The sequence below is a fragment of the Neglectibacter sp. X4 genome, from assembly GCF_009917365.1.
Taxonomy (GTDB): Bacteria; Bacillota; Clostridia; order Oscillospirales; family Acutalibacteraceae; genus Acutalibacter.
In genome coordinates this window covers 1-57671 of the sequence record NZ_QWLE01000007.1, presented here as the reverse complement: position 1 = coordinate 57671, position 57671 = coordinate 1, and the positions used below count along the sequence as shown (strand labels likewise).

At 58.0% G+C, this 57671-nt stretch carries 54 protein-coding genes; 14 read left to right on the top strand and 40 right to left on the bottom strand.

Features of this window, described 5'->3' with window-relative positions; all coding sequences use genetic code 11:
- Positions 1-685: 685 nt before the first annotated feature.
- The 5 genes from ftsZ to D1841_RS05435 all read left to right on the top strand — a co-directional run bounded on the left by ftsZ (position 686) and on the right by D1841_RS05435 (position 4908).
- The gene (gene ftsZ / locus D1841_RS05455; RefSeq protein ID WP_160642336.1) at positions 686-1858 is read left to right on the top strand and encodes a cell division protein FtsZ; all 1173 of its coding nucleotides are present in this window, start codon (positions 686-688) and stop codon (positions 1856-1858) included.
- Between the two features lie 91 nt (positions 1859-1949).
- Complete coding sequence (locus D1841_RS05450; protein WP_160642337.1) at positions 1950-2336, top strand: VOC family protein; 387 nt, start codon at positions 1950-1952, stop codon at positions 2334-2336.
- Positions 2337-2412: 76 nt separating this feature from the next.
- Complete coding sequence (locus D1841_RS05445) at positions 2413-3042, top strand: RpiB/LacA/LacB family sugar-phosphate isomerase (protein WP_160642338.1); 630 nt, start codon at positions 2413-2415, stop codon at positions 3040-3042.
- Between the two features lie 95 nt (positions 3043-3137).
- Positions 3138-3698: a FumA C-terminus/TtdB family hydratase beta subunit gene (locus D1841_RS05440; RefSeq protein WP_256376657.1), complete on the top strand. Its 561-nt coding sequence runs from the start codon at positions 3138-3140 to the stop codon at positions 3696-3698.
- Between the two features lie 46 nt (positions 3699-3744).
- Positions 3745-4908: a cation diffusion facilitator family transporter gene (locus D1841_RS05435; protein ID WP_160642340.1), complete on the top strand. Its 1164-nt coding sequence runs from the start codon at positions 3745-3747 to the stop codon at positions 4906-4908.
- A gap of 67 nt (positions 4909-4975) precedes the next feature.
- On the opposite strand, the gene D1841_RS05430 is transcribed toward D1841_RS05435, so the two are convergent.
- From D1841_RS05430 to D1841_RS05390, 9 genes are all read right to left on the bottom strand, one after another.
- The gene (locus tag D1841_RS05430) at positions 4976-7330 is read right to left on the bottom strand and encodes an endonuclease MutS2 (RefSeq protein WP_160642341.1); all 2355 of its coding nucleotides are present in this window, start codon (positions 7328-7330) and stop codon (positions 4976-4978) included.
- A gap of 8 nt (positions 7331-7338) precedes the next feature.
- Positions 7339-8016 carry an SGNH/GDSL hydrolase family protein gene (locus D1841_RS05425; RefSeq protein ID WP_160642342.1) on the bottom strand — a complete coding sequence of 226 codons (678 nt, stop codon included), beginning with the start codon at positions 8014-8016 and terminating at the stop codon, positions 7339-7341.
- Positions 8017-8035: 19 nt separating this feature from the next.
- Positions 8036-8824, bottom strand: a complete 789-nt coding sequence (recO, locus tag D1841_RS05420) for a DNA repair protein RecO (protein WP_201751230.1) — start codon at positions 8822-8824, stop codon at positions 8036-8038.
- Positions 8825-9079: 255 nt separating this feature from the next.
- Positions 9080-10009 carry a GTPase Era gene (gene era / locus D1841_RS05415; RefSeq protein WP_160642343.1) on the bottom strand — a complete coding sequence of 310 codons (930 nt, stop codon included), beginning with the start codon at positions 10007-10009 and terminating at the stop codon, positions 9080-9082.
- 20 nt (positions 10010-10029) lie between these two features.
- A complete protein-coding gene (locus D1841_RS05410) occupies positions 10030-10416 on the bottom strand; it encodes a diacylglycerol kinase family protein (protein ID WP_160642344.1) in 387 nt (128 codons plus the stop codon).
- Entirely contained in the window at positions 10409-10906 is a 498-nt protein-coding gene (gene ybeY, locus D1841_RS05405) for an rRNA maturation RNase YbeY (RefSeq protein WP_160642345.1), read from the bottom strand. The genes D1841_RS05410 and ybeY overlap by 8 nt, the downstream gene beginning before the upstream one ends.
- 18 nt (positions 10907-10924) lie before the next feature.
- The gene (locus D1841_RS05400; protein ID WP_237076210.1) at positions 10925-11884 is read right to left on the bottom strand and encodes a PhoH family protein; all 960 of its coding nucleotides are present in this window, start codon (positions 11882-11884) and stop codon (positions 10925-10927) included.
- Between the two features lie 173 nt (positions 11885-12057).
- Entirely contained in the window at positions 12058-13257 is a 1200-nt protein-coding gene (locus D1841_RS05395; RefSeq protein ID WP_160642346.1) for a sporulation protein YqfD, read from the bottom strand.
- A 17-nt stretch (positions 13258-13274) separates the two neighbouring features.
- Positions 13275-13496 carry a YabP/YqfC family sporulation protein gene (locus tag D1841_RS05390; protein WP_160642347.1) on the bottom strand — a complete coding sequence of 74 codons (222 nt, stop codon included), beginning with the start codon at positions 13494-13496 and terminating at the stop codon, positions 13275-13277.
- A 109-nt stretch (positions 13497-13605) separates the two neighbouring features.
- On the opposite strand from D1841_RS05390, the gene D1841_RS05385 reads away from it, so the two are divergent.
- The gene (locus D1841_RS05385) at positions 13606-14724 is read left to right on the top strand and encodes a hypothetical protein (protein WP_160642348.1); all 1119 of its coding nucleotides are present in this window, start codon (positions 13606-13608) and stop codon (positions 14722-14724) included.
- A gap of 205 nt (positions 14725-14929) precedes the next feature.
- Here D1841_RS05385 and D1841_RS05380 read toward each other — a convergent pair whose 3' ends face one another.
- The 17 genes from D1841_RS05380 to rbr all read right to left on the bottom strand — a co-directional run bounded on the left by D1841_RS05380 (position 14930) and on the right by rbr (position 35435).
- Entirely contained in the window at positions 14930-16582 is a 1653-nt protein-coding gene (locus D1841_RS05380) for a PASTA domain-containing protein (protein ID WP_160642351.1), read from the bottom strand.
- 181 nt (positions 16583-16763) lie between these two features.
- Positions 16764-17489 (bottom strand): 3-oxoacyl-ACP reductase FabG, encoded by a 726-nt coding sequence (fabG, locus tag D1841_RS05375; RefSeq protein ID WP_160642352.1) that lies wholly within the window; start codon positions 17487-17489, stop codon positions 16764-16766.
- Positions 17490-17498: 9 nt separating this feature from the next.
- Positions 17499-18227, bottom strand: coding sequence for a 16S rRNA (uracil(1498)-N(3))-methyltransferase (locus D1841_RS05370; protein WP_237076212.1), 729 nt, complete (start codon positions 18225-18227; stop codon positions 17499-17501).
- 25 nt (positions 18228-18252) lie between these two features.
- The gene (locus D1841_RS05365) at positions 18253-19278 is read right to left on the bottom strand and encodes an FAD:protein FMN transferase (protein ID WP_160642353.1); all 1026 of its coding nucleotides are present in this window, start codon (positions 19276-19278) and stop codon (positions 18253-18255) included.
- A 150-nt stretch (positions 19279-19428) separates the two neighbouring features.
- Positions 19429-20388: a glycosyltransferase family 2 protein gene (locus D1841_RS05360; protein ID WP_160642354.1), complete on the bottom strand. Its 960-nt coding sequence runs from the start codon at positions 20386-20388 to the stop codon at positions 19429-19431.
- On the bottom strand, positions 20385-23069 hold the full coding sequence (locus tag D1841_RS05355) for a YfhO family protein (RefSeq protein ID WP_237076213.1): 2685 nt from the start codon (positions 23067-23069) through the stop codon (positions 20385-20387). Before D1841_RS05355 ends, D1841_RS05360 begins: the two co-directional genes overlap by 4 nt.
- A gap of 216 nt (positions 23070-23285) precedes the next feature.
- Positions 23286-24314 carry a zinc-binding dehydrogenase gene (locus D1841_RS05350; protein ID WP_160642355.1) on the bottom strand — a complete coding sequence of 343 codons (1029 nt, stop codon included), beginning with the start codon at positions 24312-24314 and terminating at the stop codon, positions 23286-23288.
- Between the two features lie 290 nt (positions 24315-24604).
- Positions 24605-25255: an HAD hydrolase-like protein gene (locus D1841_RS05345; RefSeq protein ID WP_160642356.1), complete on the bottom strand. Its 651-nt coding sequence runs from the start codon at positions 25253-25255 to the stop codon at positions 24605-24607.
- An 81-nt stretch (positions 25256-25336) separates the two neighbouring features.
- Positions 25337-26335 (bottom strand): YgcG family protein, encoded by a 999-nt coding sequence (locus D1841_RS05340; protein WP_160642357.1) that lies wholly within the window; start codon positions 26333-26335, stop codon positions 25337-25339.
- A gap of 35 nt (positions 26336-26370) precedes the next feature.
- Positions 26371-27132: a LemA family protein gene (locus tag D1841_RS05335; protein WP_160642358.1), complete on the bottom strand. Its 762-nt coding sequence runs from the start codon at positions 27130-27132 to the stop codon at positions 26371-26373.
- A gap of 84 nt (positions 27133-27216) precedes the next feature.
- The gene (gene thiI, locus D1841_RS05330; protein WP_160642359.1) at positions 27217-28404 is read right to left on the bottom strand and encodes a tRNA uracil 4-sulfurtransferase ThiI; all 1188 of its coding nucleotides are present in this window, start codon (positions 28402-28404) and stop codon (positions 27217-27219) included.
- A 24-nt stretch (positions 28405-28428) separates the two neighbouring features.
- Positions 28429-28905: a GNAT family N-acetyltransferase gene (locus D1841_RS05325; RefSeq protein WP_160642360.1), complete on the bottom strand. Its 477-nt coding sequence runs from the start codon at positions 28903-28905 to the stop codon at positions 28429-28431.
- A 4-nt stretch (positions 28906-28909) separates the two neighbouring features.
- Positions 28910-30043, bottom strand: coding sequence for a cysteine desulfurase family protein (locus tag D1841_RS05320; protein WP_160642361.1), 1134 nt, complete (start codon positions 30041-30043; stop codon positions 28910-28912).
- Between the two features lie 126 nt (positions 30044-30169).
- Complete coding sequence (locus D1841_RS05315; RefSeq protein WP_160642362.1) at positions 30170-31195, bottom strand: D-2-hydroxyacid dehydrogenase; 1026 nt, start codon at positions 31193-31195, stop codon at positions 30170-30172.
- Positions 31196-31233: 38 nt separating this feature from the next.
- Positions 31234-32361 (bottom strand): hypothetical protein, encoded by a 1128-nt coding sequence (locus D1841_RS05310; RefSeq protein WP_166554233.1) that lies wholly within the window; start codon positions 32359-32361, stop codon positions 31234-31236.
- A 363-nt stretch (positions 32362-32724) separates the two neighbouring features.
- Positions 32725-34323, bottom strand: coding sequence for an ABC transporter substrate-binding protein (locus D1841_RS05305; protein WP_160642364.1), 1599 nt, complete (start codon positions 34321-34323; stop codon positions 32725-32727).
- 572 nt (positions 34324-34895) lie between these two features.
- Positions 34896-35435: a rubrerythrin gene (gene rbr, locus D1841_RS05300; RefSeq protein WP_160642365.1), complete on the bottom strand. Its 540-nt coding sequence runs from the start codon at positions 35433-35435 to the stop codon at positions 34896-34898.
- Between the two features lie 201 nt (positions 35436-35636).
- Between rbr and D1841_RS05295 the strand changes: the two genes are divergently transcribed.
- The 4 genes from D1841_RS05295 to D1841_RS05280 all read left to right on the top strand — a co-directional run bounded on the left by D1841_RS05295 (position 35637) and on the right by D1841_RS05280 (position 40023).
- On the top strand, positions 35637-36032 hold the full coding sequence (locus D1841_RS05295; protein ID WP_237076214.1) for a hypothetical protein: 396 nt from the start codon (positions 35637-35639) through the stop codon (positions 36030-36032).
- A 32-nt stretch (positions 36033-36064) separates the two neighbouring features.
- Positions 36065-37246, top strand: coding sequence for a sn-glycerol-1-phosphate dehydrogenase (locus tag D1841_RS05290; RefSeq protein WP_160642366.1), 1182 nt, complete (start codon positions 36065-36067; stop codon positions 37244-37246).
- A 5-nt stretch (positions 37247-37251) separates the two neighbouring features.
- A complete protein-coding gene (locus tag D1841_RS05285) occupies positions 37252-38514 on the top strand; it encodes an AI-2E family transporter (RefSeq protein ID WP_160642367.1) in 1263 nt (420 codons plus the stop codon).
- Positions 38515-38739: 225 nt separating this feature from the next.
- Positions 38740-40023, top strand: a complete 1284-nt coding sequence (locus D1841_RS05280; protein WP_160642370.1) for a carboxylesterase/lipase family protein — start codon at positions 38740-38742, stop codon at positions 40021-40023.
- A gap of 208 nt (positions 40024-40231) precedes the next feature.
- On the opposite strand, the gene D1841_RS05275 is transcribed toward D1841_RS05280, so the two are convergent.
- The 6 genes from D1841_RS05275 to D1841_RS05250 form a co-directional block, all read right to left on the bottom strand.
- A complete protein-coding gene (locus tag D1841_RS05275) occupies positions 40232-40903 on the bottom strand; it encodes a sigma-70 family RNA polymerase sigma factor (RefSeq protein WP_237076216.1) in 672 nt (223 codons plus the stop codon).
- Positions 40887-41318, bottom strand: coding sequence for an anti-sigma F factor (spoIIAB, locus tag D1841_RS05270; protein ID WP_160642371.1), 432 nt, complete (start codon positions 41316-41318; stop codon positions 40887-40889). The genes D1841_RS05275 and spoIIAB overlap by 17 nt, the downstream gene beginning before the upstream one ends.
- Entirely contained in the window at positions 41318-41644 is a 327-nt protein-coding gene (locus D1841_RS05265; RefSeq protein ID WP_237076217.1) for an anti-sigma factor antagonist, read from the bottom strand. The genes spoIIAB and D1841_RS05265 overlap by 1 nt, the downstream gene beginning before the upstream one ends.
- Before the next feature lie 214 nt (positions 41645-41858).
- Positions 41859-43163, bottom strand: coding sequence for a folylpolyglutamate synthase/dihydrofolate synthase family protein (locus tag D1841_RS05260; RefSeq protein ID WP_160642373.1), 1305 nt, complete (start codon positions 43161-43163; stop codon positions 41859-41861).
- Positions 43164-43474: 311 nt separating this feature from the next.
- Positions 43475-46105: a valine--tRNA ligase gene (locus D1841_RS05255; RefSeq protein WP_160642374.1), complete on the bottom strand. Its 2631-nt coding sequence runs from the start codon at positions 46103-46105 to the stop codon at positions 43475-43477.
- The gene (locus D1841_RS05250) at positions 46095-46433 is read right to left on the bottom strand and encodes a hypothetical protein (protein ID WP_160642375.1); all 339 of its coding nucleotides are present in this window, start codon (positions 46431-46433) and stop codon (positions 46095-46097) included. Before D1841_RS05250 ends, D1841_RS05255 begins: the two co-directional genes overlap by 11 nt.
- An 80-nt stretch (positions 46434-46513) precedes the next feature.
- Between D1841_RS05250 and glyA the strand changes: the two genes are divergently transcribed.
- A complete protein-coding gene (gene glyA / locus D1841_RS05245; RefSeq protein WP_160642376.1) occupies positions 46514-47770 on the top strand; it encodes a serine hydroxymethyltransferase in 1257 nt (418 codons plus the stop codon).
- Between the two features lie 148 nt (positions 47771-47918).
- Complete coding sequence (locus tag D1841_RS05240) at positions 47919-48245, top strand: DUF1540 domain-containing protein (RefSeq protein ID WP_160642377.1); 327 nt, start codon at positions 47919-47921, stop codon at positions 48243-48245.
- Between the two features lie 59 nt (positions 48246-48304).
- Here D1841_RS05240 and D1841_RS05235 read toward each other — a convergent pair whose 3' ends face one another.
- Both D1841_RS05235 and D1841_RS05230 read right to left on the bottom strand, forming a co-directional pair.
- On the bottom strand, positions 48305-48883 hold the full coding sequence (locus D1841_RS05235) for a hypothetical protein (protein ID WP_161879911.1): 579 nt from the start codon (positions 48881-48883) through the stop codon (positions 48305-48307).
- 168 nt (positions 48884-49051) lie between these two features.
- Positions 49052-49699 (bottom strand): TraX family protein, encoded by a 648-nt coding sequence (locus tag D1841_RS05230; RefSeq protein ID WP_160642379.1) that lies wholly within the window; start codon positions 49697-49699, stop codon positions 49052-49054.
- A gap of 207 nt (positions 49700-49906) precedes the next feature.
- On the opposite strand from D1841_RS05230, the gene nth reads away from it, so the two are divergent.
- Positions 49907-50542: an endonuclease III gene (nth, locus tag D1841_RS05225; RefSeq protein ID WP_160642380.1), complete on the top strand. Its 636-nt coding sequence runs from the start codon at positions 49907-49909 to the stop codon at positions 50540-50542.
- Positions 50543-50662: 120 nt separating this feature from the next.
- Positions 50663-51829 (top strand): MalY/PatB family protein, encoded by a 1167-nt coding sequence (locus D1841_RS05220; RefSeq protein ID WP_160642381.1) that lies wholly within the window; start codon positions 50663-50665, stop codon positions 51827-51829.
- 124 nt (positions 51830-51953) lie between these two features.
- Here the strand turns inward: D1841_RS05220 and D1841_RS05215 are convergent, their stop codons facing one another.
- From D1841_RS05215 to D1841_RS05190, 6 genes are all read right to left on the bottom strand, one after another.
- Positions 51954-53018 carry an SIS domain-containing protein gene (locus D1841_RS05215; protein ID WP_201751232.1) on the bottom strand — a complete coding sequence of 355 codons (1065 nt, stop codon included), beginning with the start codon at positions 53016-53018 and terminating at the stop codon, positions 51954-51956.
- Positions 53019-53047: 29 nt separating this feature from the next.
- Entirely contained in the window at positions 53048-53842 is a 795-nt protein-coding gene (gene frlD / locus D1841_RS05210) for a fructoselysine 6-kinase (RefSeq protein ID WP_160642382.1), read from the bottom strand.
- Entirely contained in the window at positions 53839-54753 is a 915-nt protein-coding gene (locus D1841_RS05205; protein ID WP_160642383.1) for a PfkB family carbohydrate kinase, read from the bottom strand. Before D1841_RS05205 ends, frlD begins: the two co-directional genes overlap by 4 nt.
- Before the next feature lie 15 nt (positions 54754-54768).
- Entirely contained in the window at positions 54769-55407 is a 639-nt protein-coding gene (locus D1841_RS05200; RefSeq protein ID WP_160642384.1) for an HAD family phosphatase, read from the bottom strand.
- Position 55408: 1 nt separating this feature from the next.
- Positions 55409-56392, bottom strand: a complete 984-nt coding sequence (locus D1841_RS05195; protein WP_160642385.1) for an SIS domain-containing protein — start codon at positions 56390-56392, stop codon at positions 55409-55411.
- A gap of 177 nt (positions 56393-56569) precedes the next feature.
- A complete protein-coding gene (locus D1841_RS05190) occupies positions 56570-57295 on the bottom strand; it encodes a GntR family transcriptional regulator (protein ID WP_237076218.1) in 726 nt (241 codons plus the stop codon).
- Positions 57296-57671 lie beyond the last annotated feature (376 nt).

Genomic DNA, 57671 nt, shown 5'->3' with positions numbered 1-57671 from the left:
AAATCATCCCCCATTTTCTCCGGCACCGAACAGCACCGGCTTTCAAACAGGAAAAGTGTATCATTTGCAGGAGGCTCTGTCAAGGGGATCCGGCAGAGGGAGTGCCCGGACGCCGGGAAAGGGCCAGGGGGCAAAAGGAAATCCTGAAACTTTTTGGCAAAATGGCCTTCGTCCCTTGCAGGACGGGGAGATTCATGGTATAATGTGTTCTGACGAACACTTGGGAGTATCCCTCTCGCGCACAGCGTTCGCCCCCTGCTTCGCAGGGGTATCGGGAACTCCGGATAAGGTTATGGTATAATAGCCACAGGCTATTATACTTGATTGAAATTGCCCCGCCCAGTTCTTCCCTCCAGTCAGACGGGCGATGGGCAAATACCAACGCGCTTTGCGCTTATGGTATAATAGCTCCAAGCTATTATATTTGATTGAAAACTGCCCCTGCGGCGCTTTTTTCCTTGTTGTGAAAAATAATACGCCACTACATATTGTGCTGATTTTGAATTTTCCTAAAGGGCCGGGGGCTTTTTTGCAGAATTTCCTTGAAATTTCGCCATGAAAGTGATAGATTATATCAAGAGAACTGGGTAAATGGCTTTTGTGTTAAGGCGAACAGCCTGCTTTTAGTATAACGCACCCGGGTGCGAATGGTATGTTTTTGAGAAAAAGCCGAGGAGGAAATGAAATGCCTTTTGAAGTTGACAACCTGTTAGACGAAACCCCTCAGACCATAAAAGTTGTAGGTGTGGGCGGCGGCGGCGGCAATGCCGTCAACCGCATTGCAAGCGCCGGGGTGCGCAGCGTGGAACTGGTGTGCATGAATACGGACAAGCAGGCCCTGCAGCGCTCCCAGGCCTCTGTGAAGGTGCAGCTTGGCGAGAAGCTTACAAGCGGCAGGGGCGCAGGCTCCAAGCCGGAAATTGGCGAGAAGGCTGCCGAGGAGAGCCGGGAACTGATTACAAACGTTTTAAAAGACGCGGATATGGTGTTCATCACGGCAGGCATGGGCGGCGGCACCGGCACAGGCGCGGCTCCCATTGTGGCCCGCATTGCCCGGGAGCTGGGGGCGCTGACGGTAGGCATTGTCACAAAGCCCTTTGCCTTTGAGGGCCGCAGGCGCATGGAGCAGGCCGAGCAGGGCATTGCCGCTTTGCGGGAGCATGTAGACTCCCTGGTGGTTATCCCCAACGAGCGCCTGAAGCTTGTAAGCGAGGAGCGCATTACCCTGGCAAACGCCTTTATTATTGCCGATGATGTGCTGCGCCAGGGCGTGCAGAGCATTTCCGATCTGATACAGCTTCCCGGCATTGTAAACCTGGACTTCGAGGACGTGAAGTCTGTTATGCAGAACGCAGGCTATGCCCACATGGGCACAGGCCATGCCGGCGGCAAGGACAAGGCCGCCCAGGCTGCCATGGCCGCCATCTCCAGCCCCCTGCTGGAAACAAAGATTTCCGGGGCCAAGGGTGTTATCATCAACATCACCTCCTCCCCCGACATTGCTTTGGACGAAATCGACACCGCTTCCCAGATTGTCACCGAGCGCGCCCACGAAAGCGCCAATATTATCTGGGGCGCTACCTTTGACGAGAGCATGGACGACGAGATGAACGTCACTGTTATTGCCACAGGCTTTGACGGCATGAACGGCGAACGTCCCAAGCCCGCTTTGGACTTGGATTTGGACGAGGATTTCCTGGGGGGCAACCCCGCGGCGGCTCCTGCCCCGGCCCCTGTCTCCTCTTCCCCCACCCGCACAGTGCCCATGCGCTCCGCAGCAGAGCCTCGGGTGGATCCGGCCGTGATTGACGATGACGATACCTTTACGGACATTATGTCCATTTTCAACCGGAAATAAGCCCTATGTAAAAACCTGATAGGAAGGGATCGCCGCGTGCGATCCCTTTGTTATAACAAGTTTCACGATTCTGTTTTGGGAGGAATTTTTCATGAGCATGTTAAACGGCGTACACCACATCGCGGTGAAACCTACAGAGGAGCAGTATCAGAAAACTGTGGAGCTGTACACTGGCCTGCTGGGCATGGAAGTCAAAATGAAATGGGGCGACGAAGCCCGGCCCTGCCTGATGGTTTCCTGCGGGGACAATACCTGCATGGAGATTTTAAGCGGCGAAAGGGAAACCCCTGCCGGAGGGCCTTTGGCCCACATCGCCTTTGCCACCGACAAAGTGGACGAGATTATTGCAAAGGTGCGGGAACAGGGCTATAAAGTCACCAAGGAGCCGGCGGATCTGGAGTTGGGCGGCAAGCCCATCCGCATTGCTTTCTTTATGGGTCCTGTGAATGAGGAAATCGAACTGTTCTGGGAAAAGTAAACGGCAGAAACACAGTATACATAGGCGGCCCCGCAGCCGAACAGGCGGGGCCGCCGCTTTTTCCGGAGGCAAGCATATGAAAGTTGGCGTGATACAGGCAAGCTCTCAAAAGGAGAAAAACAGGCTTCTTGAAGCCTGCACCCGGCAGGCGGCAGAAAAGCGGGGCCATGAGGCGGTAAACTTTGGGATATTCCCAGAGGAGGACGAGACATATTCCTATGTGGAAACAGGGGTGCTGATAAGCTTGCTTCTGTGCTCTGGGGCAGTGGACTTTGTGGTGACTGGGTGCTCCTCCGGCCAGGGAATGATGCTCTGTTGCAACAGCCTGCCCGGTGTGCTGTGCGGTTACGTGCCCACACCCCAGGACGCGTTCCTTTTCGGGCGGATTAACGGAGGGAATGCCGCCTCCCTGCCCCTGGGGCTGGGCTTTGGCTGGCTGGGGGAATTGAACCTGGAACTTACCCTGGAGAAGCTGTTTGACGGGGCCTTTGGCTGCGGGTATCCGCCGGAGGATGCACAGCGGAAGCAGAGGGACACAGTCCTGCTGCAAAAACTTAATGCCATTACGAAGCGGGGGCCGGATTGCTTTGCCGAATATCCTGCCGGGCTGATGGAAAAGGCCAGAAAGAGGAAAAACGTCATAGAGTTTATCTTACAGCATGGCTGCGGGAACTTTCTGCAGGGGCTATATAGTAAACACACTTGAAAATCGGAATATCCCGATTTTCAAACTGGGCAGCTACGCCACTCAATTCAAAAGAGATGTAGTACCTCTTTTGAAATGTGTTAACTATAAAACAGTTGGATAAAGAAAACAACAGAGGGAGAGAACCTATGGAAGATATCAGGCTTGACACAAAAGATCTGCCGGAAAAGGCCCGCACCCTGCGGGCAGGGCAGCGGGTGCTGCTCTCCGGGGTGGCTTACACCAGCCGGGACGCGGCCCACAAACGCATCTGCGAAATGCTGGACAGGGGGGAAGAGCCGCCCTATCCCATAAAGGGCGCGTCCATCTACTATGCGGGGCCGACCCCCGCCCCGGAGGGGCTTCCCATCGGATCCTGCGGGCCAACCACCAGCAGCCGGATGGATCCCTACACCCCCCGGCTGCTGGATTTGGGCCTTGCCTGCATGATTGGCAAGGGCAAGCGCAGCGAAGAGGTCTGCCGGGCTATAGAGCGAAACGGCGCGGTATACCTGTGCGCTATTGGCGGGGCCGGAGCCTTGGCGGCCCGGTGCATTGAAAGCGCGGAAGTGATTGCCTTTGAAGACTTGGGCTGTGAGTCTGTAAAACGGCTGGTGTTAAAGGATTTCCCCCTGCTGGTGGCTATCGACTGCGCTGGAGGGAATATTTTGGTATAAAGCGCATAGGATGTCAGCAGGCGCTTTTTGGAAAAGGAGACAGGGTATGGACAGCTTTATGGGATTTTTGGTGAGAGGCTATGGGCAGTTTGACAACCCCCAGGTGCGGCAGGACGCAGGAAAGGCAGCCGGGGCTGTGGGGGTTGCCACCAACCTGCTTTTATTCGCGGTGAAGCTGCTGGCTGGGCTTTTGTCCCATAGCGTAGGCGTGCTGGCGGACGCTGTGAACAACCTGACCGACTCCGGCTCCTCCATCATCATGCTGGTGGGCTTCCGGCTGGCGGGAAAGCCTGCGGATGAAAAGCATCCCTTTGGCCATGCCCGGATGGAATACCTCTGCGGGGTAACCGTGTCCTTTATCGTGTTGTTTTTAGGCCTGCAGCTTGGGTTCACCTCCATCGGCAAAATCCGGGAACCAGAGGGCACCACGTTTACGCCCCTCACCCTGGGCATCCTGGTTTTCTCCGTCCTCTTGAAATTGTGGCAGTGCCTTTTCTACAAAACTGTGGGGAAAAAGCTCCGCAGCGAGGCCCTGTGCGCCACAGGAGACGACAGCCGCAACGATGTGATTTCCACCCTGGCAGTGCTGCTGGGGGCGGTTATCACCCAGGTGAGCGGCTATAACCTGGACGGCTTTTTGGGGCTGCTGGTGGCGGTGTTCATTACAGTTTCCGGCGTGCGGCTAATTCTGGAAACCGGGAACCCCCTGCTGGGCATGGCCCCGGATCCGGAACTAGTGAAGTCTATTTACACCCGTATCCTGTCCTATGAAGGGGTTATCGGGCTGCATGATTTGACCGTACACAACTATGGGGCAGGCCAATGCTTCGCTTCTGTCCACTGCGAGGTGCCGGCGGAAACAGACATCCTTATCAGCCACGACATTATCGACAACATCGAGCGGGATTTTCTGAAGCAGGAGGGAATCCACCTGGTTATCCATCTGGATCCTGTGGTGACAGGGGATCCCCGCACCAACGGCTTAAAGGAGCAGGTGCGGGAGGTGGTGGCCTTGGCCTGCCCGGAAGCTTCCATCCACGACTTCCGGGTGGTGTGGGGCGTCACCCACTCCAACATTGTCTTTGACGCGGCAGTGCCCTTTTCCCTGGAAAAGCCGGACGGAGAAATCAGGAAAGCCATCTGCGGGGCTGTGGAAGGCCTTGACCCCTCCTACCGGGTGGTGGTGAACATGGACAGGGAGAGCCGGTAACGGTTTTCCCGCAGCAAAAAAGCACGCCTTATGAAAAGGCGTGCTTTTTGTATGGGATAGCGGCTGCTTATTTCATTTCCACCACGGTTACGCCGCTTTCGCCCTCGCCAAAGGCGCCCAGCCGGAAGCTTTTCACCTGGGAGCAGCGGCGCAAATGCTGCTGCACAGCGGCCCGGAGCACTCCGGTGCCCTTGCCGTGTATGATGGTCACCTGGGGCACATGGGAGCGGGCCGCCCTGTCCAGGAAGGCGTCCACCTCCATCAGGCCCTCCTCCACGTTCATGCCCCGCAAATCCAGGCTGGTGGCAATTTCCGGCGCGGAGACATTTTTTGTAACAGAGCGCCCCGGCTTTGCCTTGGCCTTCTGGCCCTCCCCGGAAAGCCGCAGGTTTTCCACCTGCACCCGGGTTTTGATAATGCCCGCCTGCACCAGCACCTGCCCGTCCTTGGGGGCCTCCAGCACAGTGGCGGCCTTGTCGATATCGAAAATCACCACGCTGTCCCCAGGCCGCAGTTCCCTGGGAAGCTGGTAGTCATCCCTGCGCCGCTTGCGCACTGGATCCGCAGAGGATTCCAGCTCCCGCAGGCCAGAGCGCAGCCTTGCCTTCTGCTCTGCGGAAAGGGCCTTGTTCTGCTGGCGGCGCAGCTCGTCCAGCTCGTTTAGGAGGGCGTCGGCCTGCTGGCGCGTTTTTTGCACAATCCGGGAAGCCTCTTCCCGGGCCTGGTCGATTTCCCGCTTGGCCCGCTGGCCTGCCTCCGCCTGCCGGGCCTCGCTTTGGCGCATGGTTTCCCGGGCCTGCCGGGCCGCCTTCCGGGCGGCCTCCAGTTCGTTTTCCATTTCCCGGCGGCGCTCCTCCAGCCGCTCTATCACCTGCTCGAAGGAGCTGTTTTCCTCGTTCACCAGCTCTCCGGCCCGGTCTACAATGCGCCCCTCCAGCCCCAGGCGGCGGGAGATGGCAAAGGCGTTGGATTTCCCCGGCACGCCGATAAGCAGCCTGTAGGTGGGCCGCAGGCTTTCCACGTCAAATTCGCAGCAGGCATTTTCCACGCCGTCCGTCTGCAGGGCATAGCTTTTCAGCTCTGCGTAATGGGTGGTGCAGGCCAGGCGCACGCCTTTGCGCCGCAGTTCCTCAATGATGGCGGTAGCCAGGGCCGCCCCCTCCACCGGATCCGTACCCGCCCCCAGCTCGTCCAAAAGCACCAGGCTTTCCCCGTCTGCCACGTCCAGAATGCGGATGATATTCACCATGTGGGCGGAAAAGGTGGAAAGGCTCTGCTCAATGCTCTGCTCGTCTCCGATATCCGCCAGGATGTGCCTGTACACAGGCAGGCGGCTGCCCTCCCCGGCGGGGATCATCAGCCCGCACATAGCCATCAGGGTTAAAAGCCCCAGAGTTTTCAGGGCCACGGTTTTGCCGCCTGTGTTGGGGCCTGTGATAATCAGGGCGTCGAAATCCTGCCCCAGGGCGATGTCTGTGGGCACCACCTTCTCCTTAGCTATCAAGGGATGGCGGGCGCTGTGCAGGTCTGTCCGGCCCTTTTCGTCAATTTCCGGCACCACAGCCTTCATGCGGTAAGCAAGCTGTGCCTTGGCGAAAATCACGTTTAACTGCACAGCAAACTGGTAGCTTTCAATGAGGGAGTCGGCAAAGTCCCCGGCCTCCCCAGAAAGCTCCAGCAGGATGCGGCTGATTTCCTCCTGCTCGTCAGACCGCAGCACCCGGATTTCATTGTTCAGCTCCACCACGCTCATAGGCTCCACAAACACAGTCTGCCCGCTGGCAGAGGTGTCGTGGACAAGGCCCGGCACCTCCCCTCTGAACTCCGCCTTTACAGGCACCACGTACCGCCCGCTCCGCTGGGTGACAATGGCCTCCTGCAGGTGCTTCTGGTGGGTTTGGGAGTGGATAAGCTTGTCAAGCTGCTCCCGCACCCGCACAGCCGCACCCCGGATCTTCCGGCGGATGGCGGCAAGGGCCGGGGAAGCGGCATCCGCCACCTCTTCCTCGCTTTGGATGCAGGTAAAAATCTTTTCCTCCAGGCGCTTGTTGGGCGCTAAAATGTCAAACCGGGGAGAAAGCACTGTGTGCATTCCGGCGTTTTTGCTGTGCCACTGCTGCAAAGAGCGGATGGCCCGCAAGGTGCCGCCAATGTCCAGCAGCTCCCGCAGCCCCAGGCCGCCCCCTGCCTGTGCCCGGCGCAGGGCGTTTGTCACGTTCTTCATGCCGGTAAAGGAGGGCGCGCCAAACTTTGCCATGAGCACAAAGGCCGCGTCCGTCTCCTCCAAAAGCCTGCGCACCTCCCCCGGGGTGTACGCGGGCTTTATGGAGCGTGCCAAGGCCTCGCCGTCCTCACAGGTGGTTTCCTTAGCCACCATCTCTAAAATTTTATCAAGCTCTAAGGCCCAGTAATTTTTGTCCATATTTTCTCCTAAATTCCCAGCGTCTTCACAACGCTTTCAAACATCAGCTTTTGCAAAAAGTCTCCGGGATGCAGGCCGTCGTTTTTACAGCCCTCCCCGAAAATAATATCGTCTATAATAAGCCCATTGGCCTGTAAGTACGCTTGTGTGTCCCCGTACAGATCTACCAGGGGCACGTGGGCCTTCCCCGCCGCTTCCCGCAGGATTTCCACCACCTGGGGCGTATGGTGCAGGCGGTTGGGCAGATATTCGTTTTCCGCCGTGGAGGGAGTAGGGGTCAGCAACACCGCGTATTTGCCCTGGGCCGCCAGCTTTTCCAGCACAGCCGGGGCGTTGCGGGCAAGCTCCTCCATGCCCTCTGGGCGCTTGCGGTCATTCACCCCGAAAAGCAGGAGCACCACCTGATCCTCCGGAGAAACCAGCCGGGGAAGCTGTTCTGCAATCTGGCAGGAAAAGGCCCCGCCGCAGCCCCGGTTTTCCACCCTGCTTTTGGGATACCGCTCCTGCAGGTATTTTTGCAGCAGGCCCCACCAGCTTCTGGGGGCCTCCCGGCGGTAATAAGCGCCTATGGCGTCGGCAAAAATCAGTTCCCCGGTCTGCACCATGCCGGAACTGCCCGAACCCGCGGCAAGGCTGTCCCCAATCACCTTGATCGTACAGCCCTCCTGCAAATATTTTTTCAGCATATGTCTGCCTCCTTAAAGCCTACCGCAAGCTGTTATAAAAATCCAAGGTCTGGGGCCTTTTTTGCAGCACCTGCACGGTATAGGCCTCCACAGTCTCCCCAAGCTCCTTTGCCGCCCCCTCTGAGAGGCTGAAGGAAAAAAGCTTTTCAAAATCCGTGTAGATGATGTGCCGCATGGCGGTCAGCGCCGCCGGGGAGAGCAGGTACCCTTCCCCCCCGCAGGCCTTGCAGCAAATATTCCCCTCCTGCACCTGGAAGGCCATAGGGTCGGCCTCATAGGCCCCGCAGCGGGAGCATCCCACCAGATCCGGCATAAACCCCGCCACAGAGAGCATCCGCAGCTCCACAATGGGCTTTAAAAGAACCTGGGGCTTTGTGCCCTCGCACAAAAAATGCAGGGCGTTGAGCACCAGCCGCAGATAGGCTTCGCTCTCCACCCCTTCGGGCACCAGTTCCGCCGCCAGGGAGCAGAAATACTGCCCCAGGGCCAGGGCGGTGATGTCCTTCCGCAGGCCGAAAAACACCTCGATGGGGAAGGCGTCGTTGATTATGTATTTTTCCCGCCCCTTATACAGGTTCAGGCGGGAATAGCACAAAAGGCCTGTAGCGGCATTTTTGCTGTCTTTCAGGCTTTTGGCCCGCCGGGCAAAGGCCCGCACCACGCCTTCGTCCTTTGTAAGCACGGTAACCAGCCGGTCACTCTCCCCTACCGGCTGTTCCCGGATGATAAGCCCCTGGGTTTTTACCTGCACGCTGTCCCTCCTGTGCCATGCACTGTCCTTCTCCTGCCCGGTTCTTAAGCTGTGCATACCGGATGTAATCCTCTATCTTCCCCGAATGGGCAAAGCATACCCATGCCTGTTTCTCGTCCACAAAGGCTTCCTCCTTCCGGCGCAGGTTTCTGCGCAGGATGTGTTCCTATAAGTTGGGCTTTATAGGAACACATCCAAATTGCTTTGCACAAAAAGTATTTGCAGCTTTGCGCCTGCTATGAAAGGAAAAAATATCTTTGTTCGACAGGCTCCGGCAGAATCCGCGCCCGGTTTGTGCTTAGGACTCCATTCTTAAAGTTCCAGGTTCTGCTGGGAGAAGCCCAGGCTTTGGAGGGTTTGGGGCCTCTGCCGCCAGTCCTCCTTCACCTTCACCCAAAGCTGCAAATTCACCTTGCAGCCGAAAAATTTTTCCAAGTCTCCCCGGGCCATGGTACCGATTTTCTTCAGCATCTGCCCGCCCTTGCCAATAAGCATTCCCTTATGGCTCTGCTTCTCGCAAAAAATCGTCACGTGGAGGGTGAGCAAGTCCCCTTCCTCCTCCATGTGCTCCGTAACGGCAGCCACCCCATGGGGCACCTCCTGCTCAAAAAGCCGCAGCACTTTTTCCCGCACCAGCTCTGCCGCAATCACCTGCTCCGGCTGGTCGGTGAGGGTGTCCTCAGAGAAAAGCCAGCCCCCAGGGGCTGTAAGGCCCCGCAGCTCGGAAAGCAGGGCCTCCATGCCGCTGCCGTCCCGGGCGGAGACAGGCACTACGGCCCGGAAATTATAAAGCTGGCTGTAGCCGGCAATCTGGGCCATCAGCCGGGTCTTGTCCTCCAAAAGGTCGATTTTGTTGATTGCCAGCACAGCGGGCACCCCGGCTGCGCGAAAGCGCTTTATCAGCTCCTCGTCCGCCTTGGACACAGGTGCCCCTGCCTCTGTCACCAGCAGGCAGGCATCCACCCCATCCACTGTGCTGGTGACAGATTTCACCATAAAATCCCCCAGGGAGTTCCGGGGCTTTAAGAGGCCCGGGGTGTCCATAAACACCAGTTGATCCCCCTCCACTGTCAGCACGCCCATAATGCGGGTGCGGGTGGTTTGGGGCTTTGGGGAGACAATGGCGATTTTCTCCCCGATAAGCCGGTTGAGAAGGGAGGACTTGCCCACATTGGGCCGCCCTACAATGGCGATAAGGGCAGAGCTGCCCTCTGCCCCCCTTGAATCGAATTCATATTCCATTTTTAAACCATCCTTATACATTATATATACCGCTGCAGCATCTCAATGCAGCCCAAAAGCCGCGGCAGGAAAACCACTGCGCCCACTGCCGCCGCGAAAACCGCCGCCAGCAGCACAGCCCCTGCCGCTATATCCTTGATTTTTCCAATCTGGGCGTTATGCCCTTCCTCTATAAAGTCGCACAGCCCCTCTATAGCTGTGTTCACAGCTTCGGCTGCCGTCACCATGCCCATGGCAAGCAGCAGGCAGGCCCATTCCTCCCGGCCCACGCCCAGCCACGCCGCCAGAAGCACCACCAGCACACAGGCCCCCAGGTGTACCCGCATGTTCCTCTCTGTCCGCAGGCAACTTCCTATCCCCCGCCCTGCGTCCCTAAAGCTGTGGAAAAACCGCCGCTGCTTACGCATCGGTGTAGCTGCTGCTGGCGGGCAGGCCTAACTGGCTCATCACCAGCTCTTCCTTTTCCCGCATCCGCACCCGGGCAAGGCCCCCGTCCTCGTGGTCATAGCCCAAAAGATGCAGCATGGAGTGGGCCGTAAGATACCCAATTTCCCGCTCTAAAGAGTGCCCGTAAAGATTGGCCTGCTCCATGGCCTTGGGCACAGAGAGCACAATGTCCCCCAAAATTTTTGCCCCGGTTTCATGGTTGACATCATAGTGCCCGTCCTCTCCCATGGGAAAGGACAGCACGTCGGTTACGGCATCCTTGCCCCGGTATTGGCTGTTCATCTCCCGGATCTGCTCGTTATCCACAAAGGAGACGCTGATTTCAGCGGAGTCTGGAAAGTGCTCCAGCAGCAGCACCGCATGGCAGCACCGGCGGATGAGCATCCGCACCCCGGTGGGGATCTTCACTTGCTTCTGGCGGTTGGAAATGATGACCTTTAGCTTCTCCATATGGGTTCTCCCTTTCACTTATTTATTGGCGCGCCCGGCCCGCTCGTAGGCCCGGATAATGTCCTGCACCAGCCTGTGGCGCACCACGTCTTTTTCCGTAAACTTGAAGATGGCAATATCCTCCACCCCCCGCAGCACCCGCACCGCCTCCTTCAGGCCGGAGCGCTTGCCGTCGGGCAGGTCTATCTGGGTCACGTCCCCTGTGATAACCATTTTTGAATTAAAGCCCAGCCGGGTGAGGAACATTTTCATCTGCTCCCCGGTGGTGTTCTGGGCCTCGTCCAGGATGATGAAGCTGTCGTCCAGGGTGCGGCCCCGCATATAGGCCAGGGGCGCCACCTCAATGTTCCCCCGCTCCACATAGCGCTGGTAGGTTTCCGCCCCCAGCATGTCGAAAAGGGCGTCATATAAAGGCCGCAGATAGGGATCCACCTTCTGCTGCAAATCCCCAGGCAAAAAGCCCAGCTTTTCCCCGGCCTCCACTGCCGGACGGGTGAGGATAATGCGGTTTACCTCCTGGGCCCGGAAGGCTGTGACAGCCATAGCTACCGCAAGGTAGGTTTTGCCTGTGCCGGCAGGGCCTACCCCGATGGTAATGGTGTTGTCCTTGATATTGTCGCAATAGGTGCGCTGGCCCACAGTTTTGGGCTTGATAGGCTTGCCCTTGCTGGTGATGCAGATGCAGTCCCCGGCAAGGCGCTGCACCTGCTGCTCACTGTCCTCTGCCACCATGCGGATGCAGTACCGCACGTTTTGCTCCGTAAGGGCTTCTCCGCTGCCAATAAGGGTGATAAGGCTTTGCAGGGTGCGGTATGCCCGGTCTACCTTTTCCGGGTCGTCCCCGCTGATTTTCAGCTCTGTATCCCTGAAAAGCACCTGCACGCCATATTCCTGTTCTATCAGACGCACATTGCTGTCAAAGCTGCCGAAAAGCTCGGCAGCCTGCTCCAGCCTGTCTACATTGATCCTCTGTTCCAAATACACTTCTCCTTGCTTTTTGCCTGCCCTCCGCCTGCGCGGCAGACAAAACCGGGCGGGGCAATTTAAAATCAAGCATAATAACTGTTGTACAGTTATTATACCACAAGGAAAAACAAGTGTTCAAGAGAAAATCCTATGAAATCTGTATAAAATTTATCCCCATCTTCCGTCTAATCCACCAAAACTTTTTGTAGCTCCCCAATTTCTTCCCGGCAAAGGCACTTGGCCTCTAAAATGCACATGCCTTCTGTGAAATGGAATTCCAGCTCTTCCTCCAGCACCCGGCCCCCAGGGGCAATCTCCCCTCGCTGGATTTCCCGCAGCTTTAAAAGGGCCTGGGCCTTCTGCTCCTCCTCTGTTAAAGCCCGCTCCTGCTGGGCGCATACAATCCGGGCTTCCCTCCGGAGGGAAACGGGCAGCTTTGTGCCCAGCGCCTTTAGCGGGTGCTCTTCCCGGTAGGCCCGGCCTTCTCCCGGGGCCAGGGGCAGGCTTAGGGGCAGGCGCAGGCCCAAAAGGTAGAGGGAATAGCTGCTTTCCGTCTCCCCTGTTTCCACCCACTCTTTTTTCATGCCGCTGACCTGCACGGTAAAGGTGCGCCATGTTTCCGCCGTTACACTGCCCCGGGCCGGGCCAGTCACCTGCAGAGGATTGGGGTTCGGCTCTGCCCAGGGATCCTGCTCCTCCTCATACAGCCCGGAAATTAAAAGCTGACCCCGTTCTACCGCTTCCCCCAGCTTTACCTCTGGCCTGCCGCTTTGGGCCTGTATCTCCACCACCTTCCCCTCCCGGGAGGCCACAATGTTTGACCACCCTGCCTCTTCCTCTGGCTGGGGCTTTGGCTCCCCTTCCTTTACGGCAATCTCCGCAAAGCAGCCGTCTGTGCTGATGCCAGCCCAGCTCAGCTCCGGCAGCTCCGATAAAATCCCCAGGGCCGCGCCCCGGGGATTCATCTCTCGCTGGGCACAGCCCTGGTAAAGCCCCTGGCGGGCAGCGGCCTCCAGCACCCTGGAAGGCGGCATAAGCTGTGTCCCTGTCACCGACACCCCCCACAGGAACCCGGAGAGGAACCAGTACAGCGCCCCGCCGCAAAGCGCCCCCAGCAGCAGCCCCTTCCGGGCCTCCAGCCTGTGGATCAAAAAGGGGGCGCCCCGCTTTTTCAGCAGGCGGGGCCTGGACCCGCTGCGCCTGTACACCCCCCGCAGCTTTTTATATTCCCGGGCCTTTATCCGGGCCACAGGCAGCCCCTCCCGGCGGCGGTAGCCCCAAAGCCCGATGCGGCTTTTGGCGGTTATGTTAAAAAATCGGGGGCCGTCCCCCTCCACCTGAAATTCCGCATACCCTGAAAGCAGATGAAACACCTTTTCCAGCAAAGCACCCAGCCCCTTCCCTATACCATATATTCCACCTGGGAAATAAATCCCTCTATCACAGCGGAGTTCTCTGTCAGCCTGCGCAAAGCCAGATCCCGGCCCCCAAAGCGCACAGTGAGCCTGCCCGCCCGCAGGAGGATTTTTTCCGCGTCATAGTCGATAATGCCGTCGCAGCCGTCCACCACAGCGGAGCGGTTGCCTGTAAGCGTAATCAGCGTGCCGCCTTTCCCCTGCTCCATGCCATCCCTCCCAAAAGTTTTTTTGCCGTCGGGTAATAATATGTGTGGCAGGCGGCATGTATCCCCGGTTTTTCCCATATCCTGTAGATGGACAAAGGAGGGGTTCTTAATGGAAATGGCGCGCAGGCTGTGCAGGCGGATACCGGGGGTGCTGGGGGCTTTGGGGGTGCTTCTCCTGGCCATGGCCCTGTTGTCCTTCCCGGAGGAGGTAAAGGACGGGGTGCGGGCAAGCGTGCTGTACTGCCTGACAGCACTCATCCCCTCCCTGTTCCCCTTTATGGTGCTTAGCTGCCTCATGGTGCAGTCCGGGGCCGGGGAGCTGCTGGGCAGGCCCCTGGCCCTCCCCACCCGGTGGGGGTTCCGGCTGCCAAAGTGCTGCGCCGCCCCTGTTATCATGAGCTTTTTAGGAGGATACCCTGCCGGGGCCCGCAGCGCGGCGCTGCTGTTGGAGCAGGGGAAAATCACCCGGGAGCAGGCCGGGCGCATGATGCTTTTCTGCGTGAATCCCGGCACAGCTTTTGTGGTCACCTATTTGGGGGGCGGCGTGCTGGGCAGCTACCAGGCCGGCTGGCTGCTGTTTTTCTCCGTCACCCTCTCCGGCCTTTTGCTGGGCCTGCTTTCCGGCCTGCGGGGAAAAATCCCCCCAAAAAAGCAGGAGGCCCGCCCCATAAAAACAGGCGGGGCGCTGGTGCGCTCTGTCTCCGGTGCGGCTCAGAGCATGCTTATCATGTGCGCCTGCATTGTAAGCTTCGGCGCCCTCTCCACCCTGCTTCACGCCACAGGGGCTTATCAGGCCCTAGTCCGGCTGTTGGACGCTCAAAGCTTCCTTACGCCCCTGGAAACAGCGGCGGCCCTCTCCTTCCTGCTGGAGGTTACCGGCGGCGTGGGGGATGCCGTCCGGTTCCACGCTGGCCTGCCCTTATACGCCTTTGGCCTGGCCTTTGGCGGGCTGTGCGTCCATTTGCAGGTGTTCGCCATGTTCCCCGGGGAGTTCCCTGTGAAAAAGTGGCTTTTCTTCCTGTTCCGGCTGATCCACGGGCTGCTTTCCGCAATCTGCTGCCAGCTTCTGTGCAGGCTGCTGCCCGGGGGAACCCTGGAAACTGCCGCGCCCATAGGGACTGTGCAGGCCTTTTCCGGCACAGCGGCAGGCGGGCTTTCCCTGCTTCTGCTCTGCGCCGCCTTTTTGGTGGCTGTGGGCAAGGAGGGAAATAAGAAGCTGCACCAATAGGCCCCTGCACAAACCTTTTCGGGAAATTTAGTGGGCTTCTGTGTTGGAAATCCTCGAAATACGAAAGTAATCCTTGCGGTTTCCGCCTTGAACCCCACAAAATTTCCTCGAAAATCTTCGCACCAATCCTATCGGTACAGCTTCTGAGAAATACTAAAAAGCCGGCTGGGAAACTCCAGCCGGCCCTTTTTCTTTATTTAGAACTTTATTCTCCGGGAGGCGGTTCGCCCCCTTCTCCCTGGCTGACAGGCTCTCCCCCCTCCGCCTCCGGCCCGGCGCTGACCACCACTGTCACTGTGGCCCCATAGTCCAGGGAATCCCCCGGCTCGTGATCCACATAGCGTATCACATAGCCCGGGCCAATGTCATCGCTGTGCTCCTCCTGGCGCATGGGCACAAAGCCGTTGCCGCTTAAAAGCTCCTGCAGTTCCGCAAAGCTTACGCCTTTTATCTCTGGCAAGGCCCGGGTGGCAGCGCCCTTGCTCACCGTCACCACAATGGTGTCCCCAGGCTTGGCCTCCTCCCCCGCAAAGGGGCTTTGGCTGATAATATTGCCCTCGTCAATGGTGCTGCTGAAAGACCGGGAGGAAATTTTTAGCTGCAGATCATACTCCCCGTCCTTGATTTTCTTCTCCCAGTCCTCATAGCTCTGGTTGAGCATGTTGGGCACCTCTATGGCGGATTGGGCGGCAACCGTACCGTCAAAAAGCTGGCCCAAGTCCCCAAAGGACATGCCCCTGTCCCCCAGCCAGGCTGAGGCTACAATCACCAGGGCCACCAATGTTACCACGCAGGATCCGATAAGCCACGCCACCGGAGGCAGCCCCCGGTTTTGGGGCAGGCTCATGTTGATAGGCGGCAGGCGGCGGATGGCGTCTGTCTGGTCAATTTCCTCCACCAGGGCCGGGGCAGCGGAAAGCTCGCTGCGGAAGCGCTCGAAACTGCCGGTGCGCTGGCCCTGCTTCACCTGCAGGGAGTTGGCAATAGCTGTCACCGCAAAGGGAGGCAGGGTTTTCATCACATCCTTGGCAATCAGCAGCCGGGGATCCTCCAGGCGCTTCGGCGCTTCCTTGGGGGGACGGCCTGTGAGGGCATAGAGCATACAGGCCCCCAAGGCATACACGTCGCTGCCCTCGCTGCACAGGGCCTTGGAGCTGTACTGCTCAATGGCGGCGCAGCCCGGATCCAAATCCGCCGGGATAGGGGATCCGGCCCGCCGGACGGCCTTAATGCAAAAGCCTGTCAGCAGCAGATTGCGCTCCTTCGTCACCCGCAGGGTGTCCGGGGAAATGCCCAGGTGGGAAATGCCCAAGGAGTTGATAAGCCCCAGGGCTGTGAGCACCGGCATGAACATCCGGTTCACTTCGTTCCAGCCCAGCCTGCCGTTGTTTTCAATGTAACTGCGCAGGGACACAGTGGGCGTATAGCGGTAGACTGTATACACTGTGCCGTTTTCCTCGAAAATGTCCAGCACAGACTCTATCACCGTCAGCTCCCGCAGCCGGCTTACGCCCTTCCCCAATTCTAAAAACTCATCAGCATATTTGTCAAACACAGCCTGGTTCTCTTTTCCCGGGGCAACGGACTGATCCTGCCTACGGGAAGCCAGGGGCCGGGGATAAAACTCCCGGATGGTAACGGTTTTCTGGCTGGCACGATCCAGGGCCATGTAAGTGATGCCCTCGCTGTTCATGGAGCGCACCCGCCCGATAACGTACCGGGAGGCCAGCACCGTCTGGAACCGGAGGCCCTCTGTCACCTGGGGCTTGCTGTTGTCCCAGGAACATTCCGGGCAAAAGCTGCCGTCCACCTCCGGACGGTAGCCTGCAAAGCAGTTCATGCATAGTTTGCTTGCCATGTTTCCTCCCAGCCCCCTTTGCCTTCAAAGCCCCCTTGGGCTTATTTCCATAACACGCCGCCAAGCTGCGGCCAAAAAACAAGTATAACAGCTTGTGGCTATTATATCATATGCGCCGGGAAATTACAAGAAAACAGGCAGGGAACCCACAGCTTTTCTCTCTGCCCCTATTCCCCCGCCCTCATCGGAGCAGGAATCCCCCGTTTATGCCCAGGGCCTGCCCTGTGACAAACTCGTTTTCCGCCAGGAACAGGGCCGCGTGGGCCACCTCCTCCGGTGTTCCAGTGCGCCCCAAAGGGGTGTCCTGGGCCAGAACGGCTATGTCCGCCGGAGAAAGGATTCCGTTCATAGGGGTGTCGATTACCCCAGGGCAGATGCAGTTTACCCGGATGCCGGAAGGCCCTTCCTCCTGGGCCAGGGCCTGGGTGAGTCCAATCACCGCCGCCTTGGAAGCGGAATAGGCCGCCTCGCAGGAAGCCCCCTGCTGGCCCCACATGGAACTGACATTGATAATACAGCCGCGCTTCCGGCGAATCATGGGGGGCAGCGCCCGGCGGGTACACAAAAACACCCCTCGGGTGTTCACAGCGAAAACACGCTCCCACTCTGCCAGGGACATGTCTGTGAAAAGCCCCCGCCAGGAAATGCCGGCGCTGTTCACCAGCACGTCTATACACCCGAAAGCCTCCTCTGCCGCCGCGAAAAGGCGCTCTACTTCCTCTTCCCGGGAAACGTCGCAGGAAAACACAGCGGCCCCGGTCTTTTCCGCAAGATCCCTGGCCCGCTCTGGGTGGCTGTGGCACACCATAGCCACCCCGTAGCTCTTTTCCGCGAAAGCCGCCGCCATGGCCCTGCCAATTCCCCCGGAAGCCCCGGTGATCAACACGTTTTTCGCCCGTCCGCCCATATGGCTGCCCTACCCTTCCATTTCGCCCCGCTGGTACAAAATCGCCGCCAAAGCTGCCAGCGGGGCGGTTTCTGTGCGGAGAATCCGCCTGCCCAATGTCAAGGGCTTTGCGCCCATGCTTTCCGCCAGCGCCGCCTCCTCCGGGGTAAAGCCCCCCTCTGGCCCGATAAAGAGGAACAGCCTGTCCCCTGCCGTCTCCAGGGCCTCTTTGAGGCTGTGTTTGCCCTTTTCATAAAAAAAGAGCACGTCCCCCTTTTCTGCCGCCTCCCGGAGGGCCTGCCCAAAGGGTACCGGCTCCCGCACCCGGGGCACTATGCCCCTGCCGCTCTGCTTGGCGGCCTCCAGGGCAATGCGCCGAAGCCGGGCGGTCTTTTTTTCCGCCTGCTTCCTGTCCAGCCTGACCACGCACCGGGCGCTTTCCACCTGCCAAAGGCCACAGGCCCCCAGTTCCACTGCCTTTTGCACCACCGTGTCCAGCTTGTCCCCTTTGGGAAGGCACTGGCACACCGTTATCTGCACAGAAGGCTCTGCCCGGTTTGCCGCGCCTTCGCCCACCTGCAGCCACAGGCCGTCTTTTTCCACCCGCTCCACCACGCCGGGATAATCCGTCCCTGCCCCGTCGCACAGGGTAACTTCCTCCCCAGGCCGCAGGCGCAAAGCCTTCGCCCCGTGAAGGCCCTCCCCGCCGCCTAAAAAGTATGGGCTGGAAGGGGTATCTGTGATAAAAAACCTTGCCATGCCTGCCTCCTTTTCCCGCAAGCTTTCAGGGCTTGTCTGCCGCCAAATCCCCGGGGCTGTGGGGTGTAAAAGCTTCCTCCAGGCCAGGGGTACAGGCTATGCTGCCATCCTCATGGATGAAAAGGGCCTGGGCCGAAAAGCTTTCCAAAAGGGGCTGGCTCTTTTCTTCCCCCAAAACAAAGCAGGCGGTGGAAAGGCAGTCGCTTAAAGCACCGGAACCGCTGCACACAGTTACGGAAACCAGCCCGCTTTCCGCCGGATATCCGGTTTTGGGGTCTATCAGATGGTGGTAGGTGACGCCGTCCTGCTGGAAGGTTTTTTCATAGCTGCCCGAGGTGGACACGAAGCCCTCCTCCAGCTCCAGCACCCCTACCGAGCCGGCGCCCCAGGGATCCCGCACGCTCACCTGCCACAGGGAGCCGTCAGGCTTTTTCCCGTAAAGCCCCACGCTGCCTCCGGCGGCGGCCACGCCTCCTGCAAGCCCTGCCTCCCGGTACACAGCCAGGGCCTTGTCGCAGGCCGCGCCCTTTCCTGCCGCCCCCAGGTCAACCGCCATGCCCTCAGGGAGAGAGGCCCCCTGGGGGCTGAGGGAAAGCTGCCTGTAGTCCACCAATGCCCGGGCCGCTGCCAACTCCCCTGTTTCAGGCAGACGTGGATTTTCGTCAAAATCCCACAGGCGGCTTACCGGGGCGATGGTCACGTCAAAGGCGCCGCCGCTCTTTTCCCCCACCTCCAGGGCCATTTCCAAAAGGCTTTCTGTGGCGGGATCCAAGGGCACAGGGCCGCTTCCGGCGGAAGCGTTTAAGAGGGCGATGTCGCTGTGCTCCCTGCGCCAGGAGATGCGGTTTTCCAGCGCCCCAATCTCCTGGGCGGCCTGGGCGGCGGCTTCTTCTCCCCCTTTGCCGTATACGGTCTGTTGGATATAGGAACCCATGGCAAAGGTGGACAAGGTATAGGGCTTGTCCCTTTCCCCTTGCAGGTAGTAAAGCGCCCCAAAAAGCGCCAGACACACCAAGCCCCCAGCAATCAGGGCGTATTTCTTTTTTCCCATGCCGCTCCTTCCCTCTGACGATTTTCCCACAGAAAAAATGTGAACAGAGTGTGAATAATGATAAAAATCAGATAAAACTTGGGAAAAACCTGTTGTTTTGTAAACGATTTGTCATCTAGTTACAAAATTGTAATTTCCATAAAGGGAGGTTTATTCCTCCGGCGGCTGCTGTAAAAATTCCTCCACCCGGTAACGGGGCCGGGCTTTCACCTCGCTGTAGATTTTCCCCACATAGCCGCCCACTACCCCCAGGCACAGCATTTGCAGGCCCCCTAAAAGCCAGATGGAACAGACAATGGCAGTCCAGCCGGAAACGGCCCAGCCGGCAAAATAGGAGATGAGGGCATACAGCAGGCCGAACACGCTGAGGATGGACACAATGACGCCGAAGTTTGAGATAAGCTTTAAGGGCTTCACGCTGAAACTGGTGATGCCGTCCAAGGCCAGGGCTATCATCTTTTTCAGGGGGTATTTGGATTCCCCGGCAAAGCGCTCGTGGCGGTCGTAATACACATAGTCGCTCTTATAGCCGATAAGGGGCACCATGCCCCGCAGGAACAGGTTTACTTCCTTATACTCCGACAGGGCCTCCAAGGCCCGGCGGCTCATCAGGCGGTAATCCGCATGGTTAAACACCACGTCTACTCCCAGCAGGTGGAGAATCTTATAATACCCCTCGGCTGTGGTGCGCTTGAACCAGGTGTCTGTGTCCCGCTTGTTGCGCACCCCGTACACCACGTCGCAGCCCTCCAGGAATTTTTCCACAAACTTGTCCAGGGCGTCCACATCATCTTGCAAATCCGCGTCCAGGCTGATGGCGCAGTCGCACAGGGGCATGGCCGTCATCAGCCCGCAGAACAAGGCGTTCTGGTGGCCCCGGTTGTGGGCAAGCTTTACCCCCTCCACATAGCCGTTTTCCTCGTGGAGCCGGGTGATAATCTCCCAGGTTTTGTCCTTGCTGCCGTCGTTTACCAGCAGGATGCGGCTCTTGTCGCCTGCAAGGCCCCGCTCCCGCATAGAATCCATTTTGGCGGTCAGGCGCTTGACCGTTTCTTCCAGCACTTCCTGCTCGTTATAGCAGGGGATGACGAAATATACAGTTGGGTTCATAGCTTCGGTTCCTCCTGTTGTTCCGGGGCTTCCTCCCCGGAGGTTTCCACCCCTGGGACTTCCTCCCCGGGGATTTCCCCCTCAGGCGCTTCCTCCGGCGTGTCAAGGTCTACCCGCTCTGCATATTCCACAGGGGCGGGGTCTTTTTCCCCTGCGCCCGGAAGCTGGACTTCCTGCTGCGGATCCTCCGGGGGCAGGGCCGCCTGCCGGGGGAAATGGGGAATCATAGCTCCGGGCCGCAGGAAGGTGGCCCTGTGCCGCTTTTCATATTCGGAGAAAGGCTCCAGGCGCATAAAGCGGGGGGCCGGAGACTGGGGCTTCTCCTTCAGGCGGCGGGCCAAAACCAGGTAAGCTGCCAGAAGGCCCAGGGAAAGCAGGGATCCCAGTATGCCGGCTGTCAGGCCGGGGGTGCGGTAGGTAAACTCGATCTGCACCTGTTCCCCCACCGGCACCACCACTGCCATAAAGCCCACGTTCACCCTGGTGATTTTTGCCGGCTCGCCGTTTACCCGGGCAGACCATCCCGGTTCATAGGGCACGCTGAAAAACACCAGCTCCTCGGTGTCCGTATCCAGGGTGGCGGAAAAGCCTGTGCGGGTATACTGGAAGGACTGGCAGGCAGAGGCCGCCCTGTCCAGGCAGTCCTGGGGATAGAGGCTTTGGTTGAAGGCCCGGTTTTCCGGGGGCAGGTGGGTGAGAAGCCCCTCAAAGTCCTGCACGTCCTTGTCCTCCAGCACCACTGCCCGCAGCATGGCAAGCTCCCTGTCCCCTGCTGTGGAGTCTGTGCCCTTGCTGAGCTTTTCATACTCGCTGCGGGTGATATAGTAGTCATAGGAAAAGCCCATGGGGATGTAATACTGGTTTTCCCAGATATCGAAGCCGTTGGCGTTGCCATAATAGGCCCAGCCGGGCATAAGGGGTTCGGAGGAATCCTCCCCGGCAAAGTAGTCGCTGTCGTGGTCGTCGTCGAAAAGCCAGTGGACAGAGGTCAGCGCCCGCACCCCGTAGTGGCTGGTTTCCGGGCGGGAGGCCACATCCCGCTGCACCCCCACAGAGCTGTAAAACTCCATGACAGATCCGGGCACCACGCTGTGGAAAGCCTGGATGGTGGGGACTTTCCAGAACATGCCCGCGTTGTCCACAGACTCATAAAAGTCTGAGCGGCACTGCTGCAGATCCGGCAGGTCGATGGAGGCGCCGCCGTTTAAGGAATAAGGGATGAGGTGATCCCAGGTGTAGTCCGACTGGGTTTTGCCCAGGGCAATAAAGAAAATGGAATACAGCACCGAGACAATGGACGCGGCCCATATAGTCCCCCGCTGGAAGGATCGGCGGCTGTCCCGCCGGAAGGTGAACACATAGAACAGGGCGGCCAGGGAGATGAGGGAAATGGCGGCATAGCTCCAGAAGCGGGTGGGATACTGCATAAGCCCAAAGGAGACGCTCTGCTCCCCGTCCACAGTTTCGGAAACCGGCGTGAAGCCCACCACAGCCGTAATGCCCAGGGTGATGGAGAGGGTCCAGACAAGGGAACGCTTCCAGTCCACCCGCTCCTCCTCCAGGGACATGACAGTGGCAAGGGCCATCATCAAGGTGAGCATGTAGAACCACCGGGCATAGTAGGCGCTGTTCATCATCTGGAAGGCAGAATTCAGCCCTGGCACCAATGCCATGAAGAAAAGCGTCCATAAAAGCTTTTTCAGCCAGTGCTTCCGCCTTAGCTGGAGCCAGCCGATAACCCCCGACATGCTGAAGAGGGGCAGCCAGGCCCCCAGGGAGGCCCAGCGGGACTCGGACTCCGGGGTGAAGTTGGGCCGGGCGGGGAGATCCGGCGGGAAGAAGAAGCACTCCAGAATGTGGAGATACCGCTGGTTTTTGTTATAGAGCACCGCGTTCCAGCCGTTGATGATGTTTCCTGTGCGGCTGTTTTGCAGCACAGCCAGGATGGAGGGGACAAGCAAAGCGCAGGAAATGCCCACTCCCAGCACAGCTTCCAAAGCCAGGAAGAGGAAGTCCCGGAAGGAGAGCCGCCAGTCCCCCCACAGCATACGCAGGAAGAAATAAATGAGGGTGAAGGTGACCTGGCCCACAAAAAAGTAATAATTCACAAAGCAGCAGGCCGCAACCGCCAGGGCAAAAAGCCCCCGGCGGCGGGTTGCCATGTATTCGTCCAGGGCTGCCAGCAGCAGGGGGAAGAACACAATGGCCTCGTGGAAATGGTTAAAGAAAATATTATAGATGGAAAACCCGGAAAAGGCATAGAGGATGGAACCGATGAGGGCTGTGTCCGGGGTTTTGGTATAGCGGTGCAGGTAAATGTACCCGGTGAGGCTGGCGCAGGCAAACTTCAGGATGAGCAGCGGCCCCATCATGTACTGCATCCACTCCGAGGGGAAGGGGATGGTAAGCCAGAAGAAGGGGCTGCCTAAAAGGTAGAAGGAATAGGATCCGATGAAGTTTGCGCCCAGGTCTGTGTGCTGGCTCCAGCCAAGCTGCCCGGATCGGATGGCGTCGTGGGCCAGACGGTAAAAAGGCACCTGCTGTACGTTGAAGTCCCCGTAAAACAGGAAGCGCCCGCCGTCTATGGCCATGAAGGGGATGAACACCAGAAACGACAGTCCCAGCCCCAGCACAAACGCCCGTATATAGTAGTTTTTCTCTCCCTGCCGCCGCTTTAACAAAACACTACCTCCTAAGGTCAAGGCCGTAGGGCTTCGCCCCACACCCCACAAACCTTTTTGCAAAGAAGGGCAAACATTCCCTTTGGGAATGTTATGACCCAAAAACCAATTTACACCATCGGGAGTACCCCGGACACGCGATGGCTCACGTAAGCGCGGAATATCATTCCGCAGCGGAAAGTTCCCACTCACGTTTCTCGCGTCTTAGATGCAACGTTACGTTGCCTGGACGTTGATAATGACTTTCATGGTAGATTCCCGGTTCTCGTCGATGAACTTATAGGCCTCCAGGTAATCCTTGAAGGCAAAATGCTTGGAGATTAAGGGCGCAAGGGACACCTTGCCCTGGTTTACCAGCTCAATGGCCGCGGCGTAATCCTCTGTGCGGTACATCATGGAGGTGTTTAAATCCAGCTCGTGATCGTTGAGCACTGCCAAGTCCACAGAGGCCTGCCCTGCAAACACCGCCACCAGGATGATGGTGCTGCCCTTGCGGGCGTGGGCAATGGCCTGTCCCATAGTGATGTTGTTGCCGGCACAGTCGTAAATCACGTCGGCCTTGTCCGGGCCAAAGCACTCTGTAAGGGCTTCCCCGAAATCCTTCTCCTTTGTGTTGATGCAGAAGTCGGCCCCGCACTCTTTGGCCTTATCAAGGCGCAGGCTGCTTACATCTGTTACCATCACCCGCCTAGCGCCCATGCCCTTGGCGGCCTGGGCCACCAGGATGCCGATAGGCCCGGCGCCCAGCACGCAGATGTCCTGCCCGGTTACGTCCCCGGCCCGGCGCACCGCGTGGACTGCCACAGCCAAAGGCTCTATCATGGCGCCCTCGTCCAGGCTCATGTCCTCCGGCAGGGGGGTGACCTTTTTCGCGTCTACAGCGAAATATTCAGAGGCCACGCCTGTGGTCTGGAAGCCCATTACCTTCAGGCTTTCGCAGAGGTTATATTTCCCATGGCGGCAGGGATAGCATTCCCCGCACACCACCTGGGGCTGGATGGTGACCTTCTGGCCTACGGTGAGGGTTGTCACCCCCTCCCCCAGCTTTTCCACCAGGCCGGAAACCTCGTGGCCCTGGGTGACGGGATAGCTTGTGAAGGGGTGCTCCCCGTGGTATACGTGGATGTCGGAGCCGCACACGCCGATTTTCATGATTTTTATGAGGGCCTCCCCGGGCTGGGGTTCTGGCGTGGGGATTTCGCGGAACTCGATTTTTCCGGGGGCGGTCATAACCTGCTGCAGCATAACAGTCTCTCCTTGTCTGTTAGTATAGGGGCATCCGCCCCGCACCGATATATCCTTATTATACCTTGGAAATCCTGTCCAGGCAAGTGCTTTTGTACAAAAAGGGCGCCTGGAGAAACTTTCTGCTCTAAGAAGCTGTACCGATAGGATTGGTGCGAAGATTTTCGAGGAAATTTTGTGGGGTTTAAGGCGGAAACCGCAAGAAGACCTGTCGGTCTTCGAGGATTTCTAACACAGAAGCCCGCTAAATTTCCCGAAAAGATTTGTGCAGGAGCCTATTGGTACAGCTTCTAAAGCAGGGAGAAACACAAGGCTTCCAACTCCTCCACGCTGGAGACAAGGTGGGTGGCCCCGGCCTCCCACAGTTCTCCCGGATCGCTGTAGCCATAGAGCACGCCGACGCTCTCCACCCCCTGGGCCTTGGCTCCCAAAACGTCCTGCCGCCTGTCCCCCACCATCACCATCTGCTCCTTAGGCGGGTTTTCCAGCAGCTCCCTTGCATAGGCGATTACCTCCGCCTTGTCTGTGCGGGCGCCGTCCAGCTCTGCCCCGGAAAGGCAGGTGAAATATTGCTCCACCCCCCGCAGGGACAAGATCTGCCGGGCAAACACCAAAGGCTTGGAGGTGGCAAGGCACAGCACAGCGTTGCCGCGCAGGCGCTCTAAAAAGCCCGCCATGCCCGGATACAGGGGGCTTTCAAAAACACCCTTGTCCCGGTAGCGCTCCCGGTATTTTTCTACGGCCCGGGCGGCGTCCACAGGGCTTAGGCCATAAAAGGTTTCAAAAGAGCCTTGCAGGGGCGGGCCGACAAACCGCCGCAGTTGGGCCTCTGTCTGCTGGGGGAAGCCGAAGGCAGTGAGGGCATACTGGGCGGATTTCATAATGCCCTCCCCGGTGTCTGTTATGGTGCCGTCTAAATCGAACAGGAAATATTTTTTCATACATGTTCTCCCTCATAGAATGCACCCATGCCGGTTCCAGCATGGGTGCCATTGATTTTCAGGCAGCTTTGCCGCCGGTTCTTAGCGCCTGCCGGCCCCGCCGCCGCGGCTGGCTCCACCGCCGGAGAATCCGCCTCCGCCGCCAAAGCCTCCTCCAGAGCGGCCTGCGCCAAAACCTCCGGAACGCCCGCCGCCTGTAAAGCCGCCGAAGCCGCCGGGACGGTGCCCGGCTGGGCGGTGCCCCGGCCCTCCAAAGCCTCCCGGGGGCGGCGGGGGCGGGGGCGCGCCCCAGTGGGATCGGCGGTTCCGGCCCATCATGTTGCCCAGCATCATGCCGGTCCAGAAGTTGCCGCCACCTCCGCCTCCTCCATAGGGCGGGCCGCCCCGTCCCCCGCGGCCCCTGCCGCTGAAGATACGGACCACGATGATGACAACCACCATAATAATGACAATGCGGGCCACGTTGGAGACAACCCCCATGAAGCTTTTCCAGCGGCTGGGCCGCACGCTGCTGTAATAGGGTTCATCATAATCAGGGCTGTCGGGCTGGGTGTATTCGTCCTCGTAGCGCTCGTAATAGTCCTCCACCTCGTCCAGCACTTCGTCGAAGAACGCTTCCACGCCCTCGTCATACCGGCCTGCCGCAAAGTCCTCCTCCAGGTAATCGTCAAAAAGCTCCTGGAACTTGGCCCCGTCAAAATAGTCCTCCAGGCCATAGCCCGTCGTGGCGTAATAATTTTCCTCGCCTATGGCCAATACCAGCAGAATGCCGTTATTGCGCTGGGAAGAGCCAATGCCCCAAGTGTTAAAGAGGTCGTTTGCATAGTCTTCTATATCCTTGCCGCCCAGGAAGTCCACCGCCACAATGACGATTTCCGCACCGCACTCTTCAAAAAGCTCTTCGTTTTCCTTGATAATCTCCCGCTCCGTCGCGCTGGAGAGCACCCCGGCCTCGTCCAGCACATATTTGTTTGCCGGACGCTGGGGCACTGCCGCCAGCGCGGGCATGGCAGTCCAGAAAACCAGGCAGATCATCCCCACTGCCCCCAGCACCCATTTGCCAAGCTTTTTCTTTACCACAGGGCTATTCCTCCCTTCCTATGCCTTCCCTGCTGTCAGGGGTCCAGCTTGTCTTCCACAATCTGCCCCACCCTGTCCTCTATCTTCTCCGCATAGCCTTCCGCCCAGGCTTCCACAGTGCTTTCCAAGGATTCCTCCTGCCGGGTGGACTGCTCCGCCGCGGCTTCTTCCCCGGCGTAGTCCCGCTCAGGCTCCTGCACCGCTGTGTCCTCCACGACAGCGCCATGCTCGTCAAAGGGGATAAGCTCCTTCACATCGGTAAAGTTCCGCAGAAGGTTTACCGGGAAGGAATGCAGCCGGGCGTTAAAGGCCCGGGCCTCGTCGTTATAGCTGCTGCGTTCGATTTTGTCCTGCTCCGAGCGCATCTGGGCTATCATCTGGGCCGGGTATTTTTTGTCCTTTTCCTCTAAAGGCAGCTTTTCCAGTTCCGCAGCCAGGGCTTGGGCCGCCGCGCCCATTTCCATATTGGTGGCTCCCGCCCAGTAAAAGGTGTCGTCATGGGCGCTCTCATTGGCCTGCACCTGGTATTCCAGCGCCTGTGTGTAAGAAATAATCTCCGGGTGGGCCTCTGTATACCGCTGGGCCACAGTCAGCAGGTTGTGGGCGGCTTCCCGGCGCTTTTCCAGGCCGTCATAGATGGCATAGCCTGTGCTGTCATAGTAATAAGCGCTTTCGGCATCGTCCCGCAAGTCCTCCATGGAATGGGCCACGCCCAGGGGCATGGCGGCAAAAATCAGCCCTGCCATAACGGCCGCGCCGATAATATTCCGCTTTCTCCGCTTTTTTCCATCCTTCATCCCACAAAACCTCCCTGTGTTTTCTATATTCTATGATAACAGCACCAGCCTGCGAAAAACCCGTCCCATTTCTTACAGTTTTCTTTAATTTTGCAATTCCGGAAGGATTTGCCGGGCTTCCGCCTGCTCCAGCGCTTCCCTGAGCAGGGCTTCCCCGTCGATGGCCTTTTCCCCGTCCTCCACAAAATGGAGGATGGGCTTTGTGCGGGGATGCTTGGGGGTGAAGATAGTGCAGCAGTCCTCATAAGGCTCAATGGAGATGTCATAGGTGCCGATTTTCACGGCGGTTTTCACAATCTCCGACTTGTCCGCGCCAATAAGGGGCCGGAACACCGGCATGCCCGCCACGGCGTCTGTGCAGGCAATGGCCTGCATGGTCTGGCTGGCAACCTGCCCCAGGCTTTCCCCGGTGATAAGCGCCCCGCAGCCCTCGTCCTCTGCCACCTGCCGGGCCGCCCGGAGCATGAAGCGCCGCAGGATGACGGTGTGCAGCTCCTCCGGGCATTTGTCCCGGATTCCCTCCTGGAGGCGGGTGAGGTTTACCGTCACCATTTTGATGCGCCCGGCATATTCCCCCACCTTTTGCAGCAGGCGCACCACCTTGTCGTGGGCCAGCTCGCTGGTGTAGGGCGGGCTTGCAAAGTGGACGGCGGTAAGCTCTACCCCCCGCTTTGCCATCATCCAGGCGGCAACAGGGCTGTCCAGCCCGCCGCTTATCAGCACTAGCCCTTTGCCCCCGGTGCCCACAGGGATGCCCCCGGCCCCGGGCCTGGGGTCGGCGTGGACATAGGCTTCCGCTTCCCGCACCTCCACCCGCACCGTGATGTCCGGGTTGTGTACGTCTACCCGCAAATGGGGAAAGGCTTCCAGGAGGTAGCCTCCCACCTCTGCGGAAATCTCCGGAGACTTGTAGGGAAACTTTTTGTCGCTGCGCTTGCACTCCACCTTAAAGGTGCGGGCATCCTCCAAAGGCTCCCGCAGGTATTCCGCCGCCTTTTCCCGGATTTTCAGAAGATCCTTTTCCGCCGCCCCGGCCCGGGTATAGGCCACCACGCCGAAAACCTTGCCGCAGCGCTCCTCAGCCAAGTCCATGTCCGCGTTTTCATCCTTTGGCTCCACGTATACGGTGGACTGCCGGCTGTATACGGAAAACTCCCCCGCGCTTTTCAGCCTGCGGCGGATATTTTTTATGAGCACGTCTTCAAAGGCCCGGCGGTTCAACCCCTTTAAGGCTATTTCCCCCAGCTTCAGCAAAATTATTTCCTTTTCCATAAGCGAGCACGCTCCCACTTTTGTTTATTCCAGGGCCTTGAGCATAATCAGGCAGGGGTTTTCCTCATCCCACATTTCCGTCAGGGTGACTAGGGGCGCAAAGCCCATCCCCCTGTAAAACCGCCGGGTGGCTTCATAGGGCGGGAAATCCGCTGTGTCACTGAGGGTTTTTACCATCACACAGGCGCAGCCCTGCTGCCGGAAATAGCTTTCCGCCGCCTCATACAGCCCCCGCCCTAGGCCCTTCCGGTGCAGGCCGGGCAGGACGCCCATCACTACAATGTCCCCTGTGCGGCTGTAATGGATTGTTACGGCGAGGATGCCCAAAGGCGCGCCACCCTCGTCCACCGCCGCCCACAGGGACAGGCCTTTCACTTTTTCGCAGTATTCCGAAAGGCCCTCCGGGTTTCCGAACCACTCCGGCAGGGCGCGGAGCACCTGGCGGGTATAAGCGGCCCGGCGCTCAGGTTCTTCCACTTTTTCTATTTTCCAGCCTTCCATAGGCTCACTCCTTTGCTAAGCGCGAAAGCCCCTCTTCCAGGGCCGCAAGCAGGGCCTTTACGTCCTCCATGCTGGAAAACCGGGAAAAGCTTACCCGCAAAGCAGAGCGCACATGCCCTGCCGGCAGGCCCATGGCCTCCAGCACATGGCTGGGCTTTGCCTTTCCGCAGGCCGACCCGGCGGAGACATATACCCCTTTTTCCGCCAGGAAGTGGAGCATAGTTTCCGCCCGCACCCGGCCTGCCGAAAAATTCACAATATAGGGCAGGCCGTCCTCCGGGGAATGGACGGTTACCTGCTCCAAAGCGGAAAGGCCCTCGATAAGGGCCTCTTTCAGGGCCTGCATTCTGGGCAGGGCTTCCTGGGGCCTTGGCAGGCGGGAGGCCGCTTCCCCAAAGGCCCCCAGAAGGGGCAGGCTTTCTGTGCCCGGGCGCAGGCCCCGCTCCTGCCCGCCGCCAAAGGCGCGGGGCAGGATGCGCGTGCCTTTTTTTACATACAAGGCCCCGGCGCCCTTTGGCCCATGGATTTTATGGGCGCTGACGGTACACAGATCAATCCCCCATTTTGCCGGGGAAAAGGGAAGCTTCCCAAAGGCCTGCACCCCGTCTGTATGCAGCAGGGCCGGGGCCTTTTTCCGCCTGATAACCCGGCTTAAACCCTGGACAGGCAGGATAGCCCCGGTTTCGTTGTTCACTGCCATCACGCTGACGAGAATGGTGCTTTCGTCGATTGCCGCTTCCAGGGCCTCCAGGGGCACCTGGCCTGTTTTGTCCGGCTTTACATACACAGCCCGAAAGCCCTGGCGCTCCAGCTCCCCCACAGCTTTCAGGACGGAATCGTGTTCTATGGCGGTGGTGACAATTTTATCCCCTAACCGCCCGCGGGCAGCGGCGGCCCCGAAAAGGGCCAGGTTGTTCCCCTCTGTGCCGCCGCTTGTAAACGTAAGCTCCCCTGGCTGCACCCCCAGCTTCCCGGCAACAGCGGCCCGGGCCTTTTCCAGCTCCTGCCGGGCTTTATAGCCCCGGGTGTGCAGGGAGGAAGGATTCCCGAACTCCTCCACCATCAGCGCCCGCGCCCGGTCTGCCGCTTCCGGCAGCACCTGGGTGGTGGCGGCGTTGTCTAAGTAATGCTCTGCCACATCCATGCCTCCTAAGGTCTTGGGACTTTTGTCTCGCCTGCCGGCTCGGTCGGTTGCTGGACATGCCCCACTGGGGCATAGCAACCCCTTTTAAAAAAAGGGGTTAATCCTAAAATTTATAGCGTTTTACAGCTTTCTGTAGCCGGTAGCGAAATCCACCTGGTTTTTTAGCGGCTCTCCCTTCAGGAAGCGGGTGAGGTTCTGGGCGAAAATATCCACAATGCGGGTGTGGGTTTCCTTCAGATGGTAAAACCCGGAGATGTGGGGGGTTACCACCGCTGTGGGGATTTTCCACAGCCTGTGGCCCTGGGGCAGCGGCTCCGGGTTGGTAACATCCAGCCCAGCCCCGGCTATGGACCCGCTTTCCAAAGCGTCGCACAGGGCCTCTGTGTCCACAATGGTGCCCCTGCCTACATTTAAAAGCACAGCCCCGGGCTTCATCAGCCCTAAGCGCCTTCTGTCCAGCATGTTCCGGGTGGCTTCTGTTCCCGGCAGCGTGACGGCGACAATATCCGCCTGGGGGAGAAGCGCGTCCAAATCCGCAATCAGCCGCACCTCGTCGGCATAATCGGGCTTTGCGGCATCTGTCCGGCGCACGCCGATAACCTTGGCCCCCAGGGCCTTGCAGCGCTTGCCGAACTCCCCGCCGATGTCCCCCATGCCCAGCACCAGCACGGTGCTGCCGTATATGGTTCGCACCGGCCCCAGGCTTTCCCAGGCTTCCCTCTGCTGGGCGTCCCGGTACAGCTCCAGCTTTTTCAGGATTTCCAAAGCCATAGCCAGCATGTGCTCGGAGATGGCAAGGCCGTATGCCCCGGTGGCGTTTGTAAGCAGCGTATGAGGGGCCAGCACCCCGGGCCTGATGTATTCCTCCACCCCGGCGCTGTTGGTTTGCAGCCACAAAAGCTTTTCGCTGCCGTGGAGGCTCTCCCCCTTCACGTTGCCTAAAATAATGTCTGCCCAGTCTATGTCCTCCTGGGTGACGGGATCTGTTTCTATGAGATTTTCAAAGGGCAGCTTTGCCCACTGGAAAGAGGGCAGGGCTGTCCCGGCCTTAAACCGGAAGGCACACCCCGGCCCGGCTTCCTGAAGCTTTTGCATGTGGGTTTCCTCTACAGGGACTGTGACGAGAATATTTTTGCCGTTTTCCATACCATGCTCCTCCTCTTTGCAAAGACAGACTCCGAGATTTATCCTTCCGCCATTTCCAGAATGGAAAGGGCTGTTTGCAGATCCTGCCGGCTTGGCTCCGGGATTTCCGCCCGGCAGGCCATGCCGCAGATACGGCGCGGCCCGTCCCCCAGCCGCACCCGGCAGTTGTGGGGGCAGGTGCATTTGCGCTGGGGGAATTTATCATCAAACCACAGGCCCAGCCTGGGATTTTCTTTATGCAGGGCAGCGCTTGCCTCTGAAATTTTCTCCGGGGAACCGAAATACAGGCACAGGGTAAAGGCGTCGGGGTCGGCGTAAAACCCGGCGGCGCATTTGCCCTTTTTGCGGTATTCCCCTTTCCACTGCGCCCCGGAGGTGATTTCCCGCAGGGGCTTTATCACAAGCTTCGCCCCCCGGCCTGTCATGGCGCTGTGCAGAATCCTGGCGGACTGCGCCCTGTCCGGGGTGAGGGTGGCGAAGATGTCCGCGGGCTGCGGCCCGCCCTGGAGGGCCGCCCGGTAGTCCACCCGCAGATAATTCATATAGCTGTATTTATCCTGGGGCGCCTTGCACAAGGCCCACAGGCCATATAACATTTTGGGGAACTCCCGGCTGGTGACGTACACCAGCTTTGGCTCCTGCCGCTCGTCCAGGCCCAAAGCCTGCAGGCGCTGGAACCGAGGCCCGTTTTCCCCCCGCAGGTGTGTCCATTCCATGGCCTTGCGCGCCTCCTGCCAGGCAGCTGTGGTGAGGGTGAGCACCCCCTTTTCCAAAGACTGCGCCCGGGCGCCCAGCTCATATAAGTAGGCCGCGTAAAACCGGATGGCCTGCTGGAAGCGGTTGCGCAGGCGGCTCTCCTTCTGGTCGGCCCTGTGCTCCCCTTCTTCCTCCTCCAGCCCGGCAGGCCGGGACTGCATGTACTCGTCATATTCCCCCTGGGGGATGAGGAAAAAGGCGGGGTCGCTGTACATTTCCCCGTATAAGCCCTTTATAAATGCGTAAAACTGCCGCTCTCCCTCCGCCATGTCCCCGCTGGCATGCTCACATTCCGGGATGGCCTCCCGGAATGGCGCCAGCATCCGCAGGCAGTGTAGAATGGAGCGCCGGGGCGCGTCGTCTTTGGGGGGCACAGGCCGCCCCCACAACACAGCTTCTCTTCCAGACATAACAATCGCCATGCGGTACAGCATTCCCGCAAAAGGGATGAAGCATCAGCCTTTTGCGGCTGTACCGTTCCTTTCTTCGTATTTTTCCCGTTTCCTCCCCGGCTGGCTTACGGCAGGGCCTGTGCCCGTTTTTGGGGGAGCAGAAAATCTTCTCTGGTTTTTTCTGTTTTCACCTTCCCAAGTTTACCACAAAACTTTCCGCCTGTCTATGGAAAAGCCCCGGGGCTTCTTCCGGGAAAGCTGCCGGAAAAAGGGGGAATATGGGAAAAAGGAAAGAAAAAGCCCGGAGGTTTAGGGGGATTACACAGAAAAAGCCGGAGCAGTGGGGCAAATGTCGGCGGGGCCGGAAGCAGTTTTTTTGCCTTATCCCTTTTTGCGGGCTGTGATGAAGTTCACGCTTAAATCGGGCGAGGCGGCAATGCCCCGGGTGCCGGGGCCGGCGGCGTAATAGGTTTTGTCGCTGAACAGGGGATAGAAAATATAGCTTTCCAGCAGGTAGTTTTCCAGGCGGCGGTAGGAGGAAAGCTCGAAGGTCAGGGAGTGAAGCTGGGCGTCAAACTCCTCGTCCTCCAGAAGGCTGGGGTAAGAGGTGCTTTCAAAGGACTTGAGCACCTGGTAAGGCGTGGTGCCCCCGGCCCGCAGGGTATAGAGGGCGGCCTCATAGTCCCCGGAGGCAACCCGGCTTTTCATCTCCTCCTCGGGCAGGGGCTGGATGTTAAAGGCGTTGCCCAGCTTCTGGTTCCAGGAAACCAGAAAGCCGTTGGCAATGTCCACAGACTCCGGGTCATCCGGGCACAGCACCGAGATGGAGGGCAGCTTCTCCTGCTCCAGCATTTCCAGCAGGGAGGGAAGGCGCTCTAACACCGTATCGTCCTGCTGGGCATAGAGCCGGGCGCCGTCGGCATAATAGGAGGAGGTGTTCCACACCACGCAGCTTGGCATAATGCCCATGGCCTCCTGGGCCTCCTTGTCCCGGCGGCGATCCAGCAAGGACTGCCTGTCAAGGGTTTTCAGGAACATCTCCCGCACCACAGGCTCCTCCAGGCTTTGCGCGCGGGGGTTCAGCAGCAGGCCTGTCACCGCGTCGTCCAGCACCTGCACATGGCACCCCTGGGCCTCCGCCTGCTCTGCCAAAGACTGGGACAGGGTGAGGATGTCCGCCTGCCCGCTGGCAAGGGATTCCACAGGGTTTTCCAGCAGGGCCGGGTCATAGTCTATCAAAAACTGCAAAGAGGCGGGGCGCACCTCATGGGGGCCTTTATACGATTCGCTGCGGGAAAGGCTGATGGCCCTCTTGCCGGACTCTGTCACCCAGGAATAGCGGTTTGTAAAGGTGAAGGGGCCGTTTGTGATAAGGTATTCGGAGGAAAGGCCGTAGTGCCCGGCAGACTCCTCGAAACAGGCCCGGTTGCAGGGCATATAATGGCTGCCGGCGGTGAGGGCGGGAAAATCCGCATAGCTTTTTTCAAGCTGCACCACCAAAGTCAGCTCGTCCTTTGCAAAGACCCCCAGGCTGCTCTCCGGTATCTCTTTATTGTACACCTCCCTGGCCCCCCGCAGGATGAACAGATCGTCCACAGAGGGGGTGGCGGTTTCCGGGCGCAAAGCCCGCTGCATGGCGAAAACAAAATCGTCCGCTGTGACAGGGGTGCCGTCGCTCCACTTGGCGCCCCCCCGCAGATAGAAGGTGAACTCTGTGTCGTCATAGTTTGCTTCCCACTTTTTCGCCACGCCGGGCACCACCTGCCCGTCCTCGTCAATGCGGCACAGCCCCTCGAAAACAGAGCCGATAACCACCCAGGCCGACTCCCCGGAGGCTGTTTGGGGATCCAGGTTGTCCACGTTGCGGGCCAGCAGATAGGTAAAAGCCCCGTCATTTTTATAGCCGTCCCCGCAGGCCCCGCACAGGCACAGCAGCAGGAAGGAGAGAAGCAGGCAGCAAACGCCTTTTATATGTTTCATCACAATCGCCATGCGATACAGAATACGCACAAAAAGCCATGAAAAAGCAGCGCTTTGTGCCCGGTATCTTTCCTTTCCTTCGTATTCTTCACACTAGTGTCCGCAGTGCCGGGCCTTAAACGCCGCGCCTGTGGGCAGAAGCCCATACGCACAGCCTTGTAAAAGGGGAAGCCGCCCCGCGCCCGAAACCGTTCCTTTCTGTTTTTTTCAGCTTGCTCCCATCATACCAAACCCGGCTTTAAAAGTCAACCGGGCTGCCGGGAGAGGGAGTGCCCAAAACACGCATTTTGTGCTGTCAGCGCATGACCGTGGGACTCTGTCCCACACCCTGCGAACCCTTTTGAAAAAAGGGTTCGATCCTAAAACCAATTTCTTAAATTGATAAATTTCTTTCTATTAACTCTTCCTCTTCGTTTCAGACATCCCCTCCGGGAGGGGGCGTGCCTGCCTCCGGCGGCTTAGGGGCCTTTTTAGTCAAGCCCTGGGTATTCCCCCTGCAAGAAAAAGGAAACCCGGCGGCACCCCTTTACAGGGCACAGCCGGGTTTCCCGCCCGAAGGGGCGGTTGAGCGTTTAGTAATTGGCGGGCTTTAGCTGGAAATAGGCCTGGGGATGGGCGCACACCGGGCAGACCTGGGGCGCGGCCTTGCCCACCACAATGTGCCCGCAGTTGCGGCACTGCCAGATGGCGTCGCCCTCCCGGGAGAACACCAGGCCCCCTTCAATGTTGGCGGCAAGCTTGCGGTAGCGCTCCTCGTGCTCCTTTTCAATGGCGGCAACGCCCTCGAAAAGATGGGCAATCTCCGGGAAGCCCTCCTCTTTGGCGGTTTTGGCAAAGCCCGCGTACATGTCGGTCCACTCGTAATTTTCCCCGTCGGCAGCCTCCTTCAGGTTCTGCAGGGTGTCCCCCACCTGCCCGTGGAGAAGCTTGAACCAGATTTTGGCGTGCTCCTTCTCGTTGTTGGCGGTTTCCTCGAAAATCTCCGCAATCTGGGTGTAGCCGTCCTTTTTCGCCTTGGAGGCAAAATAGGTGTACTTGTTCCGGGCCTGGCTCTCCCCGGCAAAGGCGGTGAGCAGGTTGGCTTCTGTTTTCGTCCCTTTCAGTTCAGGCATGGCATGTTCCTCCTTTTGGTTTAGAAAGCTTTTATACGTCTCATAATATCCCCTCTGCCCGGTAAAGTCAACAGGCAGTTTCCCGGCGCAAGGGGTGCCGGCGCTTTCCAAATGTAAATTTATCGTGAAGCCCGGGCCGGGGCTGTTGAAAAACCTTTTTATAAAGCGTATACTACAGATTATAGAAAGGTTGTGATAGCTTTGTTTTTTCAAAAATTCCAGCGCTTCATGTACGGACGCTATGGCAGCGACGGTTTCAGCTTCTTTTTGCTTCTGCTTGCCTTAGTATGCACTTTTTTAGGCAGCTTATTCTTCTGGCCCCTGACCCTTTTGGCAGACGCGGTGTATATCTACACCGTCTTCCGCATGTTCTCCCGGAACATCCCGGCCCGACAGCGGGAATATTACGCCTTTTTAAAGGTGTGGGGGCCTGTGAAAAGCTGGTTTGCCTTACAGAAGCGGAAGTTTTCAGAGCGGAAGTATACCCGCTATTTTAAGTGTCCCCAGTGCAAACAACAGCTCCGGGCGCCCCGGGGCCGGGGGAAAATAGAGGTCACCTGCCAGAGGTGCCATCACGTGTTCATTACAAAAACCTGAAAAAGCCGCGTTACCTAAAGGAGAAAAAGGATATGAAAAAGCTGACGGAAATGAGCCTGGAGGAATTCGCGGGGCTTTCCTACCCCTGCTCCTGCGGGCGCACCCACGAGGTGGGCATCCGGAAAATCCGGGTGGCAGGCGGGTGCCTGGAAGAGCTGCCCGAAACCGTGGAAGATTTAGGCGGCGGGCCTGCCTACCTGCTGGCAGACCGCCGCACCTTCGAGGCCGCCGGGGAGCGGGCGGGGCAGCTTCTCTATGAAGGGGGCATCCCCTTCCATGGGAAAAAATTCTCCGGGGACAAGACCCTGGTGCCGGACGAACACACCCTGGGGGCCGCCCTGGCGGATTTAGAGCCGGAGGACAGGCTGATTATCGCCATAGGCTCCGGCACCTTAAACGACACAGCCCGGTTTCTCAGCGCCCGCACAGGGGTGCCCTATATGGTGGTATGCACCGCCCCTTCCATGGACGGCTATGCCTCCACTGTGTGCCCCCTGATTCTGGAAGGACAGAAGGTTACAAAGCCCGGGGTGTATCCCCAGGCCATTCTGGCAGACACCTCCATTATGAAAAACGCTCCCATGCCCATGCTTACGGCAGGCTTTGGGGACATTATCGGCAAGTTCACAGCCCTGGCGGACTGGCGGCTTTCCCAGCTTGTAAACGGGGAATACTACTGTGAGGAGTGCGCCGCCCTTATGGCCCGGGCTGTGGAAAAGTGCGCTGAAAACGCAGAAGGCCTCCGCGCCCGGGACGAACAGGCTGTGCAGGTTGTGACAGAGGCCCTCATCCTCTCCGGGGTGGCCATGGGCCTTGTGGGCAATTCCCGGCCCGCCTCCGGGGCAGAGCACCATTTCTCCCATTTCTGGGAGGTGGACGCCCTGCGCTGGGGGCAGGAGCACCCCCTCCATGGCAACTCCGTTGGGGTGGGGGCGGTAATTTCCGCCTCCCTTTATGAGCTGGCAAAAAGCCGCCTGCCCCAGGGCTTTGCCCTGCCGGACAAGGAGCGCATCCTCTCTTGCCTGCAGGCGGCAGGCTCTCCTGCAGGCCCCATGGAGCTGGGCATCCGGCGGGATTTATTCTTTGAAAGCCTGCTGCACGCCATGGAAATCCGGGAGCGCTTTACCATCCTGCGGTTTTTAGCCGGGCAGGGGCTTTTAAACGGCTGCGCCGCTGAGCTTGCGGGCCGGTTTTATCCGGCTGGAAAGGAGTGAGGCCCATGCGCTGGGCAGATTTTGAAAAAAACCTACACGACGACAAAAAGGTGCTGCGCACAGGCATGTTCCTTCTGGCCTTTGCCGCCGCGCTGGTGCTGCTGGTGCTGCGCTTCGACGCGGTGTGGGGCGCGGCACAGATGATTTCCGCCACCCTGACCCCTGTGGTAGGGGGCATTGTGGTGGCCTATGTGTTAAACGTATTTGTCCATCTCTTTGAGGACGTTGTCTTCAAGCCCTTCCAAAAATCCCGGAGCAGGGTATGGAAAAAGCTTTGCCGGCCCCTTTCCGTTCTGCTGGCCTATGTGATTGTGGCGCTGGTCATCCTTTTCATTGCCCTGTTCATTGTGCCGGGGCTGATTGAATCCATGGGCGTGCTGGCTGAAACAGCCCAGAAAACCCTGCCCACCACCATCAACAACTGCCTGCGCTGGGCAAACGAGTTTGCAAGGGAAAACGACCTGGACTTTATGGAAGATTTCCTCAAAAGCTTTAACTGGACCACCCTGCTCTCCAACGCGACGAAAACCGCTACGGATTTTGTGGCCTCCCTGGTGGGGATTATGTCCAACGTGGCCTCCGGCGTGTTCAGTATGATTATGGGCTTCATTTTCTCCATCTACATGCTGACAGGCAAGGAGAAGCTGCTGCGGGGCGTGCGCTCTGCCCTGCTTGCCTTCCTGCCCCGGAAAGCCGCCCGGAGCCTTTCCCATGTGGGGGCCATTACAAACCGGGTGTTTTTCTCCTTTATCAAGGGCCAGCTTACAGAATGCGTAATTTTAGGGGTGCTGTGCTATATCGGCATGAGCCTTTTGGGGCTTGACTACGCCCTGCTCATCTCCTCCGTAGTGGCCCTGGGCGCCCTTATCCCCATTCTGGGCGCGTATGCCGGCGCGGCGGTGGGGGTTATTGTCCTGCTGCTGGTAAATCCCTTTGATTCCCTGATTTTCCTTATCTTCCTGCTGATCCTCCAGCAGGTGGAGGGCAACCTGATATACCCCCGTGTGGTGGGCTCCTCCATTGGCCTGCCCCCTGTGTGGACCCTGTTCGCGGTGGTGTTCTGGGGAGGCGTGATGGGCATTGCGGGCATCTGGCTGGGCACCCCTCTGACAGCGGTGATTTACAGGCTGTTCCGCTCCTCGGTGCGCAGCCGCCTGCGGAAGAAAAACATGGATCCCATGGATCCAAAGCTTTATGCCCCCTCCCCCTTTGCGGATGAAAATCTGGACAAGGAGGAAGGGGAACAGCAGAAGCTGGAAGAAATATAAGAAGCCGTACCAATAGGCTCCTGCACAAACCTTTTCGGGAAATTTAGCGGGCTTCAGTGTTGGAAATCCTCGAAATACGAAAGTATTTCTTGCGGTTTCCGCCTTGAACCCCACAAAATTTCCTCGAAAATCTTCGCACCAATCCTATCGGTACAGCTTCTAAGCTGTTATACTTTTTAAGACGGCGGAACTTGCGGAAAGATTACAAAACGGGAGGAATGCAGCATGGAAACAATGGTAAAAACAAAGCAGGGCGCTGTGGAGGGCCTTTGGAGCGGGGACGGGAAAACCGCCATTTTCAGGGGAATCCCTTACGCAGAGGCCCCTGTGGGGGCGCTGCGCTTTCAGCGCCCCCAGGAGAAGGCGCCCTGGGAAGGGGTGCTTTCCTGTAAGGAATTCGGCCCCCGGTGCCCCCAGGCGGATTTAGCCTCTATGGACTTTTACGGCAAAGAGTTTTACGACGAGATGGTGCCCCCCTGTAACGAGGACTGCCTGCGCCTGAACGTCTGGACGCCAAAGGAGGCCCAGGCCGGCGGCGGGCTGCCCGTACTTTTCTGGATACATGGCGGGGCCTTTATGCATGGCTGCGGAAGCGAAAAGGAGTTTGACGGAGAGGGCTTTGCCCAAAAAGGCGTTATCCTGGTCACCATAAACTACCGAGTGAATGCCTTCGGCTTTTTCGCCCATCCGGATTTGGAAACGGAAAACGGAGAGCGGGTTTCCGGCAACTACGGCATTCTGGATCAGATATTCGCCCTTAAGTGGGTGCGGGAAAATATCGCCGCCTTTGGAGGCGACCCGGAGAAAATCACCCTGTGCGGCCAGTCCGCGGGCTGCATGAGCGTGCAGGCCATCATCTCCTCCCCTCTTGCAAGAGGCATGGCCCGGGGGGCCATCCTCCAAAGCGGCACAGGCCTGCCGCCCCGGCGCTCCACCCCCACCCGGGATCAGATTTTTGAAACCTCCCGGCGGCTGATGGCCCATTTGAAGGTTTCCACCATAGAAGAGCTGCGGCAGGTGCCTGCCCAGGCCCTGATGGAAGCCGCCTATGGGGTGCAGGAGGGGGGCGGGCTTTGCTGGCGGCCTTATGTGGACGGCTGGCTGCTGCCGGCACAGCCGGAGGATCTGGCGGAAAACGGGGCTGTCCATCCCATCCCCATGATGATCGGCTGTACCGGGGACGATATCGGCGGAGGCGCGCTGCAAGAGGGAACTGCCGCCTGGTGTGAAAACCTTTTGAGGCTGGGCAGAGGCCCCTCCTACCTCTACTTCTTCGACAGGAAGCTGCCCGGGGACGACGCCGGCTCTTTCCACTCCAGCGAGCTGTGGTACGTCTTTGAGACGCTTTCCCGGTGCTGGCGGCCCTGGGAACAGAGGGACGCAGATCTCTCCAGGGAGATGGCAGGGTATTGGGCCAATTTTGCAAAGCAGGGAAACCCCAACGGAGAGGGCCTGCCCCAGTGGGAGGCTTTTGGCGAGGGCACCCGGGAGCCAAAGGTTTTCCGGTAATCTTACAGGCTGCAGAAGAAGCAAAAAACCTTTTTGTTTTGTTTATATGCAATCGTATTTAAAGGCAGACTCCCAAAGCCAAAAAGCGGAAATTACAGAAAGAACCAGTCCAGCCGCAAAGCTTCCATTGGCCAATACTTAGAACTTTTTATTGATTGGGCTTCTTGCCCTTCCAGTAACAGGGGCTGAAAAATAGTGTTTTCCCCCCTCACCCATCAAACATCTGGCGCATGTAGAGAAGCAGCTTTTTCTCACGGCGGCTCACCTGCACCTGGGTCATGCCCAGAATCCGGGCGGTTTCGGTCTGGGTTTTGCTCTGGTAATAGCGCAGGGCAATCAGCTTCTGATCCCGTTCCTCCAGGGTTTGGAGGATGGCCTGGAGGGTAAGCTGCTCGGTCATTTTTTCCTCCGGGGCCTCCACAGGGATTTCAAGCTGCTCCCCTTCCTCGCCGCCTGTCAGAGACACTGGCGCCCGGCAGGCTCCTAATGCCAGGGCCGCTTTTTCCGGGGCCACCCCCAGCCTATCCGCAATTTCCCCCAGGCTGGGGCTTTGGCCTGTTTCCTTTTGCAGTTCCTCTGCTGCCGACTGGGCTTTCCGGCCCAGCTCCCGCAGCCCCCGAGACACCCGCAAGGCCCCGCCGTCCCGGAAAAGCCTGCGCACCTCTCCCAGGATGACAGGCACAGCATAGGTGGAAAACCGCACGCCCCTTGTGCTGTCAAAGTTTTCCGCAGCCTTGATAAGCCCCAGGCACGCTGCCTGGAACAAGTCTTCATATTCCACGCCCTTGCCCATGAACCGCCTTGCGCACAGGTGGGCAAGCCCCATGTTCTCCTCCACGTCCTGCACCGGGAGGAGGGGGGCCTCACTCCTTGCGCCCAAAGTGCTTTGTCAGGGTTACGCTGGTGCCCCGGCCCACTGCCGAGGTGACCCGCACGCTGTCGCAGAAGCTCTGCATGACCGCAAAGCCCAGGCCTGCCCGCTCCTCGCCTCCGGTGGTGAAAAGAGGCTCCATGGCCTTTTCGATGTCCGGGATGCCGCAGCCCTTGTCCCGCACCCGCACCACAGCCTTGCCGCTTTCATAAAGCTTGACGGTTATGTACACAGTGCCCATGCGGTCTTTATAGCCATGTACGATGGCGTTGGTGACAGCCTCGGAAACAGCGGTTTTCATGTCGGTCAGGTCTGCTACCGTAGGGTCAAGCTGGGACAAAAACGCCGCCACTGCCGCCCGGCCAAAGCCCTCGTTTACAGAATTAGAGGAAAAGCACACCTGTGCCTGATTCAGCGCTTTCATCAGCCAGCCCTCCTTTCAATGGCGGCCACCCCGCTGATACCCGCCAAATCTACCATTTTTGTAAGGTTCTGGGAAAGTCCGGACAGCACCACATGCCCCCGCCAAAACCCGCACAGCCGCACCCGGCCTAAAATAAGCCCAATGCCGGAGCTGTCCATAAAGGGCACCCCGGTGAAATCCAGCCGCAGGCAGTAGGGCTTCAGCTTCTGGGCTGTATCGTCTATAGACTCCCGCATTTCCTTGGCGCTGTGGTGGTCGATTTCTCCAAAGAGCTTTGCCGTCAGCACGCCTTCTTTGTAGCTTAACTGCACGTTCATTTTTTTCATCCTTTCTTTTTGCTTCCTAAAACCTTGGGGCGCCGCCCCAAACCCCGCAAACCTTTTTGAAAAAAGGTTTGACCCAAAAACTATGTTTTTCAAAGTTTACTATATTGTTTAAAAAAAGAAGGCCCCTGCAAAAAGCAAAAGCCTTTTGCAGAAGCCTCCGCCCTTTTACAGGGCTATTGTAGCAGGCGCGCTGTGCAATTTTTCGGGAAGCGTGTCAGGTTTGCAAATTTTCCAGCTTTCCCTTAAGCTGCTCCCGGATTTCGCTGGCAAGGTAGAAAGAGCCGCAGACAATGAGGGCATCATCCCTGGCCATATCCTTCATGGCGGCGGCAATGGCCTCGCCGCAGGTCTGTGCCACCGACACGTTCGGGCAGAAGGCCCGGGCCGCTTCCGCCAGCTTTTCCCCAGGCAGTGCCCGGCCCCAGTTGGGGGTGATGGCAATCAGCTTGTCAAAGGCGGGGCCGACGGCCTCCAGGAACCGGCCGCTGTCCTTATCCGCCATAATGCCCATAATGGCGATTTTCCGCTGGGGCACAAAATCCTCCAGGGCCGCACGTAAAGCTTTGGCGCAGCCGGGGTTGTGCCCGCCATCCAACAGGCACAGGGGCTGCTGGGAGATGACCTCCATCCGCGCCGGGATAAAGGCCTTTTGAAAGCCTCTTTTTAGGGCTTCGTCGGAAATGGCAAAGCCCTCCTTGCGCAGGATTTTGATAACCTCCAGGGCGGTGGCGGCGTTTTTCACCTGGTGCGCGCCCAGGAAGGGGGTATGCAGGCGCAGGCTTGCGCCCTGCATTTCCGCCGCAAAATCTGTGCCAAAGATGGAGGCCGCCTCCACCTGGATTTTCCCCATGTCCGGGATAAACAGCTCCGCGCCCTTTTCCCGGCACACTTCTTTTATCTGTTCCAGAACTGCCGGGGCCTGCTCCGGATACAGGGCCAGGCGGCCCCCGGCCTTGATAATGCCCGCCTTTTCAGCGGTAATCTTCTCCAGGGTGTCCCCTAAAATGGCGGTGTGATCCAGGGAGATGGAGGTAATGGCCGCTGCCGCCGGGGTTTGGATGATATTGGTGGCGTCTGTAATGCCGCCCAGGCCCACCTCCAGCACCACGACATCGCATTTTTTCCGGGCGAACCAGTCAAAAGCCAGGGCTGTGATGCACTCAAATTCTGTGATATACTGGCCCCGCCTGTCCATTTCCTCTATAAAGGGCCAGATGCGCTCCACTTCTTCCGCCAGCTCTTCCTTGGGAATCATCTCTCCGTTTATCTGGAAGCGCTCCCGGAAATCCAGCACATAGGGCGAAATGTAATATCCGGTTTTGTAGCCGCTTTCCCGCAGGACAGAAGCCGCGAGGGTGCAGGTGGTGCCCTTGCCGTTGGTGCCCGCCACGTGGACAAACCGTAAGGTGTCCTGAGGGTTCCCCAGCAGGCCCATCAGGGCAGTGATATTTTTCAGCCCCGGCTTTACGCCGAAAAGCAGGCGGCTGTCAATTTTTTCTATAGCTTCTTCGTAGGTCATGGGCAGCACTCCTTTCAGAGGGGAAAACATGAAAAGCTTTGGAGAATACGGGATCCCGGCAGAGCCGGGATCCCGCTTCTGTATCAGTCCTTTTGTTTTAGTTTTAAATGAAAGCCCATTGGGTTTCCCGCAGGGAAACAAGCAGGTTTTGAGAGCCGCCGGGAGTTTGCTCACGGAGACGGCTGGCAAAGCCTGCGCAGACCGCGCCAGCGGCCCATGGGCGGGGCAAGGCATCGTGGTTTTTCGATCAAACCTTTTTTCAAAAAGGTTTGCGGGGTTTGGGGCAGCGCCCCAAGGTCAGGCCCTGGGGGTTACCGGAAAGCCGCAAGGGACTCTTCAATCATGCGCACCTTTTCCCGAAGCTTTTCGCCGTTCTGCTTCACGCCGTCAATCACCTTCTGGGGCGCCTTGGACATAAAGGTTTCATTCTGAAGCTTGGCGTTCACTGTATCCAACTGCTTCTGGGCGCTTTCCAGCTCCTTTGTAAGCCGGGCGGTTTCAGCGGCCCGGTCGATGAGATCGTCCATGGGCAGGTATCCCCGGCAGGCGGCAGTCACCACTGTGACAGCCCCTTCCATGGCGGCAAAGCTTTCCCCGATTTCCACGCCGCTGCAATAGGCCAGGCGGGCAATGGCCTCCTTCTCCGTCTCAAAGGCGGCTGGAGACTGGGTTTCAATATAGAGATGGGCTTTCCGGGAGGGGGGCACGTTCATCTCGCTGCGGCGGGTGCGCACAGCGGTTATCAGCTCTTTCACCTTCTCCATCTCTTTTTCGGCCTCCGGGAAATGGAGGGCTTCGTCATACACAGGCCAGGGGGCCACAATCAGGGCCTCGCCCTCGTGGGGCAGGCTCTGCCAGATTTCCTCTGTGATAAAGGGCATAAAGGGATGCAGCAGCTTTAAGGTACTGCCCAGCACCCACACCAGCACCTGCCGGGCAGACTGGGCCGCTTCCTCGTCCGTACCGGACATGGGCAGCTTTGCAAGCTCGATAGTCCAGTCGCAGAACTCGTCCCAGAGGAAATCGTAAATTTTCTGCACAGCAATGCCAATTTCAAATTTCTCCAGGTTTTCCGTAACTTCCTTTGCCACTGTGTTAAACCGGCTGACAATCCACTTGTCCGCCAGGGTCAGCGTTTCCGGCAGGGCGCAGGGCACGTCTTTGCCGTCAATGTTCATGTGGATGAACCGGGCGGCGTTCCAGATCTTGTTGGCAAAGTTCCGGCTGGCAGCCACCTTGTCTGTGGAGAAGCGCATATCGTTGCCAGGGGTATTGCCGGTGATGAGGAACAGCCGCAAAGCGTCTGCCCCGTACTCGTCAATCACCTTTACGGGATCCACGCCGTTGCCCAGAGATTTCGACATCTTCCGGCCCTGGGCATCCCGCACCAGGCCATGGAAGCAGACCTTCTTAAAGGGAATGTCCCCGGTATGCTCCAGCCCGGAGAAAATCATTCTTGCCACCCAGAAGAAAATGATATCAAAGCCGGGCATCAGCACGTCGGTGGGATAGAAATATTTCAAATCTTCCGTCTTTTCAGGCCAGCCCAGGGTGGAGAAGGGCCACAGCGCCGAAGAAAACCAGGTGTCCAGGGTGTCCTCGTCCTGCTTCAGGCGCTTTCCTCCGCACTTGGGGCAGGTATCGGGATCCGTCTCGGAAACGATGGTTCCCCCACAGTCTTCGCAATACCAGGCCGGGATGCGGTGCCCCCACCAAAGCTGACGGGAAATGCACCAGTCCTTGATATTTTCCATCCAGTTGTAGTATACCTTTGTGGCCCGGTCTTCCGGGATAAACTGGATTTTTCCGCTTCTCACGGCGTCAATGGCAGGCTTAGCCAAAGGCTCCATTTTCACAAACCACTGGGTGGAGATCCTTGGCTCCGCCACGGTGTGACAGCGCTGGCAGGTGCCCACGTTGTGGGTCAGCGGCTCCACCTTGATAAGGAAGCCGCCCTCTTCCAGGTCTTTTACAATCTGCCTGCGGGCGTCCATCCCTGCCATCCCGGCATACTTACCGCCGTTTTCGTTGATGGAGCCGTCCTCGTTCATCACGTTGATAATGGGCAGGTCGTGGCGCTTGCCCACCTCAAAGTCGTTGGGGTCGTGGGCGGGGGTGATTTTCACCACGCCGGTGCCGAAGTCCATCTCCACATATTCGTCCGCCACAATGGGGATTTCTTTATCCACAAGGGGCAGGATAACATTTTTGCCGATTAGGTGCTTGTAGCGTTCATCCTCCGGATGTACCGCCACAGCAGTGTCTCCCAGCATGGTTTCCGGGCGGGTGGTGGCAAGCTCCACATACCCGCTGCCGTCTGCCAGGGGGTAGCGCAGGTGCCAGAAGGAGCCATTCTGTTCTTCAAAGACCACCTCAATGTCGGAAAGGGCGGTCTGACAGTGAGGGCACCAGTTGATCATCCGCTCACCTCGGTAGATCAGCCCCTTTTCATAGAGCTTCACAAACACATGGCGCACTGCTTTGGAAAGTCCCTCGTCCATGGTGAAGCGGGAACGCTCCCAGTCGCAGGAAAGGCCCAGGAGCTTCTGCTGCTCCACAATGCGGCTGCCGTATTTTTCCCGCCAGGCCCAGGCACGCTCCAGAAATTTTTCCCGTCCCAGGTCTTCCTTGGTGACTCCTTCCTCCTTCATGACGTCCACGATCTTTGCCTCTGTGGCGATGGAAGCGTGGTCCGTGCCGGGCAGCCACAGGGCGGAATAGCCCTGCATTCTGCGCCAGCGAATGAGGATATCGGGCATGGTGGTGTCCATGGCATGGCCCACATGGAGCTGCCCGGTGATATTGGGCGGCGGCATGACGATGGTGTAGGGCTTTTTCTGGGGGTCAGCCTCTGCGTGGAAATAACCGCCCTGCATCCAAAAATCATAGATGCGGCGCTCCACCTCTTTCGGCTCGTAGGCCTTGGCAAGATCACAGCTCATTTTCATCTGTCCTTTCTACTTCTATAACTGGCAAAACCGGGCAGAACGCCCTTCTGCTTCTGTGTTTTTCCGGGAGAAACATCCCTGAATCTACATTATCGTATTTCCCGGAGAAAATGTCAAGTGGGAAAACAGGATGGAGTACGCCCGCCTGCGTCTTCCCGCTGGATTTCCAGTGTTGCGCAGGCAGGAAATTCATGGTATAATAGCCCATAGCTATTACACTTGATTCGAATTGATTGCCCCGGCCCTGCCGCAATGCCGGAAAATTCCAGCAGGTTTCACCCTGTAACAGCCGCTTCACATGCATACTATCCCTTGAAAACATGCAGTTTTCTCCTTTGCGGCCTGCGCATGGAAAGGAGATTTGGGACACACGACGGACACAATAGAAAGGGGTTTTCTTTAATGTTTGCAGATTTGATGGATTCTATCGGTTTCGTTTCCCAGGCAGATCCGGCAGTGGGAGAGGCAATGAGCCAGGAGCTTTCCCGCCAGCGGCGGAACCTGGAGCTTATCGCCTCGGAGAACATCGTTTCCCCCGCCGTGATGGCGGCAATGGGTTCCGTGCTCACCAACAAGTACGCGGAGGGGTATCCGGGAAAGCGGTATTACGGCGGGTGCCAGTGCGTGGACGTGGCGGAAAATATTGCCAGGGACAGGGCCTGCGCGCTTTTCGGCGCGGAACACGCTAACGTGCAGCCCCATTCCGGGGCGCAGGCCAATCTGGCAGTGTACTTTGCCCTGCTCCAGCCTGGAGACACCGTGCTGGGCATGAACCTGGCAGAGGGAGGCCATTTGACCCACGGCTCTCCTGTGAACATGTCCGGCTCCCTTTATAATTTCGTGCCCTACGGGGTGGATCCCCAAACCGGATGCATGGACTATGAAAAGCTGATGGCGCAGGCCATGGAGGTGAAGCCCAAGCTGATTGTGGCTGGGGCCAGCGCCTATCCCCGGGCCATTGACTTCGCAAAATTCCGGGAAATTGCCGATGCCTGCGGCGCCCTTTTGATGGTGGACATGGCCCACATCGCCGGGCTGGTGGCGGCAGGCGTCCATCAAAACCCGGTTCCCTATGCCGACGTGGTCACCACCACCACCCATAAAACCCTTCGCGGCCCCCGGGGCGGCATGATTTTGTGCAGAGAGCAGTATGCCAAAGCCATTGACAAGGCCATTTTCCCCGGCACCCAGGGCGGGCCGCTGATGCATATTATTGCCGCAAAGGCCGTATGCCTAGGCGAGGCGCTGCAGCCTGCCTTCAAGGCTTATGGAGAGCAAGTGGTGAAAAATGCCCAGGCCCTTGCCGCGGGCCTGCTGAACAGGGGCGTGAAGCTGGTTTCCGGCGGCACAGACAACCACTTGATGCTTATCGACCTTTCAGACAGCGAGCTGACCGGCAAGGAGCTGGAGCGCCGTTTGGACGAGGTGTATATTACCGCCAACAAGAACACAGTGCCTGGCGAAAAGCGCAGCCCCTTTGTCACCAGCGGCGTGCGGCTGGGCACTCCGGCTGTCACTACCCGGGGCCTTGGGGAGGCGGATATGGACGAAATCGCGGCCTGCATTGCCCTCTCCATGGAGGACAGCTTTGAAGGGAACAAGGAAAAGCTGCGGGGCATGGTAAACGCCATTTGTGAAAAATATCCGCTTTACAAATAAGAAGCTGCACCGATAGGAACGGTTTTACCGCAAAGATTTGCCTGCGTCCCAGGGTTCCTGCGGCCTTGGATAAACGGGAGGCATTGTGGGCACAATAGGGCGTGTAAGGCTTTTTGCCTTGCAAAACCTTATGAAAAAGAGGTGCCCTATGAAAAACAGATTGGAATGTCAGGTGTCCTCCTGCCAGCATTATGAAGGCGGCCTGTGCAGCCTGCCCGGTATCCAGGTGGACGGCCCCGGGGCCAAGGTGTGCGACCAGACCTGCTGCAGCTCCTACCGGGAGCGGGGCAGGGGCGGCGCGTCGGCTTCTGTTTCCGGCAGCGCCAGCACAGAAAGCTCCATCACCTGCCACGCCCAGAACTGCGCCTATAACAGCAACTGCAAGTGCGGCGCAGAGTGCGTCTGCGTGGGCTGCTGCTGCGACGATGTGTGCTCTAAGAGCGGCACAGAGTGCTGCACCTTCACCTGCCGGTAAGCTTTGTAAAAAAACAGCCCCTGCCATCGGAAAAGGATGGCAGGGGCTGTTTTTTGCGGTCAGGTTTTTTGTTTACCGGAAAGTGCGGCCCACAGCACCGAGCACAGCCCCAGCAACACAGATACAGCCGCCCCGGCGGCATAGTACGATATCCAACTGGCGGGGATGTCGAACATAACGGTTATGATGGGCAGGGGGAGATAACAAAGATGAACAGCGAGGGCGCAGGCATACAGATTTAACAGGAAAGCTGCGTCTCCCGACCTGGCCCGGTTCCAGTAAAACGCGCCCAGCAGGAACAGCGCCGTGCCCAAAACCCTGCTGGAAACAAGCCACAGCCTGCCGGGAAGCAAAACATAAACCAGTATCAGGACAGCGGCTGTGAGGGGGACGGGCCAAAGGCGGGGCAGAAGCTTTTGGGGCCTCTGCCGGGGCGCAGGCCCGGTTTTCAGAGCGGCACAGAACAGGGCGGCCTGCAGAAAAAGCAGAAGATACTCTATGGGGAAATTTCCCCAATACTCGTCAAGCATCAGCAGGATATATTCCAGGGCAAAGCACAGCAATACAGCATACTGGGCAAGGTGCTGGAAAGTTTTCCTCTTGATTTGAGAGCGGATGAAGCCTGTCATCTTTGCCACACCTCCGTTCAGGTTTATAACCCATAAGGGCTTCGCGGTTTAGATGTAAAAAACAATATACCCTCTTCTGAAAACAAGTATAACAGCAGCAAGCGTATATCGTCAATGCTTTTCCATATGTTTTGAAAAATTTAGCGAAATTGCCAGCTTTTAAGATTGGCGCTTCTGTCATATGGATTTTTGCAGGAAGTACAGCCCGCTGAGCACTGCCAGATGAACCGGATACAGGATATACAGCAAACAGCGGGGCGCGCGCCTGCCCTTCTCCCCATTATAAAGCAGCAGGGGTATGGCGGCGAACACCGCCCAGATTTGGAAAAGGCTGTGGTGATGCCAACAGTAGAGCAGGGTGCAGCCTGTCAGCACCAGCGGGATGGCCCAGCGCTTTTCCCGGGTGCTGTAAAACAGCATTGCCAGCAGCACCCCATAGGCCCCATAGCTGAAGCCGCCTGCCTGGGCCAGCACTGCCAGCGTCCCCGCTCCCAAAAGCCAAAGCCCGCCCTCCCTGGCGCAGTATAAAGCCCCGAGGGACAGCAGCAGGGCAAAGAGGATGTTGCTGGGGCGAAAGCCCACCCAGCGGTGGTACAGCATCATCTGGTAGGGCAGTTCGGCGATGCACCCAAAGAAGAAAAGCCGCCCGGCGTATTTTTTCAAGTCTGAGGTATGGGCAAAGCCCTCTGTCAGCAGGAAGGCAAAAATGGGAAAGGAAAGCCTGCCCACAGCCCGCAGCACCGGCAGGGACGGAAAGAAGGTATAGCCGATATGATCCACGAGCATGGTGGAAAAGGCCAGCCATTGCAGAACAGCAGAGGTCAAATGGCATCAGCTCCTTTTTGGAATATTATATCTGAAAACAATCGGAAAAGATAGCCGTGTATTCCCCGCCCGCAGGGCGGGGAATACACCCAATTTCCTACTATTGTGTACAGAGATATATAAGTATGACAGATGGGCTTTCCCTTGTCAACCGGCGGATTTTGTAGTAAAATGGGGGAAAGTAAAAAACGAATTGAGGGATGGCACATGACAACACAAGAACGGGCGCTTTTAGCTGTGGAGGCCCTGAAAAAGGAGTATCCCGATGGGATTTGCTCCCTTACATATCAGGATCCCCTCCAGCTTCTCATCGCCACCCGGCTTTCCGCCCAATGCACAGACGCCCGGGTGAACCTGGTTACCCCGGCGCTTTTTGCCCGCTTCCCCACCCTGGAGGACTTTTGCGAAGGCACAGAGCAGGAGATAAGCGATCTCATCCACTCCTGCGGGTTCTACAAAACCAAGTCTAAGGATATTCTCGCCGCCTGCCGCATGATCCGGGATGAATTTGGCGGCAGGGTGCCGGACACCATTGAGGATCTCACCCGCCTGCCAGGGGTGGGCCGGAAAACTGCCAACCTCATTGTAGGGGATATCTACCATAAGCCAGCGGTGGTTACAGACACCCATTTTATCCGCATTACAGGCCGCCTGGGGCTGACCAAGAACACAGCCCCCCAGAAGGTGGAAAATGACCTGCGGGCCATCCTGCCCCCGGAGGAATCCAACGACTTCTGCCACCGCACTGTGCTCCACGGCAGGGCGGTCTGCACCGCCCGCAAGGCCCATTGCGAAAAGTGCTGCATGGCCTCCTTCTGCCCCACTGCTGCGGAAACAGAGTAAGACGGCAATGGCCAAACGTTTGCCGCACTATTGACAAACTTCGCAAAAGAGCGCATAATACTTTTGTCGATTTCCGGCAAAGCCCGACGCATATCTATACTTTTTGGAGGTATTGTTGTTATGAAGTATGATTTTGAAACGCTTATCGACCGCTCCAAACATGGCTCTGGCAAATGGGAGGGAATGCGGGAAAAGAATCCTGACACCAAGGAAGGCGTGGTGCCCTTCTCTGTGGCGGATATGGAGTTTAAAAACGCCCCTGAAATCGCCCAGGGCCTGAAGGCTTACATGGACACCCACATCCTGGGCTACACCGGGCCTACCCAGGAATATCTGGAAACTGTGTGCCAGTGGATGAAGGAGCAGCACGACTGGGAGGTAAAGCCTGAGGAAATCGTCTGCACCTGCGGCGTGGTTTCCGCCCTTTTTGTGGCAGTGCGGGCTTTCTGCCAGCCCGGCGACGGGGTTATCCTGTTCACCCCTGTATACTATCCTTTCTACGCGGCAGCGGAAAACGGCGGCTGCGAAATTGTGCGCTGCCCCCTTCTCTATGAGAACCATACATATTCTATAGACTTTGACCTGCTGGAAAAGCTGGCGGCAGAGGAAAAGAACAAGCTTCTCATTTTCTGCAGCCCTCACAACCCTGTGGGCCGCGTGTGGACAGCAGAAGAGCTGCGGCGGGTTGGGGAAATCTGCATAAGGAACAACGTGCGCATTATCAGCGACGAAATTCATTTCGATCTCATTATGCCCGGGCACAAGCACACTGTGTTCCCCAATGCCGGGGACTTCGGGGACAGGATTATGGTCTGCACCGCTCCCAGCAAAACCTTCAACCTGGCCGCCATGCAGACTTCCAATATTGTCATCCCCAATGAAGCCGACCGGGAGGCCTTTAAAAAGGAACTGGGCCATGGAGGCCCCGGCGCCCTTGGCCTGGAGGCCTGCCGCATTGCCTACACCCAGTGCAAGCCCTGGATGGAGGAAATGCTGGATGTCATCCACAGCAACTATCTCTTTGCTGTAGATTTTCTCCGGGAGCGCCTGCCGGAAATTAAGCCTATAGAACTGCAGGGCACCTACCTGCTTTGGCTGGACTGCACTGCCCTGGGCAAAACAGCCCAGGAGCTGGAGGAAATCATGGTGCAGAAGGGGCAGCTTTTCTTTGACGAGGGATACCTTTTTGGCCAGGAAGGCGAAGGCTTTGAGCGTGTAAATCTGGCTGTGCCCCAGTGGGTTCTGAAAGAGGGGCTGGAACGCCTGGAAAAAGCGCTGCACGCTTAACCTCTTTTCCATATTATAGTGGAAGCGCAGCTAAAAAAGAATACAGGAAAGCCGCAAAGCAGATGCTTTTGCGGCTTTTTTGCCCCTGCGCCGGGAAAATCTGTATTCCCGCTGCCTCAGGGCTTTAATATTCAAACTGCCGGTAATACCGCCGGATAGATAAGGGGTGCCGGAGGAAAAGCTCCAGATAAGCGTCCACACGGTTGTTTACGGCGTGCATCATCAAATGGGAAACAGAGCCGCGGAACTCTGGGGAGATGCCGGGCATGGGCAGCTCCTTTGTGTCGATAACCGTATAGTTTCCGCATACCTTCGGCAGGAACCGGGCCACCCGCTCTGCCAGGGGACGCTGCTCGTCCTCTCCCATGAACAGGGTAACCGGCGTGTCCGCTGTGATAATCTCCATGGTTCCATGGAAAAACTCCGCGCAGGTAATGGACTTGGTGCGTATCCACATCTGCTCTTCCCAATAGCACATGGCATACGAGTAGGCGGCGCCCCACTGGTTGCCTGCCCCGATGAAATAGTGGGGCACATCGGGGTGCTCCTGGAGAAAGAGGGCTTTGCTCTTGGCAAATTCCCAGGCCCATCTATCCGCATCCTTTTCAATCTCCACCAGGCCCCGGGCCAGGCTGGCCTCCATCTCCCGGTTATAGCGGTCATACTCTGTAAACTCTCCGTTTTTGTACATAAGGTAGTTTGCCAGCATGTAGAACTTCAACTGCTCGTTTTTAGGGTACACTACCAGGTAATCCCGCCTGCCCTCTTGGGTGAGGGTCGAGCCGGGCGTGTCGATGAAAGCCAGCACCCTGGCTCCCAGGGCCTTGACCTTCTCCACCATGCCCACCATCTCCAGGGTGTTGCCGGACACGCTGGAGTAGACAACCACAGAACGGCTTGTCAGCCGCTTGTTGCCTGTGGTGAGATACTCGGCGGCGTTTTCAGCGCAAACGTCCAACGCGGAACGCCCCCGCATATAGACCTCCGCCTGCATGGCCGAGGCGTAAGTCCCGCCTATGCCCATGAAGAAAATGCGGTCAAAGCCCTCCTCCCAGATCTGATCTACAATTTTCTCAATTTCGGGCCGCAAAGCCAGCGCGCCATTTATGCTGTCCAGGTCGCCCTGTTCGTCAAAATTACGCAGGCAAGGCCCCTGGGGTTCTGCCCAGGCAGTAGGTATATATTCCATTTTTATGCTCCTTTTACTTGATGCGCCTGTTACCACGCGCCAAAATACTGTAAGGTTTCCGTAGCGGCAGCGGCGCCCATTTCCATAGCCTTTTCCACAGGTGCCCCGCCAATGATACCTGTAAGGAACCCTGCTATGTAGCTGTCCCCCGCGCCCATGGAGTCCACCACCTTCGGACAGGGGACAACGCCAAACTTGTGAAAGGCTGCCCCGTCAAAGCAGAGGCTGCCCTGCTCCCCCAGCATGGCAGTCACCAGCCTGGGGCCTTGGGCATGGTAACGCCTGAGCTGCTCCCGCAATGCCGGGGTGTCGCCGGAATCCGGGGAGAAAAAGAAATAATCTGTGTGGGGCAGAGCATTCCGGCCCGCAGGGTCATCGGGGCGTATGGCCCCGTCAAAGGCTGTGGGCAGGCCCCGGGCGCGAAGCTCCGGGAAAAACCCCTCCACCTTGCCCCACAGGTCGCAGACAACCGCGTCATGGGTGCAGATGAAATCTATATCTTCCCTGGAGAGCGTATAATTTTCCAGCACCCCTTCGTCATAATCCCCCAAAATGCGTTCGCCGTCCCGCAGCTCCACCTGGGAGACTGCCGTAGCCCCAGGCAGGACGTGAAGGTGGGACACATCCACGCCTTTTTCCTCCATGGCTTTTTGCATTAGCGCCCCGTAAGGGTCATCCCCCACCGGGCCAATGTAAGAGGCCGCGCCCCCCAGCCGCAGGGTGTAAACCGCCATGTTCACAGGGCCGCCTCCCGGGCAGGGCAGGCCGCCCTCCAGGTTTTGGTAAAAATCAATGCAGTTGCTGCCAATAGCCGCCAGCTTCATCCGCCCACCTCCTTTGGTTTCATTTTCTCCCATTCTTCCAATTCTGTGCGCCCAGCAATTGGTATCCCGCAGCCGAAAGCCCCTTCCATCCCGCACACCTTGGCGGCAAAGCTCCCGGCTTTTTCCATAGCAGCAGGCAGCAGGGCGGTTAAATCCCCTTCCAGCAAAGCGCCTGCAGGGGATGCCTTCAGCAATTCGCACAGCAGCGCCGCCAGGTAGGAATCCCCCGCGCCCATGGTATCCAAAACCTTTTCCGCAGGCAAGGCGGGGACGATGGTCAGTCTGCCTCCATACAGCGTGCAGGAGCCTTCCTCTCCCCGGGTGGCCAGCACCAGCGGCACGCCGTAAGAAGCTGTTTCCTTCATAACAGCCTCCATCTCCAGGCGGGGCAGATGGGCGCAGGAAAGACAGGCTATTTTGATGCTGGGGCAGACCTGGGACAGGTACGCAGGGGTCCAACGGTCGGAAAAGTCAAAGGCAATTGGCACGCCCAGGCCTGCCAGGGCTGGCAGATCGCCCTCAATGTGGCAGTTTATGTTGGTATACAGCAGGTCAAACCCACGGATGTAAGCGAAATCCTCCCTGGTAAAACCGTAAGAGTTCGCACAGGCCACGCCCCCCTTGTTGGAGCCTAAAAACACCCGTTCGCTGCCCTGCATGGTGACCACGGCAAAACCGTTTTCCCCGGGGTATTGGCGGCTGCGGCTGTAGTCAATCCCCTTTTCGCCCAGTATTCCCCGCATGATTTCTGCAGGCCCGTCATCCCCGAATTGCCCCAAATAGGCGGCAGAAACACCGTTCATGCCTGCGTAGACGCAAGTGTTCACACACTGCCCGCCAGGATACATTTTTCCCCGGGAGAGATACTTATCCCACACATTGTCGCCAATGCAGATAATTTTCCTTTCCATCCTGCCCCCTCCTTTTTATAAACCTGTTTCCAGGAAATCCAGCACGTCCCCCAGCCGGGAGATAATGGCGTTTGCAGCCGACTGGTCAGCCCCCTTCCCGCAGTGGGCGTTCAGCGCCAGGGTAAAGAGGCCTGCCTTCCTTGCCGCCAGTATGCCCATGGGGGAATCCTCCACTGCCAAAGCCTCCTCTGCCTGAAGGCCCAGGCCCCGCAAAGCCTGCAAATAAACAGCGGGGTCAGGCTTGTGGGCGGGGCACTCCTCGCCGCTGGCGGCAAAGTCTGTATACTGCGCGATTCCCAGCGCCTCCGCCATTTTCCCGATGGACTCTGCCGGCGACGAAGACGCGATACCAATTTTCAGCCCTCGGGCTTTCAGTTCCCGGAACAGCGGCAGAACATCCGGATCGGCAAGCCGGGCAAAGGGGATGGGGCGGCGGGGACAGTAATCGGCGTCATACTCTGCCATCAGCTTTTCCCGCAGGCCAGCTTCCGGCACCATTCTGGCCCAGGCGGCCTGCTTGCTGAATCCGGTAAAGTCCCAGTTGTCCTGATACTCTGCGCCTTTTGACAGCAAGAATTCCCTGCGCCTGCCGGCATAATAGCTTTCCGTGTCCACCAGCACGCCGTCCATGTCGAAGATAACGCCCCGCACCATTTTAGTATTCCAGCTTCCACATATAGCGGCGCAGGCTTAAGGGGTGCTGCCGGATATCAGCCAGCTCCTCGGCAAACACCCGGAAAACGGCGCTGTGGAAAATGGGGTTGAAATATGTAATGACTTCAGCGGGAACCGCGCTTCCCAGGCCGTAATCCTTAGTGTCCACAACGGTAGCCAGCGCATGGAAGCGGTGCAGGAAGGCCAGCGCCCGGGCGTCCACCGGACGGGTCTTGCCGTCATTCATCAAGAGGATGAAGGGCACGTCCTTGTCCACAATTTCAAAAGGCCCATGGAAAAACTCGCCGGTGTGGAAGCTGCCGGAATTCATCCACTGCATCTCCATCATCAGGCAGATGGAGGTAGAGTAGGCCACCTGGGTGCTGGCCCCGCTGCTCATCACGTAGACCACAGGAGCGTCCTTATATTTTTCGGCAAACGCTTTCGCCTGGCCCCGGCAGTTTGCCGCAGCCTTTTCGCTGGCCTCAAAGACCCTGCTGAATCCTTCTATCATCTTATCATATTTATCATATCCCTCTGTCTGCTGTAAAAACTCCAGCGCCAGGGCCATGGCATAGCCCATTTTGTGCTGCTTGCAGGCGTAATTTTCGCTGAAACCATGGAGGATAGTGTAGTCGGCGCTCTCATCCAGAGGGGAGCCTTGGCTGCGGGTCAGGCTGACCACAACAGCGCCAGCGGCTTTGGCAACCTGGTTGGCCTTCACCGTTTCCGGAGTGGTGCCGCCCAAGGACGCGCTGATGACGACTGTGCTCTCCCCCAGCCAGTCGGGGGTATCGGTGTTGAATTCATTGGCGGTATAGTGTGCGGCCCGCAGCCTTTTGGCAGCGTTTGCAAGGAAATACTTGGCCGGGTACAAGTCCGATTTGGAAGCCCCGCACCCCACGTAGGCCACATTCTCTATCCTCCTTTTGCTCACGATTTCCGTAACGATTGACTTTACCTTTTCCATATCCAGGTTGTACATAAAACGGCCCTCCCGCAAGTGGTTATAGATTTTGTCTCAGACATCATAATCATTATAATGTCATCGCTTGTTTTGATTATACCACGTCCAGCCCGTTTGTCAATCCCTTTTCCGCACTTCTGCGCGGTAAAATAAAACGGGCAAGCCCCAGCTTTCCCGTTCCACCCTATTTGTTTTTCACAGCTCAAACATATAACGGCTGCCGATATAATACTGCTGCCCGGTGCAGACGGGCTGCCCCTGGCCGTCCAAAAACTGGACGCCCAAAAGAAAAAGCGGTTCCCCTACGGGCTGGTGCAGCAGGGCCGCTTGCCGGGCATCCGCTTTCACGATCTCCAGCGTCCGGCGCGCCACCCCGGCAGGGCGCCGCCCAGCGGTATCCCCTATGGCCCCAAACAGGGATACATCTGTCAAATCTGCTGACAGCAGGGGCTTGAACGCTTCATAAGGCAGGAACAGGTTTTCCAGGAAAACAGGCTGGCCATCTGCTGTACGCACACGCTCTATGTGCAGCAGCAGGTTCCCGTCCGCAAGCCCTAAAAACGTGCCCTGCTCCTCGTCTGGCTCTATAATACGCCTGTCCACCACAACGGCCCCAGGGGCAAGCCCTTGTTTTTGGCAGGTTTCTGTAAAACTCTCTACCGGGCTTCCGGCAGTAAATTTCCGATGTATCCGCGGCGCAGCGACAAAGGTGCCCCTCCCATGCATTTTAACCAGATACCCTTCCGCGCAGAGATCCTCTACCGCCCGGCGCACCGTGATACGGCTGACTTCATACTGTTCGCTGAGGGCAGGCTCTGGCGGGAGCTTTTCCTTAGGCTGGTATTTGCCCCGCTGTATAGCCGCCTTTATGTCCTCTTTTATTTGCTGGTATAATGGCACCCTTGCCGGCTCGGTCATCATGCTTATCTCCTTATTCATCAAACGTTCTTTAGAAAATGCTTGTACTTTTTATATTATAGCATATTTAAGACTTCGTTTCACTATCTTTTTCGCTAAATTGCGTTCAGTGTGTCAAATACAAAAAACTGTCCCGCCCCATTTTAAGGGCTTTGTTTTCCTTCGCACCTATATTACAGTCTGCGCTTGAGGTTTTTTCCCCAAATGTCAAGAGGTTTTTAGAAAAAAGTTTGAGAAGCAGCAAGGTTTGTAGGAGTATACAAAGAAAGCCCCGTGTTGTTGTACAACAACACGGGGCTTTCTTTGTACGGAGGCGGTGCTGCATTGGTTCGGCGTACAGCAAACAAACCGGAAAAGCCTCTGCTTTTTCGGCTGGCCC

Coding starts and splice junctions, on each gene's coding strand:
- D1841_RS05280 (WP_160642370.1), top strand. CDS start 38,740: ATGGAAACAATGGTAAAAACAAAGCAGGGCGCTGTGGAGGGCCTTTGG.
- D1841_RS05220 (WP_160642381.1), top strand. CDS start 50,663: ATGAAGTATGATTTTGAAACGCTTATCGACCGCTCCAAACATGGCTCT.
- frlD (WP_160642382.1), bottom strand. CDS start 53,842: ATGAAGCTGGCGGCTATTGGCAGCAACTGCATTGATTTTTACCAAAAC.
- D1841_RS05410 (WP_160642344.1), bottom strand. CDS start 10,416: ATGCGTAAGCAGCGGCGGTTTTTCCACAGCTTTAGGGACGCAGGGCGG.
- D1841_RS05305 (WP_160642364.1), bottom strand. CDS start 34,323: ATGAAACATATAAAAGGCGTTTGCTGCCTGCTTCTCTCCTTCCTGCTG.
- D1841_RS05450 (WP_160642337.1), top strand. CDS start 1,950: ATGAGCATGTTAAACGGCGTACACCACATCGCGGTGAAACCTACAGAG.
- recO (WP_201751230.1), bottom strand. CDS start 8,824: ATGCACAGCTTAAGAACCGGGCAGGAGAAGGACAGTGCATGGCACAGG.
- D1841_RS05200 (WP_160642384.1), bottom strand. CDS start 55,407: ATGGTGCGGGGCGTTATCTTCGACATGGACGGCGTGCTGGTGGACACG.
- D1841_RS05250 (WP_160642375.1), bottom strand. CDS start 46,433: ATGTTTTCAAGGGATAGTATGCATGTGAAGCGGCTGTTACAGGGTGAA.
- D1841_RS05290 (WP_160642366.1), top strand. CDS start 36,065: ATGAAAAAGCTGACGGAAATGAGCCTGGAGGAATTCGCGGGGCTTTCC.
- era (WP_160642343.1), bottom strand. CDS start 10,009: ATGGAATATGAATTCGATTCAAGGGGGGCAGAGGGCAGCTCTGCCCTT.
- D1841_RS05205 (WP_160642383.1), bottom strand. CDS start 54,753: ATGGAAAGGAAAATTATCTGCATTGGCGACAATGTGTGGGATAAGTAT.
- D1841_RS05380 (WP_160642351.1), bottom strand. CDS start 16,582: ATGGCAAGCAAACTATGCATGAACTGCTTTGCAGGCTACCGTCCGGAG.
- rbr (WP_160642365.1), bottom strand. CDS start 35,435: ATGCCTGAACTGAAAGGGACGAAAACAGAAGCCAACCTGCTCACCGCC.
- D1841_RS05325 (WP_160642360.1), bottom strand. CDS start 28,905: ATGGAAGGCTGGAAAATAGAAAAAGTGGAAGAACCTGAGCGCCGGGCC.
- fabG (WP_160642352.1), bottom strand. CDS start 17,489: ATGGGCGGACGGGCGAAAAACGTGTTGATCACCGGGGCTTCCGGGGGA.
- D1841_RS05365 (WP_160642353.1), bottom strand. CDS start 19,278: ATGGGAAAAAAGAAATACGCCCTGATTGCTGGGGGCTTGGTGTGTCTG.
- D1841_RS05345 (WP_160642356.1), bottom strand. CDS start 25,255: ATGAAAAAATATTTCCTGTTCGATTTAGACGGCACCATAACAGACACC.
- D1841_RS05195 (WP_160642385.1), bottom strand. CDS start 56,392: ATGTACAACCTGGATATGGAAAAGGTAAAGTCAATCGTTACGGAAATC.
- D1841_RS05240 (WP_160642377.1), top strand. CDS start 47,919: ATGAAAAACAGATTGGAATGTCAGGTGTCCTCCTGCCAGCATTATGAA.
- D1841_RS05315 (WP_160642362.1), bottom strand. CDS start 31,195: ATGGAAAACGGCAAAAATATTCTCGTCACAGTCCCTGTAGAGGAAACC.
- ybeY (WP_160642345.1), bottom strand. CDS start 10,906: ATGGAGAAGCTAAAGGTCATCATTTCCAACCGCCAGAAGCAAGTGAAG.
- ftsZ (WP_160642336.1), top strand. CDS start 686: ATGCCTTTTGAAGTTGACAACCTGTTAGACGAAACCCCTCAGACCATA.
- D1841_RS05435 (WP_160642340.1), top strand. CDS start 3,745: ATGGACAGCTTTATGGGATTTTTGGTGAGAGGCTATGGGCAGTTTGAC.
- D1841_RS05390 (WP_160642347.1), bottom strand. CDS start 13,496: ATGGAGCAGGGGAAAGGCGGCACGCTGATTACGCTTACAGGCAACCGC.
- D1841_RS05310 (WP_166554233.1), bottom strand. CDS start 32,361: ATGTCTGGAAGAGAAGCTGTGTTGTGGGGGCGGCCTGTGCCCCCCAAA.
- D1841_RS05255 (WP_160642374.1), bottom strand. CDS start 46,105: ATGAGCTGTGATCTTGCCAAGGCCTACGAGCCGAAAGAGGTGGAGCGC.
- D1841_RS05370 (WP_237076212.1), bottom strand. CDS start 18,227: ATGGCAAGGTTTTTTATCACAGATACCCCTTCCAGCCCATACTTTTTA.
- nth (WP_160642380.1), top strand. CDS start 49,907: ATGACAACACAAGAACGGGCGCTTTTAGCTGTGGAGGCCCTGAAAAAG.
- D1841_RS05260 (WP_160642373.1), bottom strand. CDS start 43,163: ATGACCTACGAAGAAGCTATAGAAAAAATTGACAGCCGCCTGCTTTTC.
- spoIIAB (WP_160642371.1), bottom strand. CDS start 41,318: ATGAAAGCGCTGAATCAGGCACAGGTGTGCTTTTCCTCTAATTCTGTA.
- D1841_RS05385 (WP_160642348.1), top strand. CDS start 13,606: ATGGAAATGGCGCGCAGGCTGTGCAGGCGGATACCGGGGGTGCTGGGG.
- D1841_RS05445 (WP_160642338.1), top strand. CDS start 2,413: ATGAAAGTTGGCGTGATACAGGCAAGCTCTCAAAAGGAGAAAAACAGG.
- D1841_RS05425 (WP_160642342.1), bottom strand. CDS start 8,016: ATGCTGAAAAAATATTTGCAGGAGGGCTGTACGATCAAGGTGATTGGG.
- D1841_RS05190 (WP_237076218.1), bottom strand. CDS start 57,295: ATGATGACCGAGCCGGCAAGGGTGCCATTATACCAGCAAATAAAAGAG.
- D1841_RS05215 (WP_201751232.1), bottom strand. CDS start 53,018: ATGGAATATATACCTACTGCCTGGGCAGAACCCCAGGGGCCTTGCCTG.
- D1841_RS05350 (WP_160642355.1), bottom strand. CDS start 24,314: ATGCTGCAGCAGGTTATGACCGCCCCCGGAAAAATCGAGTTCCGCGAA.
- D1841_RS05285 (WP_160642367.1), top strand. CDS start 37,252: ATGCGCTGGGCAGATTTTGAAAAAAACCTACACGACGACAAAAAGGTG.
- D1841_RS05335 (WP_160642358.1), bottom strand. CDS start 27,132: ATGAAGGATGGAAAAAAGCGGAGAAAGCGGAATATTATCGGCGCGGCC.
- thiI (WP_160642359.1), bottom strand. CDS start 28,404: ATGGAAAAGGAAATAATTTTGCTGAAGCTGGGGGAAATAGCCTTAAAG.
- D1841_RS05360 (WP_160642354.1), bottom strand. CDS start 20,388: ATGAACCCAACTGTATATTTCGTCATCCCCTGCTATAACGAGCAGGAA.
- D1841_RS05430 (WP_160642341.1), bottom strand. CDS start 7,330: ATGGACAAAAATTACTGGGCCTTAGAGCTTGATAAAATTTTAGAGATG.
- D1841_RS05265 (WP_237076217.1), bottom strand. CDS start 41,644: ATGAAAAAAATGAACGTGCAGTTAAGCTACAAAGAAGGCGTGCTGACG.
- glyA (WP_160642376.1), top strand. CDS start 46,514: ATGTTTGCAGATTTGATGGATTCTATCGGTTTCGTTTCCCAGGCAGAT.